Origin of the sequence: Citrobacter sp. RHB35-C21 (assembly GCF_013816515.1) — a bacterium.
GTDB lineage: Bacteria > Pseudomonadota > Gammaproteobacteria > Enterobacterales > Enterobacteriaceae > Citrobacter > Citrobacter braakii.
This window is the reverse complement of record NZ_CP057147.1, coordinates 1-57,520: the sequence shown is the minus strand read 5'-3', so window position 1 is coordinate 57,520 and position 57,520 is coordinate 1. Positions and strand designations below refer to the sequence as shown.

53 protein-coding genes, 2 pseudogenes and 1 other annotated feature (1 of these 56 cut by a window edge) are annotated in these 57,520 nt (G+C 52.3%); of the genes and pseudogenes, 18 read left to right on the top strand and 37 right to left on the bottom strand.

Going from position 1 to position 57,520, the window contains the following annotated elements; all coding sequences use genetic code 11:
* Together HVZ39_RS00275 and HVZ39_RS00270 are read left to right on the top strand one after the other, a co-directional pair.
* Positions 1–1,132, top strand: a pseudogene (locus HVZ39_RS00275) (tyrosine-type recombinase/integrase); it begins 45 nt to the left of the window's first position.
* 5 nt (positions 1,133–1,137) lie between these two features.
* Complete coding sequence (locus HVZ39_RS00270; RefSeq protein ID WP_181633093.1) at positions 1,138–2,514, top strand: HEPN domain-containing protein; 1,377 nt, start codon at positions 1,138–1,140, stop codon at positions 2,512–2,514.
* Positions 2,515–2,725: 211 nt separating this feature from the next.
* Here HVZ39_RS00270 and HVZ39_RS00265 read toward each other — a convergent pair whose 3' ends face one another.
* The gene (locus HVZ39_RS00265; RefSeq protein ID WP_181633092.1) at positions 2,726–3,292 is read right to left on the bottom strand and encodes a phage polarity suppression protein; all 567 of its coding nucleotides are present in this window, start codon (positions 3,290–3,292) and stop codon (positions 2,726–2,728) included.
* Between the two features lie 15 nt (positions 3,293–3,307).
* Positions 3,308–3,547, bottom strand: coding sequence for an ogr/Delta-like zinc finger family protein (locus HVZ39_RS00260; RefSeq protein ID WP_181633091.1), 240 nt, complete (start codon positions 3,545–3,547; stop codon positions 3,308–3,310).
* Between the two features lie 436 nt (positions 3,548–3,983).
* Here HVZ39_RS00260 and HVZ39_RS00255 point away from each other — a divergent pair, with 436 nt between their 5' ends.
* The gene (locus HVZ39_RS00255) at positions 3,984–5,480 is read left to right on the top strand and encodes a C69 family dipeptidase (protein WP_016155025.1); all 1,497 of its coding nucleotides are present in this window, start codon (positions 3,984–3,986) and stop codon (positions 5,478–5,480) included.
* 36 nt (positions 5,481–5,516) lie between these two features.
* Here the strand turns inward: HVZ39_RS00255 and HVZ39_RS00250 are convergent, their stop codons facing one another.
* The gene (locus HVZ39_RS00250) at positions 5,517–6,419 is read right to left on the bottom strand and encodes a LysR family transcriptional regulator (protein WP_181633090.1); all 903 of its coding nucleotides are present in this window, start codon (positions 6,417–6,419) and stop codon (positions 5,517–5,519) included.
* Positions 6,420–6,529: 110 nt separating this feature from the next.
* On the opposite strand from HVZ39_RS00250, the gene HVZ39_RS00245 reads away from it, so the two are divergent.
* The 3 genes from HVZ39_RS00245 to HVZ39_RS00235 all read left to right on the top strand — a co-directional run bounded on the left by HVZ39_RS00245 (position 6,530) and on the right by HVZ39_RS00235 (position 8,865).
* Positions 6,530–7,537, top strand: a complete 1,008-nt coding sequence (locus HVZ39_RS00245) for a zinc-binding alcohol dehydrogenase family protein (RefSeq protein ID WP_016155033.1) — start codon at positions 6,530–6,532, stop codon at positions 7,535–7,537.
* Between the two features lies 1 nt (position 7,538).
* The gene (locus HVZ39_RS00240) at positions 7,539–7,844 is read left to right on the top strand and encodes a putative quinol monooxygenase (RefSeq protein WP_016155034.1); all 306 of its coding nucleotides are present in this window, start codon (positions 7,539–7,541) and stop codon (positions 7,842–7,844) included.
* A gap of 118 nt (positions 7,845–7,962) precedes the next feature.
* Entirely contained in the window at positions 7,963–8,865 is a 903-nt protein-coding gene (locus tag HVZ39_RS00235; RefSeq protein ID WP_016155035.1) for a carboxylate/amino acid/amine transporter, read from the top strand.
* A gap of 28 nt (positions 8,866–8,893) precedes the next feature.
* On the opposite strand, the gene nlpA is transcribed toward HVZ39_RS00235, so the two are convergent.
* Positions 8,894–9,712, bottom strand: coding sequence for a lipoprotein NlpA (nlpA, locus tag HVZ39_RS00230; RefSeq protein WP_016157795.1), 819 nt, complete (start codon positions 9,710–9,712; stop codon positions 8,894–8,896).
* Positions 9,713–9,883: 171 nt separating this feature from the next.
* Positions 9,884–10,300, bottom strand: coding sequence for a GNAT family N-acetyltransferase (locus HVZ39_RS00225; RefSeq protein WP_181633089.1), 417 nt, complete (start codon positions 10,298–10,300; stop codon positions 9,884–9,886).
* Between the two features lie 130 nt (positions 10,301–10,430).
* On the opposite strand from HVZ39_RS00225, the gene HVZ39_RS00220 reads away from it, so the two are divergent.
* Positions 10,431–10,724 (top strand): YicS family protein, encoded by a 294-nt coding sequence (locus tag HVZ39_RS00220; RefSeq protein WP_019078023.1) that lies wholly within the window; start codon positions 10,431–10,433, stop codon positions 10,722–10,724.
* 92 nt (positions 10,725–10,816) lie between these two features.
* Positions 10,817–12,200 (top strand): annotated as a pseudogene (locus HVZ39_RS00215) (glycoside hydrolase family 1 protein).
* Between the two features lie 55 nt (positions 12,201–12,255).
* On the opposite strand, the gene nepI reads toward HVZ39_RS00215, so the two are convergent.
* From nepI to rbsK, 11 genes are all read right to left on the bottom strand, one after another.
* Positions 12,256–13,440, bottom strand: a complete 1,185-nt coding sequence (nepI, locus tag HVZ39_RS00210) for a purine ribonucleoside efflux pump NepI (protein WP_016155040.1) — start codon at positions 13,438–13,440, stop codon at positions 12,256–12,258.
* A gap of 119 nt (positions 13,441–13,559) precedes the next feature.
* Complete coding sequence (locus tag HVZ39_RS00205; RefSeq protein ID WP_016157799.1) at positions 13,560–13,859, bottom strand: helix-turn-helix transcriptional regulator; 300 nt, start codon at positions 13,857–13,859, stop codon at positions 13,560–13,562.
* Between the two features lie 8 nt (positions 13,860–13,867).
* Positions 13,868–14,209 (bottom strand): type II toxin-antitoxin system RelE/ParE family toxin, encoded by a 342-nt coding sequence (locus HVZ39_RS00200; protein WP_016157800.1) that lies wholly within the window; start codon positions 14,207–14,209, stop codon positions 13,868–13,870.
* 100 nt (positions 14,210–14,309) lie between these two features.
* Entirely contained in the window at positions 14,310–14,762 is a 453-nt protein-coding gene (locus HVZ39_RS00195; RefSeq protein WP_181629548.1) for a DUF1198 domain-containing protein, read from the bottom strand.
* Between the two features lie 148 nt (positions 14,763–14,910).
* Positions 14,911–16,302 (bottom strand): hexose-6-phosphate:phosphate antiporter, encoded by a 1,392-nt coding sequence (gene uhpT, locus HVZ39_RS00190; protein WP_003023929.1) that lies wholly within the window; start codon positions 16,300–16,302, stop codon positions 14,911–14,913.
* Between the two features lie 142 nt (positions 16,303–16,444).
* Positions 16,445–17,773: an MFS transporter gene (locus tag HVZ39_RS00185; protein WP_094168875.1), complete on the bottom strand. Its 1,329-nt coding sequence runs from the start codon at positions 17,771–17,773 to the stop codon at positions 16,445–16,447.
* 9 nt (positions 17,774–17,782) lie between these two features.
* Positions 17,783–19,285, bottom strand: a complete 1,503-nt coding sequence (gene uhpB / locus HVZ39_RS00180) for a signal transduction histidine-protein kinase/phosphatase UhpB (protein WP_181633088.1) — start codon at positions 19,283–19,285, stop codon at positions 17,783–17,785.
* The gene (uhpA, locus tag HVZ39_RS00175; protein ID WP_181633087.1) at positions 19,282–19,875 is read right to left on the bottom strand and encodes a transcriptional regulator UhpA; all 594 of its coding nucleotides are present in this window, start codon (positions 19,873–19,875) and stop codon (positions 19,282–19,284) included. Before uhpA ends, uhpB begins: the two co-directional genes overlap by 4 nt.
* Before the next feature lie 195 nt (positions 19,876–20,070).
* Entirely contained in the window at positions 20,071–21,084 is a 1,014-nt protein-coding gene (locus HVZ39_RS00170; RefSeq protein WP_181633086.1) for an aldose 1-epimerase family protein, read from the bottom strand.
* A gap of 11 nt (positions 21,085–21,095) precedes the next feature.
* Entirely contained in the window at positions 21,096–22,412 is a 1,317-nt protein-coding gene (gene fucP, locus HVZ39_RS00165; RefSeq protein WP_181633085.1) for an L-fucose:H+ symporter permease, read from the bottom strand.
* Between the two features lie 27 nt (positions 22,413–22,439).
* The gene (gene rbsK, locus HVZ39_RS00160; protein WP_181633084.1) at positions 22,440–23,357 is read right to left on the bottom strand and encodes a ribokinase; all 918 of its coding nucleotides are present in this window, start codon (positions 23,355–23,357) and stop codon (positions 22,440–22,442) included.
* Positions 23,358–23,682: 325 nt separating this feature from the next.
* Between rbsK and HVZ39_RS00155 the strand changes: the two genes are divergently transcribed.
* Positions 23,683–24,468 (top strand): DeoR family transcriptional regulator, encoded by a 786-nt coding sequence (locus HVZ39_RS00155; protein ID WP_047415709.1) that lies wholly within the window; start codon positions 23,683–23,685, stop codon positions 24,466–24,468.
* Position 24,469: 1 nt separating this feature from the next.
* Here the strand turns inward: HVZ39_RS00155 and ilvN are convergent, their stop codons facing one another.
* The 3 genes from ilvN to ivbL all read right to left on the bottom strand — a co-directional run bounded on the left by ilvN (position 24,470) and on the right by ivbL (position 26,658).
* Entirely contained in the window at positions 24,470–24,760 is a 291-nt protein-coding gene (gene ilvN / locus HVZ39_RS00150) for an acetolactate synthase small subunit (protein WP_003023914.1), read from the bottom strand.
* A 3-nt stretch (positions 24,761–24,763) separates the two neighbouring features.
* The gene (gene ilvB, locus HVZ39_RS00145; RefSeq protein WP_016155049.1) at positions 24,764–26,452 is read right to left on the bottom strand and encodes an acetolactate synthase large subunit; all 1,689 of its coding nucleotides are present in this window, start codon (positions 26,450–26,452) and stop codon (positions 24,764–24,766) included.
* A gap of 107 nt (positions 26,453–26,559) precedes the next feature.
* On the bottom strand, positions 26,560–26,658 hold the full coding sequence (gene ivbL, locus HVZ39_RS00140; RefSeq protein ID WP_003827118.1) for an ilvB operon leader peptide IvbL: 99 nt from the start codon (positions 26,656–26,658) through the stop codon (positions 26,560–26,562).
* A gap of 522 nt (positions 26,659–27,180) precedes the next feature.
* Between ivbL and tisB the strand changes: the two genes are divergently transcribed.
* From tisB to emrD, 3 genes are all read left to right on the top strand, one after another.
* Positions 27,181–27,270, top strand: coding sequence for a type I toxin-antitoxin system toxin TisB (tisB, locus tag HVZ39_RS00135; protein ID WP_003023909.1), 90 nt, complete (start codon positions 27,181–27,183; stop codon positions 27,268–27,270).
* Between the two features lie 123 nt (positions 27,271–27,393).
* Entirely contained in the window at positions 27,394–28,227 is an 834-nt protein-coding gene (locus HVZ39_RS00130) for a DMT family transporter (RefSeq protein WP_016157806.1), read from the top strand.
* A gap of 193 nt (positions 28,228–28,420) precedes the next feature.
* Positions 28,421–29,605 carry a multidrug efflux MFS transporter EmrD gene (gene emrD, locus HVZ39_RS00125; protein ID WP_047498775.1) on the top strand — a complete coding sequence of 395 codons (1,185 nt, stop codon included), beginning with the start codon at positions 28,421–28,423 and terminating at the stop codon, positions 29,603–29,605.
* Here emrD and HVZ39_RS00120 read toward each other — a convergent pair.
* On the bottom strand, positions 29,532–30,614 hold the full coding sequence (locus HVZ39_RS00120) for a cellulase family glycosylhydrolase (protein ID WP_181633083.1): 1,083 nt from the start codon (positions 30,612–30,614) through the stop codon (positions 29,532–29,534). The two genes, emrD and HVZ39_RS00120, sit on opposite strands and share 74 nt — an antisense overlap.
* Before the next feature lie 78 nt (positions 30,615–30,692).
* A complete protein-coding gene (gene dsdC / locus HVZ39_RS00115) occupies positions 30,693–31,619 on the bottom strand; it encodes a DNA-binding transcriptional regulator DsdC (RefSeq protein ID WP_016155054.1) in 927 nt (308 codons plus the stop codon).
* A 229-nt stretch (positions 31,620–31,848) separates the two neighbouring features.
* Here dsdC and dsdX point away from each other — a divergent pair, with 229 nt between their 5' ends.
* Positions 31,849–33,186: a D-serine transporter DsdX gene (dsdX, locus tag HVZ39_RS00110; protein WP_016157809.1), complete on the top strand. Its 1,338-nt coding sequence runs from the start codon at positions 31,849–31,851 to the stop codon at positions 33,184–33,186.
* A gap of 17 nt (positions 33,187–33,203) precedes the next feature.
* A complete protein-coding gene (gene dsdA / locus HVZ39_RS00105) occupies positions 33,204–34,526 on the top strand; it encodes a D-serine ammonia-lyase (RefSeq protein WP_049282843.1) in 1,323 nt (440 codons plus the stop codon).
* Between the two features lie 12 nt (positions 34,527–34,538).
* On the opposite strand, the gene HVZ39_RS00100 is transcribed toward dsdA, so the two are convergent.
* The 5 genes from HVZ39_RS00100 to HVZ39_RS00080 form a co-directional block, all read right to left on the bottom strand.
* Complete coding sequence (locus HVZ39_RS00100; protein ID WP_181629538.1) at positions 34,539–35,651, bottom strand: anaerobic sulfatase maturase; 1,113 nt, start codon at positions 35,649–35,651, stop codon at positions 34,539–34,541.
* Entirely contained in the window at positions 35,648–36,010 is a 363-nt protein-coding gene (locus tag HVZ39_RS00095) for a DUF202 domain-containing protein (protein WP_016155058.1), read from the bottom strand. The genes HVZ39_RS00100 and HVZ39_RS00095 overlap by 4 nt, the downstream gene beginning before the upstream one ends.
* On the bottom strand, positions 36,000–36,347 hold the full coding sequence (locus HVZ39_RS00090) for a DUF202 domain-containing protein (protein WP_016157812.1): 348 nt from the start codon (positions 36,345–36,347) through the stop codon (positions 36,000–36,002). The genes HVZ39_RS00095 and HVZ39_RS00090 overlap by 11 nt, the downstream gene beginning before the upstream one ends.
* A gap of 98 nt (positions 36,348–36,445) precedes the next feature.
* Complete coding sequence (locus HVZ39_RS00085) at positions 36,446–37,939, bottom strand: sulfatase-like hydrolase/transferase (RefSeq protein ID WP_181633082.1); 1,494 nt, start codon at positions 37,937–37,939, stop codon at positions 36,446–36,448.
* Complete coding sequence (locus HVZ39_RS00080) at positions 37,936–39,651, bottom strand: solute:sodium symporter family transporter (RefSeq protein WP_047499146.1); 1,716 nt, start codon at positions 39,649–39,651, stop codon at positions 37,936–37,938. Before HVZ39_RS00080 ends, HVZ39_RS00085 begins: the two co-directional genes overlap by 4 nt.
* A 167-nt stretch (positions 39,652–39,818) precedes the next feature.
* Here HVZ39_RS00080 and HVZ39_RS00075 point away from each other — a divergent pair, with 167 nt between their 5' ends.
* Complete coding sequence (locus tag HVZ39_RS00075) at positions 39,819–40,712, top strand: AraC family transcriptional regulator (protein WP_029139706.1); 894 nt, start codon at positions 39,819–39,821, stop codon at positions 40,710–40,712.
* Here HVZ39_RS00075 and HVZ39_RS00070 read toward each other — a convergent pair.
* On the bottom strand, positions 40,709–42,031 hold the full coding sequence (locus tag HVZ39_RS00070; RefSeq protein WP_019078008.1) for a 6-phospho-alpha-glucosidase: 1,323 nt from the start codon (positions 42,029–42,031) through the stop codon (positions 40,709–40,711). The two genes, HVZ39_RS00075 and HVZ39_RS00070, sit on opposite strands and share 4 nt — an antisense overlap.
* Positions 42,028–43,647 carry an alpha-glucoside-specific PTS transporter subunit IIBC gene (locus HVZ39_RS00065; RefSeq protein ID WP_131347235.1) on the bottom strand — a complete coding sequence of 540 codons (1,620 nt, stop codon included), beginning with the start codon at positions 43,645–43,647 and terminating at the stop codon, positions 42,028–42,030. The genes HVZ39_RS00070 and HVZ39_RS00065 overlap by 4 nt, the downstream gene beginning before the upstream one ends.
* 223 nt (positions 43,648–43,870) lie before the next feature.
* Here HVZ39_RS00065 and HVZ39_RS00060 point away from each other — a divergent pair, with 223 nt between their 5' ends.
* Positions 43,871–44,587, top strand: coding sequence for a GntR family transcriptional regulator (locus HVZ39_RS00060; protein ID WP_046276201.1), 717 nt, complete (start codon positions 43,871–43,873; stop codon positions 44,585–44,587).
* Here HVZ39_RS00060 and HVZ39_RS00055 read toward each other — a convergent pair whose 3' ends face one another.
* From HVZ39_RS00055 to ibpA, 3 genes are all read right to left on the bottom strand, one after another.
* On the bottom strand, positions 44,588–46,249 hold the full coding sequence (locus HVZ39_RS00055; RefSeq protein WP_046276202.1) for a putative transporter: 1,662 nt from the start codon (positions 46,247–46,249) through the stop codon (positions 44,588–44,590).
* Positions 46,250–46,530: 281 nt separating this feature from the next.
* The gene (gene ibpB, locus HVZ39_RS00050) at positions 46,531–46,959 is read right to left on the bottom strand and encodes a small heat shock chaperone IbpB (protein ID WP_003827096.1); all 429 of its coding nucleotides are present in this window, start codon (positions 46,957–46,959) and stop codon (positions 46,531–46,533) included.
* 92 nt (positions 46,960–47,051) lie between these two features.
* Entirely contained in the window at positions 47,052–47,465 is a 414-nt protein-coding gene (gene ibpA / locus HVZ39_RS00045) for a small heat shock chaperone IbpA (protein ID WP_003023882.1), read from the bottom strand.
* Positions 47,459–47,531, bottom strand: a sequence feature (ROSE (Repression Of Heat Shock gene Expression) occurs in the 5'-region of heat shock genes and acts as an RNA thermometer to modulate expression.). Its footprint overlaps the gene before it by 7 nt.
* Positions 47,532–47,769: 238 nt before the next feature.
* On the opposite strand from ibpA, the gene HVZ39_RS00040 reads away from it, so the two are divergent.
* A complete protein-coding gene (locus HVZ39_RS00040; RefSeq protein WP_172864455.1) occupies positions 47,770–48,102 on the top strand; it encodes a YceK/YidQ family lipoprotein in 333 nt (110 codons plus the stop codon).
* A gap of 1 nt (position 48,103) precedes the next feature.
* On the opposite strand, the gene HVZ39_RS00035 is transcribed toward HVZ39_RS00040, so the two are convergent.
* Entirely contained in the window at positions 48,104–49,330 is a 1,227-nt protein-coding gene (locus HVZ39_RS00035) for a DUF3748 domain-containing protein (RefSeq protein WP_049282848.1), read from the bottom strand.
* A gap of 99 nt (positions 49,331–49,429) precedes the next feature.
* Here HVZ39_RS00035 and cbrA point away from each other — a divergent pair, with 99 nt between their 5' ends.
* On the top strand, positions 49,430–50,548 hold the full coding sequence (gene cbrA / locus HVZ39_RS00030) for a colicin M resistance lipid reductase CbrA (protein ID WP_181633081.1): 1,119 nt from the start codon (positions 49,430–49,432) through the stop codon (positions 50,546–50,548).
* A gap of 4 nt (positions 50,549–50,552) precedes the next feature.
* On the opposite strand, the gene yidA is transcribed toward cbrA, so the two are convergent.
* The 5 genes from yidA to dnaA form a co-directional block, all read right to left on the bottom strand.
* The gene (gene yidA, locus HVZ39_RS00025) at positions 50,553–51,365 is read right to left on the bottom strand and encodes a sugar-phosphatase (protein ID WP_016155065.1); all 813 of its coding nucleotides are present in this window, start codon (positions 51,363–51,365) and stop codon (positions 50,553–50,555) included.
* 130 nt (positions 51,366–51,495) lie between these two features.
* Positions 51,496–53,910, bottom strand: coding sequence for a DNA topoisomerase (ATP-hydrolyzing) subunit B (gene gyrB / locus HVZ39_RS00020; RefSeq protein WP_016157816.1), 2,415 nt, complete (start codon positions 53,908–53,910; stop codon positions 51,496–51,498).
* A 28-nt stretch (positions 53,911–53,938) separates the two neighbouring features.
* Entirely contained in the window at positions 53,939–55,012 is a 1,074-nt protein-coding gene (gene recF / locus HVZ39_RS00015) for a DNA replication/repair protein RecF (RefSeq protein ID WP_016155067.1), read from the bottom strand.
* A complete protein-coding gene (gene dnaN, locus HVZ39_RS00010; RefSeq protein WP_016155068.1) occupies positions 55,012–56,112 on the bottom strand; it encodes a DNA polymerase III subunit beta in 1,101 nt (366 codons plus the stop codon). Before dnaN ends, recF begins: the two co-directional genes overlap by 1 nt.
* Positions 56,113–56,116: 4 nt before the next feature.
* On the bottom strand, positions 56,117–57,520 hold the full coding sequence (gene dnaA, locus HVZ39_RS00005) for a chromosomal replication initiator protein DnaA (RefSeq protein WP_016155069.1): 1,404 nt from the start codon (positions 57,518–57,520) through the stop codon (positions 56,117–56,119).

Below are 57,520 nucleotides of genomic sequence, written 5' to 3'. Positions count from 1 at the left end.
AAACCCTACACAATGAACGATGGACAAGGGCTGTCATTACTCATCAATCCAGACGGCTCAAAAGGCTGGCGCTTCCGCTTTCGCTTTGCCGGTAAAGCACGGCTAATGTCATTTGGCAGTTACGAACTTGTGAGCCTCGCAGCAGCACGTGAGAAACGCGATACAGCTCGCAAGCAGGTAGCAAACGGCATAGACCCAGTGGAAGAACGTAAAGCCCAAAAACTGGCACAGCAACTCTCAACAGAGAACTCATTCGAAGCCATATGTCGAGAATGGCACACTAACAAAGCTGACCGCTGGACTGTGGCCTATCGTGAAGAAATCATTAAGACATTTGAGCAGGATGTGTTCCCGTTCATTGGTAAACGCCCTATCAGTGAAATCAAGCCGTTAGAACTGCTTGAAGTATTGCGACGAATAGAGAAGCGTGGTGCACTGGAGAAAACACGTAAAGTGCGCCAAAGATGCGGTGAAGTTTATCGTTATGCAATCATAACTGGCCGCGCTGAATACAATCCAGCACCTGATTTAGCTATCGCTCTGGCCGTTCCCAAGCAAAAACACCACCCATTTTTATCTGCCGAAGAATTACCACATTTTATTCGCGATTTAGAATCTAATACAGGTAGCATTATTACTAAAAATGCAACAAAAATAATCATGCTAACAGGTGTGCGAACTCAGGAGATGCGTTTTGCTACTTGGGATGACGTTGATTTAGAAAAAGGGATATGGCAAATTCCAGCAGAACGCATGAAGATGCGTCGACCTCACCTGGTTCCTTTATCTACTCAAGTTATTGACCTCTTTAAGCAGCTTAAACCAATAACTGGTCGTTATCCTTATATATTTATTGGGAGAAATAACCGCAGAAAACCTATATCGAAAGATACTGTGTCACAAGTAATTTAATTATTGGGTTATAAATGACGTGCTACTGGCCATGGTTTCAGGCATACAATGTCCACTATATTGCACGAGCAAGGTTTTGAAAGTGCATGGATTGAAATGCAAATTAGCACATGCAGATAAAAATAAAATACGCGGCATATATAATCATGCTCAATATTTAGAAGAACGAAAGAAAATGCTGCAATGGTATAGTGATCTTCTTATTAACATAACGTGGTGAAAATCATGAGCGCAAGTTTACAAGATGTTACGGATTTTGATTTCATTATTTCTGAAGCAGATCGAATAAATAAAGAATTAGCTTCATCTAATTTTAAAGATTTTTATCGAAAAGAATATGATCGTCCCCTTGGTTCAATAGGAATGACTATAGACACTCCGTATGAGCTTATAGATAAAAACAATAACACCCCAAGAAGGCAAATCCATCTTTCATACCTTTCAAATGAAAGGTTATATTCCATAGCAGCAAGATATATCAAATCGAATAGATTAGAGATGTTGGTTGCTGTGGATGAATTAGTGGCAAAAATAAAGGACAGTCTATATATTCACATATTCATCGATGATGGTGAAGATGGAATTAAAGGATGCACAAGAATCCTTAACAATGCATTTAAAATGATAAAAAGGGAAATGGTAGAAGAAGAGTTCTATTTCCCTGTGTTAGCTCACGGCCTAATTAAAGATAAAGTTTCTATTGGTCGCGCTGAAATAATATCATCAAAGAAAATGTATTCAATAATTGGTGATGCATTGACTGAAGACCAGCTTGCATTGTCAACGAGATATTGCCTTTCTCATAAATACCCCTATGAGCATTTCTTAAAAATCCCAATAACTAAACGTTCTAAAAAGAGCAGGGAGCGAATCGCTAAAAACATAGCAGGCTTTGTAGTTGGGATACTACATTTATTTAGCGAGCACTATAAAATATCGCCACACTTTTTAAGCTTATCGACTAGCCCCTACCCTAACTACGAAGGTTTTTATTTCACAAAGAAATCTAATAATGATTTCAACTATAATCATTCATCTATTGGCAGGGTTGTATGGAGTGATAAGTTCTGGGATAAATTTGAGGAGGATTACTGTTCCAATTTAGGAGAGGTGTTATCTCAACTAATTGACTTAGCCATAGATCCCAATGAAAGATCTATTATTTCTGACCGATTAATTGATGCCATCTATTTATTTAGTAGTGCACAACAAGATAAAGATGAAAGTTCACGCATAGTGAAATTAGCAACAGCTCTCGAAAGACTTGTAAGCCTACCAAGTGAGAAAAAAGATTCTTCAACTACAAGGAACTTTACTAGACGCATTTCATCATTAGTTTCAATTTATTATCCAAATGAAAAGGACTGGGATAAGGTTGCTAAAGAAATGTATGATATTAGATCTGACATCGCTCATGGAGCCTGGTCTCTATACCGAGGAGTTGAACCTTTGTATGCATCCCAATATAGCGAATTAACTAGCAGGGCAATTTTTTCTGCATGCATTGGATTTTACAAGCGAGGCTTTACAGAAAATAACAATGATAAATTAGTGAAGGAATTTTTTGATTTTCTAGAAAACGCCATAGACAAAAATAAATGACAAGTGTACGTCTGCGCGCAATGCTCTCCCCGCCACGCCTGCCCGCTTAAGAGGCCGTTTTTAATGCAGGTGCATGAACCGGCTCAGGCCGCGCCGGTACTGGCGCGGTGGGGAAAACAAAATACGGGGATTTGCATGCAAAACCATGCACCTTATGGATGCATGGCTTTTTTCGGGAAAAATAGCGGAATTTTCGCGGATTTTTTGCGTGCTACCGTGCGGCCAGTTCTGCACGTCGGCGGGTGTAAATCAGGTTCTGTGCCGGGGTGAATTTCTGGCGATTATCATCCCGCGAAGTCGCATCAGGCCTGAATCCGATAGCCGTTAGAATGTCGCTGTCCTGCACGGAATAATTAATTTTTTCTCCGGCGGCCAGCCACACCGACAGGGCTTCACGCAGATAATCAACCGAGTGCTGCATGGCGCTCTGTTTTACTGCGGGAAGCTGTTCGTTATACCCCATCAGCTCAGGTGCCAGCGTGGCGGCCAGCTCCGTGCCATGCTGCTGCATAAAGTCATGGAGCCGGTTGCGGATGCTGATGTGCTGCACCTCCTCATGTGAGCGGATACAGCGACCGGCGGCCTGATTAATCTCCCATTTTTTCACGTCGATATTGTCGCGCAAATCCTGCATTCTGCGCGGGATTTGTTCGTCACCGGCAAGGAGTTGTTCACGGTATTCCCGTTCAAGGTCTGCCAGTTCGGCTTTACGTTTCAGCCAGGTATTTTTGTTCGTCTGACAGGCCTCAAAGGCCTGCTGTATGGTCATAGTGTTCACGTGTCTCTCTCCTGATTAATGCCGGAACGGCGAGCTGTAGCAGCCCTGTACTTTACGCAGCGGCGGTGGCGTCACCGGCGCGGGGTCGGGTTTCTCGGGTGCGGCACGTATCACACCGTCAACCGACCCAATGGTGCGGAAAGTGGCCGAACATTCAATATTGGTACACTGGTGATAACGCTGTTTGACGTTTTCCGACAGATACCGGCTGGTACGGACGTGCGCGGTCTTTTTGCAGAACGGACAGTGAAACATAATTCAGCCCTCTGCCTGGTCATGGAGGAGTATAAGGGCGCATGGATTTTTGCCAGCTCAAATGTCCCCTCGCTGTATTGCCGCAAAAGGTAACGTCATATCCGGATACAAAAAGCACGCCCCCTTCAATAGAATTCATATTTGCCATCATCGACTTACGCGACATGGGTCACTGAATCCACTCATATCCCATTGCTATTCTTCATCCCGAATCAGGAAACATCCTGAATACCACGATATCCATTGCGCAATAATTAAGCGAAATGGGCGTTTTATTTTGCCCAGAAGACTTCAACCTACGGATGGATATTTGGAGAAGACGTGGACAGGGGCGTTTATCTCTCTCGCGAGCAATGTCTGAGCGTTCAGGCGTTATCGCATTTCAGGAAACGGTGTGTTTCCGGTGTATTTTTGGCGTACATATGAGGGATACGTAATGTTTACTTTTAAAAAGTGCCTGATTGCACTTTCTATAAATTTGGCCGTTGTTTCATCAGGTTTTGCTTGTACGACCCTATTGGTCGGTAATGAAGCATCAGCGGACGGCTCCATGCTGGTAGCCCGTAGCGCTGACAGTGATGCCCTGAAAGCGCAGCATTTTGTCATTCATCCGGCCAAGCAGAATCAGACCGGGGTATACAGCACCAAAGCACATAATGGCGCGAATGACTTTACCTGGCCACTACCCAAAAACTCTCTGCGTTATACCACCGTTCCAAACTGGAAAACCCAACTGCACGGCGCGACCGGATTTAACGAATTGGGCGTTGGCGTGAGCGGTACAGAATCTATTTTTGCCTCAGCAAAAGCGCTGGCTGCCGACCCCTACGTTGAGGATAAAGGGATCACCGAAGATGATATCCCGGATATTCTGTTGTCCCAGAGCAAAACCGCGCGTGAAGCCGTGGCGCTACTGGGTCATATCGTTGAGACTGTCGGCGCTGGGGAAGGTTTTGGCGTGGCCGTCGTCGACGATAACGAAATCTGGTACCTGGAAACCGGCAGCGGTCACCAGTGGATGGCGCAGCGCCTGCCGAATAACCAGTATTTTGCCACCGGTAATCAGGGCCGCTTACAGGATTACGACCCTAAAAACCCGGACATGATGGCATCAAAAAACCTGATTCAATTTGCGACCGAAAAAGGTCTGTACGAACCGGCAAAAGATGGCAAATTCAACTTCTCCAAAGCCTATACCCGTGATGATGAGCGTGACCGCACGTATAACGATCCTCGCGTATGGACCATCCAGAAAGAGTTCAATCCTTCCGTAAATCAGGATATGGCCAAAGGGCGCGAATTCCCGGTGTTCATGACACCAGAGAAGAAGATGACGCTGGACGATGTGAAGGCCGTGCTGCGTAACCATTACGAAGGCACCAGCCATGATCCGTACACCAACGGTCTGAACGGCAAAGAGCCATGGCGTCCGGTTAGCGTCTTCCGCACCTATGAAGCGCACGTGATGCAGGTCCGTCCGTGGTTGCCAAAAGAGATTGGTGAAACGACCTACATTGGTCTGGGTATGGCCGACCTCACCGCGTTTGTTCCGTACTACAGCGGCCTGAAAGCGTATCCGGCAAACTATACGATGGGTACCGATAAAGCGGACGATCAGTCCATTTACTGGAAATACCGTAAGTTACAGACGCTGACGATGACCGATTATCCGAAGCTCGCGCCAATCGTCAAAAAAGCCTACAAAGCATGGGAAGATAAAGTGGCGAAGGAGCAAAAAGAGGTCGAAGCAAAATATCTGAAGATGGCAAAAACCGATAAACCTGCCGCAGATAAGATGCTGAATGACTTCAACTTGCGCATCATGGCCGATGCCGAGAAGCTGACGGAAGATCTGACTAATCAGCTCTTTACCATCCGCACTAAAGACATTCAGTCTGATATCTTCTTCGCAAACGCTGCGAAAAAAGACTGAGTAACGACACGATGACATGCTGGCGCAAAGTACTTATTAGCTTTGCGTCAACGTGTCACACCGCGCCTTCACGGCGTCATGCAGCAGACGGACAGCCGTTGAAAGCTGCTTACGATGTGGGCAAATCATATTTAGCGGGGCTTTCTCGCCCAGGTAATCAGGCATCAGTAGCTGCAATCGTCCATCACGCACATCCTCGCTGACATCCAGCCACGACTTGTATGCGATGCCTTCTCCGGCAATCGCCAGCCGTCGGATTACTTCAGCATCGTCGCTCATAATGGTGCCGTTAACCTGCACACTGCTAATCTCGCCGTTATGCGTAAACGTCCAGCGATCGTGCAGGCGTCCGCGTAAGACGAAGGTCATGGCGTTGAGCTGTGTTAAATCATCCGGAGTTTGCGGCGCGCCGTTTTGCACAACCCATTCCGGTGATGCCACCAGCACGCGTCGGTTACCCGGTGCGACAGGCAGCGCAATGTAAGATGCGTCTTCGGTGTTGCCATAGCGAAACGCCACATCGACGGGGTCTTTAAAGACATCCGTCACCTGGTCGGAGAAAAAAATCCGCAGGCGCAGCGCGGGATAGCGGCGTCGAAACGACTGAAAGACCGGCAGCAGTAGGTTCCGACCGAGATCGGAAGGTACGGCGATTTGCAGCGTGCCTGAAACTTCATCTTCCGGGGTCTGAATTTTTTGCAGTCCGGCATGCATCACGTCCAGCATCTGGCGGGCATAGGGTAGCCAGACCTCACCTTCCGGCGTCAGGCGCAGACTGCGCGTGGAGCGGGCGAACAAGCGGATAGCCAGCGTAGATTCCAGGCGCTTAATAGCAGAACTGACCTGAGCAGGCTGAACGCCGACTTCGCGTGCGGCATCGCTAAAACTATTCAGCGCCGCGGCGCGGACAAACAACGTGAGATCTTCAAGCCGGAACATTTTCACTCCCCGAGTATAAGTCCTGTCGCCGAAGGGCTATTTTTCCCGTTCTGCTACCGGTTTACCATCGAATTATTCAACAGATAGAAGGTTTATTAACCGGAGAGATTATGAAAGCCATCGCTATTACCCGCGCCGCAACCGACGGCAGTAACATTGAATTTTTACAAGAGATTGACCTGCCCATGCCCGTCGCCTCCGGGCACGATCTGCTGGTTGAAGTGAAGGCCATTTCCGTCAATCCCGTTGATACCAAGGTCCGCGAAGGTTTTAACGCTGATGTGCCCCGCGTGCTGGGTTGGGACGCCGTTGGCGTAGTGAAGTCCGTGGGTGAAGCAGTCACCCTGTTCGCTCCTGGCGATGAAGTCTGGTATGCCGGTGCGCTGGGTCGTGCTGGCAGTAACAGTGAATTTCAGCTGGTTGATGAACGTATTACCGCGCTGAAGCCGCAATCGCTGGACAACGCTTCTGCTGCGGCACTGCCGCTGACCGCCATCACCGCCTGGGAAATGCTGTTCGACCGCCTGGGCGTTGAGGAAAATGGCAATGAAAATGATGTGTTATTGATTGTTGGCGCTGCTGGCGGCGTCGGTTCTATCCTGACACAACTGGCCAGTAAGCTGACCAAAATGACAGTCATCGGTACCGCTTCACGTCCACAGAGCCAGAAATGGGTACGTGAAGCAGGCGCTCATCATGTGATTGACCACAGCAAGCCACTGATGGAAGAGCTGGCTCGGATAGGCATTAAAGAGGTGACGCACGTTGCCAGCCTGAACAATACCGAGCAGCACTACCCGCAAATTATTGCCGCCCTGGCGCCGCAGGGCAAACTGGCGCTGATTGACGATCCGCAAACCCTCGATGCACGTCCACTGAAGGCCAAAAGCATTTCGCTGCACTGGGAATTTATGTTTACCCGTTCGATGTTTACCACCCACGACATCATTGCGCAGCATCAGCTATTAACCCGCGTGGCACAGTTGATCGATGACAACACCATTCGCACCACGCTGGGCGAGCATTTTGGCGCAATCAACGCGGCGAATCTGCAAAAAGCGCACGCGCAAATTGAAACCGGTCGTTCAGTCGGCAAGATTGTGCTGGAGGGGTTTTAACATGTCTGATTCAGAGGTGATTTCAATTATTGCGGTACTGAAAGCCAGACCGGGGAAAATCGACGCACTGAAACAGGCGCTGCAGGCTCTGCTGCTGCCCACGCACCAGGAGCCGGGCAATATTGAGTATGCCCTGTTCCAGTTGCGCGACACACCGGATGTCTTCTACGTTCGTGAATCCTGGCGCGGTCAGGCCGGTCTGGACGAGCATATCGCCCTGCCCCATTTCCAGACGTTTATTCTGCAAATGAACGAGCTGCTGGCCGAACCGCTACGACTGGATTATCTGACGCCGATTGCGCCGTAAGATGACTGCCGAAGCCCCCTGCGGTGTGGGGGGCTGTGCCCGTCATGTCTCACTCGCTTCGCTATCTCTGCTATGATGCCTGCACACAAATAAAACAAAACAACATGCAGAGGGAAAGATGAGTTCCACCAGAAGAGGGATGATGAACGTCCTGATTGCCGCCGTATTATGGGGAAGTTCAGGCGTTTGCGCGCAGTACATCATGGAACAAAGCCAGATGTCGTCGCAGTTTCTGACCATGACGCGCCTGATTTTCGCGGGGCTCATTCTGCTGATGCTCTCTTTCGTTCATGGCGACAACGTGTTCTCCATTATCAAAAACCGCAAGGACGCCATCAGCCTGCTGATTTTTTCCGTGGTCGGGGCACTCACCGTACAGCTAACCTTCCTGCTGACCATCGAAAAATCCAACGCCGCCACCGCGACGGTGCTGCAATTTTTGTCACCGACCATTATCGTGGCGTGGTTCTCCGTGGTGCGCAAAGCGCGGCCGGGGGTTTTAGTGCTGACGGCGATCTTCACCTCGCTCATCGGTACTTTCTTACTGGTCACCCACGGTAATCCGACGTCGTTATCTATCTCAGCTGCCGCGCTGTTTTGGGGAATAGCCTCGGCGTTTGCCGCCGCGTTCTATACCACCTACCCCTCAACGCTCATCGCGCGCTACGGCACGTTGCCAGTCGTCGGCTGGAGTATGTTAATCGGTGGAATGATCCTACTGCCGTTCTATGCCGGGCAGGGAACTCATTTCGTGGTGAATGGCAGTTTAATTCTGGCGTTTTTCTATCTGGTGGTCATCGGCACGTCACTCACGTTTAGCCTGTACCTGAAAGGCGCGCAGATGATTGGCGGACCGAAAGCGAGCATTTTAAGCTGCGCGGAACCGTTGAGCAGTGCGTTGCTGTCCCTGCTGCTGTTAGGCATCACCTTTACCCTGCCAGACTGGCTGGGTACGCTTTTGATCCTCTCATCGGTCGTGCTTATCTCAATGGACTCACGTCGCCGCGCCAGAGCGGTTTAACCCCAACTGGCGCGGCAACGGGTGACGATTACCAGCCCGGAACTGCGCCGCCGTTAAAGATAGTTTCTGCCGCCTTCGCCACTTCCGGTGACTGATAAGATTGCAGGAATTCTTTCACATTCTCGGCATCTTTATTGTCTTCTCGCGCCACGAGAATGTTCACGTACGGTGAATTTTTGTCTTCGATAAATACGCTGTCATGTACCGGAGAAAGCCCGGTTTGCTGGATGTAGGTGGTACTGATAATCGCCACATCCACTTTTTGATCGTCCAGCACGCGCGGTAGCTGCGCCCCTTCCAGTTCCATAATTTTCAGATGTCGCGGATTATCCGTAATATCCAGCGCCGTTGGCAGCAGGCCGGTATCCGCTTTCAGAGTGATTAACTTCTCTTTTTGTAGCAGCAACAGCGCCCGCCCAAGGTTGGTCGGATCGTTAGGTATCGCAATCGTCGCACCGTCTTTTAGTTCAGCAACGGTTTTGATTTTCTTCGAATAACCCGCCATCGGGAACACAAAGGTATTGCCCACCGCTACCAGCTTATAGCCGTGCGCTTTATTATCTTGTTCAAGGAACGGACGATGCTGGAAGACATTGGCATCCAGCTCACCATGATTAGTAGCATCGTTGGGCAGCAGAGAACCGCTAAACCCCACCAATTCCACCTCCAGGCCATATTTTTCTTTAGCGACTTTCTTCGCGACTTCCGCCACATCCTGCTCCGCGCCGTTAATCACGCCCACTTTAATATGCTTTGCATCATTATTCTGCTGATCGCATCCTGCCAGCAATAATCCCGCCAGTAATAACGCCGCCCCAGCCCCGAAATAAGGTATCTTCAGTTTCACGTTTTTTCCTTTTGCAATAACCGCCTGATGAGTAATGAAATGACTATAGCGGGAAGGCCGCTGCGGTTTAAAAAACGAAAAAGCATCAGCAAGAAGAAAAAAGCATAATGCGAAAAGGAAAATGAGTCGGAATGTGCCGTTAGCTCATCCCTTTTGCAGTCCTTCCGGTCATCAAAACGTTTTCGACAAATAATGGCGCGCGGAACCGGTTTCTGGAAAGTTATCGAGGGTCATTTGCAACTGATAGCCGTTTTTCTGATAAAACGGCAGCGCCTGGAAACTCATCGTGTCCACCAGCGCATGCAGGCATCCTCTCTCACGCGCCGTCTGTTCAGCGGCCTGCATCAACTTTGTGCCGTAACCGCCTTTACGCAGCGATTCATGCATCCACAGGAAATCAATGCACAGCCATTCGCCTTTGATTTTACCGATCAGCCCGCCCAGTATTTCATTGTGCTCATCGCGCCAGTACACCGCCAGGTCGCCAAAATTGGTGGTCCTCAGGAACTGGCGATTGTAGGCGCGCAATCCAACAAGCAGAGCATTTTGATCGTCTTCAGTAATGGTATCTGTAATCTGTATTTGCATCCTATCCTCCTGAAAAACTAAAACTTCTGGCTGATTTTCTTTTTAGAAATTAACACAGGCTGATGAGTGAGGCGCATGCCGTCTACACTTACTCTTGAGATGATGCGCATCGACAACAAGGATTATTATCATGAAACAAGCCGTTTTACCGCTTATTGCCATTCTTTTCATGCTGCCGGGTTTGGCGCAGGCCGATTCGGCTTATGGCTCTCTACAGTCCGTTCATGAAAAAAACACCGTATTGAAGGATTTACGCAAGATTTGTACCCCGCAGGGGTCGCCATCGGATGAGGTGTGGGAAAAAACGATTATGGCTGATACGCGTAATCAGCAACACATCCGCGAAGCCATTCTGGCAATACAAAGAAACAATCAGAACAACTACTGGGAAGCGCTGGGCAAAGTTGAATGCCCGGATTTGTAACTATCGCATTGAAAAACGAGTGCTGTAACCGGTTTCTGTTTTGCAAAATCGCCTATTGTGTAGGGAAATGAAACACATCAAGGAGCAAGATAATGCGATACCGTTTTCCCGAAAACTTTTGGTGGGGCAGTGCCTGCTCGGCGCTGCAAACCGAAGGGGATAGTCTGAACGGCGGCAAAAGCCAGACGACATGGGACGTGTGGTTCGACCGCCAGCCAGGGCGTTTCCATCAGGGGGTTGGCCCGGCGAACACCTCGACCTTTTATCAGCACTGGAAACAGGACATCGCACTGCTCAAACAGCTGAAGCACAACAGCTTCCGCACTTCAATCAGTTGGTCACGACTGATCCCGGACGGTACTGGCGACGTCAACCCGCAGGCAGTTGATTTCTATAACAACGTCATCGATGAGCTGCTGGCGCAAGGCATTACGCCATTTATCACCCTGTTTCACTTTGATATGCCGATGGTGATGCAGGAGAAAGGTGGCTGGGAAAACCGTGATGTGGTTGAGGCGTTTGGTCGCTACGCACAAACCTGTTTTACCTTGTTCGGCAATCGGGTGAAGCACTGGTTCACCTTTAACGAACCGATTGTCCCGGTAGAAGGCGGCTATTTGTATGACTTCCATTACCCTAATGTGGTGGATTTCAAACGCGCGGCCACCGTGGCGTATCACACCGTACTGGCGCATTCCACGGCGGTACGCGCGTACCACGCCGGAAGTTATGACGGTGAAATCGGTGTGATCCTGAATTTAACGCCCTCTTATCCGCGCTCACAACACCCGGCAGATGTAAAAGCTGCGCACCATGCGGATCTGCTGTTTAACCGCAGCTTCCTTGACCCGGTGCTAAAAGGTGAATATCCGGCGGATCTGATAGCGCTGCTAAAAGAGTACGATCAACTCCCAGCATGTCAGCCAGGCTGACAGTCAGCTCATCGCCGATGGCAAAATCGACCTGCTCGGTATTAATTATTATCAGCCGCGCCGTGTGAAATGTCGTGATACTGCCGTCAATCCTGACGCGCCGTTTATGCCGGAGTGGCTGTTTGATTATTACGAAATGCCGGGGCGTAAAATGAACCCTTACCGTGGCTGGGAAATTTACGAGCCAGGTATTTACGATATTATTACTAATCTGCGTGATAACTACGGCAACCCGCGCTGTTTTATTTCTGAAAACGGCATGGGTGTCGAAAATGAGCAACGTTTTATTCAGCAGGACCTAATCAACGACAGCTACCGTATTGAATTTGTTTCCGCGCATCTTAAATGGCTACATAAAGGCATTAGCGAAGGGTGTAATTGTCTTGGCTACCATATGTGGACCTTTATTGATAACTGGTCCTGGCTCAACGGATATAAAAACCGCTACGGTTTTGTCCAGTTAGATTTAGATACGCAAAAACGTACGGTGAAGAAAAGCGGCGAATGGTTTGCCCATACCGCCGAAAACAATGGTTTTGATTGATTCAGTCGTCAGATAACGGTGTTGCCTGAAAGCTGCGCGCCATCAGGCAACAATCTCACTGTATTCTGACCTTCATCGTGACCAGAAGCGCCGTCAGCAGCATCAGGCTGCCGGAAAGCATCAGGGGTGAAAGCAGTCCGAGGTTATCGAGCGCATAGCCTCCCACCGCTGCCCCGCAGGTATTGGCAAGTTGGATCACGGCGACCTGGACGGATCCGGCTTTTTCTGCCTGATCGGCAAGCGATCGGGTGATCCACGTCGACCAGCCGACCGGAACCAACGCAAACGCCAGGCCCCAGATAATCGCAATACCTGCCGCCACAACTTTGTCGCTACCCCACAGGATCAGGACCAGCGCGCTAAGCGCCAGCACCAGCGGCGCACCGGCTAAGGCCAGTTTGACCGAGCGCTTCAGAACCACCGAGGAGAGCGACGTCCCGACAAAGCTGGCGATACCAAAACTCAGCAGCACCAACGTCAGGCCATCAACTTCAAAGCCTGCCAGATTCATATAGATCGGGCGAATATAGGTAAAGAAGGCGAACTGTCCGGCAAAGGACATAAAGATGGCAATCATCCCGGCCATCACCCCCGGGCGCTGCAGCAGGCTGAACATATTTTGTTTCTGATGCGAAGGTTCACCTGGCAACGACGGCAGCGCTCTCACCACCCAAATCGTGCACAGCACGCCCATTACCGCCGCCGCATTAAACACGTTGCGCCAGCCGATAATACCGCCCAAAAAACTCCCCAGCGGCGCGGCAATCACCAGCGCGACAGAGACCGCGCCAAAAATCACCGACAGCGCTTTCGGTACCGTACGGGCGGGCACCAGACGCATGGTCAGCGACGCCGACATCGCCCAGAATCCGCCAAGCGCCAGACCGAGACAGGCGCGGCCAATGAGCAGCAGTGAAAAAGAGTTGGCAAAGGAAACCAACAGGCAGGAGAGCGTCAGCAGCACCGAAAACACGATCACCACGTAGCGACGATCGGTCGCCTGGATAATTTGCGTCACAAACAGGCTGGCGAACATGGCAACAAATGCCGTCACAGTCACCGATTGTCCGGCAACACCTTCAGAAATCCCCAGATCCTGCGCCATCGGCGTTAACAGGCTAACGGGCAGAAACTCAACGGTTATCAGGCAGGCAACGCAGAACGCCACGGCGAATACCGCCGACCAGTTCGGTCGGGCATTTGCCTCAGCGCGGGATTTTTGTTCAACAGCTTCACTCATTTTGTTACCTGCGTGGGGTTATTGCAGAATAAGTTACGCAGTGTAACACTAAATTTGTGACGCATTTAACGTTTTGGCAACTACTTTCATCTAACACAAAATCCAGGCCACACGGATTTTTAAAGATGAAACGCGACTCTTTTACCTGTCGGTAACTTAACATCAATGCTCAGTTCGCCACCTAACGCCGTGACATAACGCTTAAGCGTCGACAGACGAGGATCGTTATCCGCCTGTTCCATTTTTGCGATTGTTGGCTGCTTAACGCCCATTGCCGAGGCAAGTTCCGCCTGAGAGAGATTCAGTTCTTCCCGTAACATATTTAACGCAATCACCTGACGTAGCACTTCTACTTTTTCAGCAATGCGCTCTTGGCTTTCCGGGCTTTGTTTCGCCATCAATTCTTTAAGCGTCGCCATAATTTTCCTTACTTATTAAGGTGATTTCGGTACTCAGCGTCAGCAAGCCTGATCATCTCTTTATAGAATTTCTTCTCGTTTAACCCTGTTTTGTCGCCAGCGCATAACACGATGCCATGGCGAGAAGGATCAAACACGAAGAACGCCCGAATCGGGTTGCCCTGATGCTGCACTCGCAACTCTTTCATATTTGAAAAAGCAGAAGCATTTACCGTATCAGCAAACGGCCTGCCTAACTGAGGACCATACTCGGATAAAATCATCATCGCTGCGAGCATATCTTCCTTGAGCGCCTCGGTCTGTACGTCAAACCATTTATCGAAAACATCCGTTGTTTCCACTTCCCACATCAACGATCCCTCATAGCTAATAAGCTATAGGTAAATTATAGCCCATTAGCTATTAAATCAATTTATATTTGCACAATTAATTCGCCAACAGGCATGACTGTCAGTGTAGCCAGTGCACGCCATCTTCGGGCTGGAAAAAGGCGTTATAGCGCATCTGAAACGCATTAAACTCCTGCATATCCGGCTCTATCTCGCGCAGAAAACCAAGCGCCAGACGCACCTGTGCGTCAGTAATCGGCGTGGCCAATCGGGCTTTTTGCAGCCAACGGTGCCATTGCAGCAGATTCGACTCACTGCCGTCGACAATAACGATTTGCCAGATCAACAACACCTGGGCAGCATTTTGCAGATGCGATTCATCTGGGCGGTGGAGGTACTGTAAAAAAGCCTCACCCTGTACTTTTCCCATCTGATCGATCATCGACTCTACCGGCACAACATCAATATTTAGTCGCTCGCTCAGACGGCGAATTGCCCGTCGAGATCCGGACGTCAACACCCGAAAACCCACTATAAAAACAACGACCAATGTGGCCAGCATTATCCAAATCATGCGCACATCCATTACCAGACAGGATGCCCATCATAACGGCAAATTCCTCTCTGTCGACGACTGAACGTATCAACACGATTCAGGATGGATCCGCGACATAAAAAAGCCCGCCATCCAGGCGGGCAAAAGTTACCAATGCACACTTAACTTAAGCGACTTTCAATTGTTGAATTTTTTTCTCGCGGCGAATTTTACGTTCTTCAAACACGGCCACGATGGCCATCAGGCAGATACAACCGATGGCGGCGGTATCCAGCGCGGCGAACGTGCCCGCCCAGCCGGTCAGACCAAAAATCGGCGTGCCGTCGGCAATCATCCCCAGACCCAGCTTGGCGAAGCTGTCACCAATCAGGTATGCGAAGGTGCCTTTAATCCCATCGGCTGCGCCGATCGCTTTTTTCGGTACGAATCCGACGGCTGCAACGCCGATTAACAGCTGAGGACCAAACACCAGGAAGCCCAGCGCAAACAGCGAAGCCAGATAGACATACTGGTTGCTGGCGTGCTGATAAACGCCCAGGGTCGCGATAATCAACGCCAGCGCCACGCAGGCTACCAGCGCACGACGACCGTTAGCCAGGTCAGAGAGCCAACCCCACAATAGCGTGCCGACCAACGCGCCCACTTCAAACAGGGTAAAGCCCTGAATCGCCACTTCTTTGGAGAGCTTCAGCTCCTGGAAAGCGTAGACAGTGGACCACTGGTCGATACCGATACGCACCACGTACAGGAAAATGTTGGAGAAGCACAGCAGCCAGATCACTTTGTTTTTCAGCACGTATTCAACAAAGATCTGCCATTTGGTCATCTCATTTTCTTCAGTCTCTTTGTCCTCTTCGCTTATCTCCTCGCCGAACAGCTCTTCAGCTTTACCGAGGCCATAAGACTCCGGGGAGTCGCTGCCGTAGCGCAGGCCGATAAAACCGACAATCAGGGCGATAATCGACGGGAAGATAAACATACCAATGACGTGACCGTCGAACAGATAGTTGGCGCCAAACAGCGCCACGCCAGCCGCACCCGCACCACCGAGGTTATGGGAGATATTCCACATGCCGAGGTAAGAACCCCGCTTGCGACGCGGCGTCCATTTGGTGATGGTGGAATAGCTACACGAGCCACCGGTACTCTGGAAAAAACCGCTCAGCGCGTAGAAGGCGATCATCAGGAACAGGCTGGTTGAACCCGCCCCCATGCTGGCGCTGAAGCCGAGCATACAGATGGCGGAGAGGATCAGCATAAACGGCAGGAACTGCTTGGTATTTTTGCCGTCGGCGTAGTAGGAAACCAGCGTTTTACCCACGCCGTAGGTGATGGAGAAGCCCAGGCCAATCATCCCCAGCTGCGTCATGCTCAGCCCGTAGGTGGAGATCATGTCGTTCTGCGCGATATTGAAGTTTTTGCGGATCAGATACATGGTCAGGTAGCCAATAAAGACTACCAGGTAGGACTGCATGAACGGTTTGAACCACATTTTGCGCCGCACATCGAGCGGCAGATCCAGGGTCGGCTTGCGTACCTGGTTTAGAAAGGCCAGCATTTGACACTCCCGAGCTAATTTTTATACCTGCGAATGGCAGGCATTGTAAAAATCAGCCGGGGGACGCGCCTGAGACAGCGTCCAGGTGAAACCGGGAAAATTTCTTAGTTTTACCCTACTCGGGGCAAAAAGGTGAGGTGCATCACGCTTCGTTGAGTTCGCGTGGAGCCTGGGCGTTCAAAAACGGCAGCAGCAGCAGCGCGGATATCCCCGCCGCAATGGCGATCACCACAAAGAATCCGGTCCAGTGCCAGACCTCCATCACCTTCGCCAGCGGCCAGCCGGAAAGCGATGCCCCCAGATAGGCAAACAGCCCGACAAATCCGGTTGCCGCGCCCGCTGCCTCTTTGTGCGAGCACTCCGCCGCCGCCATGCCGATCAGCATTTGCGGGCCGAAGACGAAGAATCCGGTGGTGAAGAAGCACGCCGCCTGCATCACGTAACTGGCGAACGGCATCAGCCACAACGAGCCCACGGAGAGCAAAATTCCGGCAGCAAAAATCAGGTTCATTGGACCGCGGTTGCCGTTAAACAGTTTGTCCGAGCCCCAGCCTGCGACCAGCGCGCCGATAAATCCGCCCAATTCGAACATGGTCACGGCGGTATTGGCGGTCACCAGATCCACGCCGAGCGTCTCCGACATATACAGATTGCCCCAGTCGTTGATGGCGGCGCGGACGACGTACACCAGCACGTAACACAGCGACAGCAACCAGATATAGGGATTCAGCAATACATAGCGGGTGAGGATCTCTTTACGGCTCAGCCCTGCGCCTTCCTGCTGCTGGGCGATTTCCAGCTCATCATGGCGCCAGTCGCCAATCGGCGGCAGACCAATCGCCTGCGGCCTGTCGCGCAGGCGCCAGCAGAGAAAAACCCCCACCACAATCGCCAGCAGCCCGGCGATCATCATCCCGGCACGCCAGCCGTAATGCAGCGCCGTCGCCGCCATCACGATAGGGATCAGCGCCCCGCCAACATTGTGCGCAGTATTCCACAGCGCCCACCAGCCGCCGCGTTCGGTACGCGAATACCACGCGGTCAATAAACGCGCGCAGACCGGCGATCCCCAGCCCTGGAAAAAGGCGTTCAGCGCCCAGAGCACCGCAAAAGCCCAGAGCGAGGTGGAGAAGCCAAACAGAATGTTCACCACGCCGGTGGCGATAAGCCCAAACCCCATAAAATAACGGGCGTTGGAACGGTCACTGACGATACCGGAAACAAACTTCGACAGGCCGTAGGTGATGTAAAACAGCGTCGCCAACAGACCAATGTCGCTGCGGGTCAGCACGCCGCTGGTGAGGATATCCGGTACGGCGGCGTTGAAGCTCTTGCGTGTGAAATAGAACAGCGCGTAGCCGAGCCAGATAGTGGTCAGAATATGCCGCCGCCAGTAGCGGTAGAGGGCATCCACTTCACGCTTATCGGTGATGAGCGGCGCGCTGACTGGGGATTTTAAAAACGAAAACATGACCGCTCCTTACACATAACGCTGGGGTAACGACACGCTGACCCGCGTGCCGTGCGTACAGGAAATCGAGAGCGATCCCCCGAGGGCGGTAATACGTTCACGCATCCCGGTGAGGCCAAATCCCTGCTGATTCGACCCCGGCGGCAGGCCGCTGCCATCGTCCTCAATCACCAGCATCAGCCGTTCATCCTGCTGCCAGCCCTGAAGCGTCACCGCGCTGGCGTTGGCGTGCTTAACGATGTTGTTCAGCCCTTCCTGACAGACGCGAAACAGCGTCACCCGCTGACTTTCGCTGAGTGCAGATTCGTCAATTCGCCAGTCAAGGTGGCTGACGATGCCGCGGCTTTCCAGCTCCATTTCACGCATCAATGAGCGGATCGCTTGTTCCAGCGTGAGATCATCCAACTGGCGCGGACGCAGACGACCCAACAGACGACGCACAGAATCGTATATGCCAAGAGAAAGTTGTTCGATATGCGCCCCGCTGCGCTTCACCCCTGCATTTTCCGGCGCCAGCCGCTGGACAATGCCCGCCTGGGTGCGAATGGCGGTGATGGTCTGACCTATATCATCGTGCAGTTCGCGCGCCACATCCCGGCGCACGCTCTCTTCGGTCTCCAGCAGGCGTTCAGCCAGACGGTGGTTGCGCGCTAATTCGTTTTGCAGCGACTGGTTAAGCTCGCGCAGACGCTGGATCCCCGCGCCGAGCAGCAGCCCGGTCAGGCTTTGCACCAGCAGGGAGAGCAACAGGTCGACGGGATGATCGTGCCAGGTCTGGCTGGCAATCAGCGCAATGGCGTTCATTAACGTGGCAATCAGCGCCCCCTGCCAGCCGTAGTGCCAGGCGAGCGCAATGATCGGCAGCGCGAGGCAAAACGGCGTGAAGCGCGACAGTTCATCGGGCAGACCAAGCTGCAACCACAGGCTGACGCTAAACAGCAGCAGATACCAGACCAGATGCCGCCCGCGCCAGTTCACCGGCTGAGACACCACCGCCGGGCCCAGCGGCAACCAGGTGGTGCTGGTAAGATAGTGCCAGAAAACCAGACAGATCGGAGCCAGCGTTAATCCACCAGTGAGCGTCAGCAGTAGGGCATTCCACGCCTCTTCGCCTTGCCCAAGCCAGGGCAGCGATTGCAGCAACGCCGCCGCCGTCAGCGCCGCGCCCTGTAACAGCAGCGTGCGCCAGTCGCGCTGATGGCGGTAGCGCGAAATCAGCATCACCGGGAGTAACGTGAGGAAGCTCCCGATCATCAAAAGTGGCAAGTGAGCCAGCGCTACTTCCTGCGCCAGCCAGAAAAGAAGCAGCCATTCCGCACCCAGCAGCACCGGCCAGTAGCCGCGTGGACATTGCAGCATCAGCCCCAGACGCAGGCCAAACGGAAACAGCAGTACCGCCAGCTCCGGGCGCTCAACCAGGTGCAGGCTGATACTCCACAAGCAGAACCACGCGGCAGAGAAGATAAAGAAGCAGGCAACAACGGTGATTAACCGGGAACAGAGCGTGTTCATTGCCAGCCGTCAAACATCCGGCGGGCCAGTTCGACATCGTTGCTAACGCCCAGTTTTTCCATCAGGTTAGCGCGATGCACGTGCACCGTTTTCGGCGACAGGCCCAGTTCGGCGGCAATCTCTTTTACCGCCATGCCTTGCGCCAGTTTCTCCGCCACCTGACGTTCGCGTTTGGTCAGTGGATCCTGACGACCTGCCGCCAGTTTGACGGCGATATCCGGCGTCAAATAGCAGCCGCCGGTCGCCACGGTATGCACCGCCGCGATCAGCTCATCAGGACTACAGCGTTTAGAAAGGAAACCACGCGCGCCCGCGTTGAGCGCCTGCTCCACCAGCGCGGGGCTGTCGTGGACGGAGAGCATGATAATCGCCATCCCTTTTGGCAACTGGCTTAACAGTTCAAGACCGGAGATATCAGGCATCGAGATATCACAGATACATACCTGCACGCCACGTCCCGGTAATCCCACCAGCGCCTCACTGCCTGAGCCGAACTCAGCCACAACCTGCAAATAAGGTTCCAGCCCCAGCAACTGGGCAAAGCCGGAGCGGACGATAGTGTGGTCGTCGATAAGGGCAACGGTGATCATGGGTTCTGTCCTGGGGGATAAAAAACGTGCTTACCTTAACGATATACACTTTATCCTTCAAGCAGCCTCTGCGTTGGCTTGGTCTGCTCACCCCAGTCACTGACTTGAGTAAGCTTCTGAGGTGAGCAGACTTGCCGCCTTATGCAGCTTGAAGGATTTTGTGTTCCGACGCGCTGCTGTTTAAGCCTTGAGCGATCAGGCGATGCCACTTGTGACGGTAAATGTGCGGGTGTGCTGCGGTTCTAGCTGAATCAACGTGCCTTTTCGCTGTGCCGCCAGGAAGCCTTCAGGGCGACAGGTCGCAGGTAGGGCGAAGGCTGCCACCTGCTGATCGCCGTTATAGAGGATCCAACGGGTGACATAATTCAGCTCCGCGCTGGAGAAACGCGTCACGAACGTGGTGCCATCAGGTGCGATCATGCGAAATTCAGGCTTATCCGTGTATCGGTCCAGTTGGTCAGCGAAGAAAACGATTTCCGGATCGTAAAAATCGGGCTCGTTGAGGCGCCCCAGCGAGGTCTCGCCCTGAATGATCCGCTGATTAAACGCCAGCCACTGCTCGGTAGGTTTAACATGCGCGGGTACCGACTCACGCAGCTTCATGGCTTCATCCGGGATATTCTGGCTGAAGGTCGCTTCCGGTACGTAGGCATAGTTCATATGGCACATATACTGTAAAGGCATTGCCACTGAGGCGAGGTTGGTGACCGCCATCTGAATATCAAACAGCGCACTCGCTTTGCGCATAATCACCGCAGGATGCGCCTGATAATGATGACCGAATCCCATCACATACTCGTAGCGTCCGCTCACGCGCAAATTCTCTCCCTCCAGCTCCAGCCAGGCCTCATCCATCGCGGCACAGGCCATTTCGCCATGCAACGGGTGAGAATCTTCCGGCGAAGGGCAGCCATTAGCCAATATACCCGAGTGGAAAGCAAAGCAGCCGTAAGTCGCTACCACTTCCGCAGCCGGTTTCGGCTGACTAAACATGTTGCGCATGGTCAGTTCATGCCCGTCAAACTGAGCATCCCAGATCATCTGCCCCATCCAGGGCAGAATAACCAGATGTCCACGACTGTTTTCTACCTTCAGCCCTTCCACACCGCTGGCGTAACGAAATGCGGTAACCGTGAAGTCGCTATTCTTCAGTAAGATTCGCGGATGCTCTGCAAAGAGTTCCCGCCACAGCATGATACGTGTTGTCATGATCGCTCTCCTCAGGAAACAGTCGCTTCAGCCAGGTTATTGCGCACTTTGCTTTCACGCCAGAAGTAGATACCGACGTACACGAAGCACAACATGGAGACCAGGAACGAGAGTTGTAGCGAGTGGAACATATCGGCCACATAGCCCTGAATTGCCGGAACCACCGCTGCACCAACAATCGCCATGACAATGACTGCTCCCGCCATTTCAGTATGTTCGTTATCCACGGTATCCAGCGTACCGGCATAGATTGTCGCCCAGCAGGGTCCAAACAGGACGCTCACCAGTACGGCAACGTACACGGCGCTGAAGCTTGGCGCCAGCGCAACATAGACCAGAAACAGTGCGCCAATGGTGGAGTAGAGGATCAGCACTTTTTCCGGATTGAAGCGTGTCATCAAGATGTTGGCGATAAACTTGCCGATAAAGAAGCAGGCAAAGCTATAGACCATGAAGGTTGAGGCGTCGCGCTCGTTGATATCACCCAATTCCAGCGCCAGACGGATGGTAAATGACCACACCGCGACCTGCATCCCCACGTACAGGAACTGCGCCACAATCCCACGGCGGAAACGGGCATTGCTGGCCAGATAACGCAGCGTATCCATCGCTGACGGACGTTTATGACTCGCCGTTTGCGCGACTTTACAGGTCGGGAAGCGGGTCAGCAGGAACAACACCATCACCACAATCAGCACCATAATCATGTACTTGTAAGGCTCAAGGGTATTTTCCAGCATCAACACTTTAAAGTTGTGGATCTGCTCCGCGTTCATCCCAGCCATCTGTTTTTCCAGACTCTCGCCTTCAGAGAAGACCAGATATTTACCTAGCAGAATACCGGCGGCTGCGCCAATGGGGTAAAAGGTCTGGCTGATGTTCAGGCGCAGGGTGGCATACGCTTTTGGGCCAATCATGGAGCTGTAGGTGTTGGCTGCAGTTTCCAGGAAGCTCAGGCCAATCGCAATCGCAAAAATTGCCGCGAGGAACATGGTGTAGGTGGCCATGTGCGATGCCGGGAAAAAGAGCGTACAGCCAACAATATAAAGGGTCAGTCCCATTAAGATGGCGATTTTATAACTGGTCTTTTTAATCACCAAAGATGCCGGAATCGCAATTAAAAAATAACCGCCATAAAAGGCACTCTGAACTAATGCCGAAGCAAAGTTGCTGAGTGAAAATACGCTTTTGAATTGCGTAATCAGAATATCATTTAATGCGGCTGCGCATCCCCATAAAGGGAATAAACAGGATAACAAAATAAACTGGAACAGAGGCGTCTTATTCAGATAGCCGTCGGGCATCTGAATGATGTTTTTATCGTTCATAGTGCTACCTTTTACAATGCAGGAGTATTATTCGTTTAAGGTAAGAAACTCATTAAATTGTTCGATGCTTGGATAAGATGATTGAGTGCCTTTCCCGGTAACGCTGAATGCAGCGAAGAGAGCGGCTTTTTTCATGGCGGCTTCGACATCGCTTTGAACGTAATAGTGGGCAAAACAACCGATGAAAGCGTCACCTGCGCCACTGGTATCGACAGCGTTCACTTTAAACGCCGGGACATGGACTTCCTGGTCACGCGTCATCCACAGAGCACCTTTCTCCCCCATGGTGACGATAATATTGTTCAGACCTTTATCGACCAAAGAACGTGCCGCGGCGCGAATATGGTCATAGGTATCCACCGGCATACCGGTTAATATTTCGAGCTCGGTTTCATTTGGCACGAAGAAATCGCATTTACAGGCATAAGACATATCTAATTCCCGTAATGCAGGGGCGGGATTTAATAACACTTCAATACCGTGTTTTTTACCGAATTCAATCGCGTGATAAACCGTTTCCAACTGTACTTCCAGCTGCAGGACAATAAGTTGACACTTTTTCAGATCTTCCGCCGCGCGATCGATATCTTCCGGGGAGAGAAACTTGTTGGCACCTTTAATAATCAGAATGCTGTTGCTGGAGTTTGCATTAACAAAGATCGGTGCAACGCCGCTGCTGGTGCAGGGTACCTTTTCGACATAGGTCGTATTAATCCCCCAGGATTCGAGATTACGAATGGTGTTATCCGCAAAAATATCATCACCGACTTTCGTCAGCATCAGCACTTTGGAGTTGAGCTTAGCAGCCGCAACGGCCTGATTTGCCCCTTTACCGCCACAACCAATTTTAAAGGCGGGTGCTTCCAGCGTTTCCCCTTCTTTGGGCATCTGGTTGATGTAGGTGATGAGATCCACCATGTTGGAGCCAATAACCGCGATATCCATTTTACTACCTCTCAGAAACAATCACACAACAATGATATTAAAATAACATTATCATGTTACTTCCGTATCATTTGTGACTAGGATCGCGATTGGAGGATCATTTTATTGTTTATTTATTATGCTAAATGTTGCGTCTCTATCACACTCAAAATGATTAACTTGCTTACAATTGACTGAAAACTCGCTGCTTATAATCAATAAAACGTGTAAAAACACGCTTTTATTTCCCAATGGTCAGACGTATAGTAATGCAGCAATGTCATGTTCCCAGAAACACACAAATGTTACTGAAGGAACATGAAAACATGATTCGTGGAGAGTGTGCATGGAAACCAAGCAAAAAGAACGTATTCGACGTCTGATGGAATTGTTGAAGAAGACCGACAGAATCCATCTGAAAGAGGCGGCGCGCATGCTGGAGGTTTCCGTGATGACCATCCGTCGGGATCTCAGCCAGGATGACGAACCATTGCCGCTTACGCTACTCGGTGGTTACATCGTGATGGTGAACAAGCCCGCCACCCTCGTTAACGCTCCGCTCCCCGTGCAAAAGCAGTATCATCGCGACGATTTACCGGTTGCCATTCTGGCCGCGGGACTGGTCAGTGAAAACGATCTGGTCTTTTTTGATAATGGTGCGGAAATGCCATTAGTCGTCAGCATGATCCCGGACGATATTACCTTTACCGGAATTTGCTACTCACACCGGGTATTCGTGGCGCTAAATGAAAAACCCAACGCCACGGCGATTCTTTGCGGGGGCACCTATCGGGCGAAAAGTGATGCCTTTTACGACACCAGCAATCCCTCTCCGCTGGATGCGCTCAACCCACGAAAAGTGTTTATCTCTGCCAGCGGAGTCCATGAGCATTTCGGCGTTAGCTGGTTCAATCCGGACGATCTGGCCACCAAACGCAAAGCGATGGAACGCGGATTGCGCAAAATTCTGCTGACCCGCCACGCCCTGTTTGATGAGGTTGCCCCCGCCAGCATTGGCCCGCTCTCCACTTTTGACGTACTGATAAGCGATCGCCCGTTGCCGGCAGATTACGCAACCCACTGCCGGAACGGTTCTGTCAAAGTCATCACCCCGGATTCAGACGGCGACTAACTCACTCAAAGAAAACCGTGATTTTGTTAAACATCGACGGGTCGGACTGGTTGCGGGCCACTTTCACCACATCTTCCAGCTTGTCGATCTGGCTTATCATCTGCTCAAGACGTTGATCGTCATTGACCAGTAGCCAGATGCGGCTCTTGTCGCTGTCCTGAATCGGTAGACAGAGAATGCCTTCCACGTTGAATGCGCGGCGGGCAAACAGCCCGCAGACGTGGGTCATTACGCCCGGATGGTTGCGTACGGTGAGTTCCAGGATTACGTTGTCATGAGTCTGCTGTTGCATGGCTTATTCCCCCACCATTTCTGTGTTTGCCGCACCCGGCGGCACCATCGGGTACACTTTTTCTTCGGCATCGATGCGCACGTGGATCAGCGCAGGTCCAGGGCGATTAATAATCTCCTGCAACGCTGCCTGTGGATCCGCTTCGTTATTCAAATCGCAGGTTTCGAGGCCAAACCCGGCGGCTATCTGCATAAAGTTAATCATCCCCGGATATGTCGCCGCAAAAACGCCCTGCTTATAGAACAAACTCTGCTGCTGATACACCAGACCCAACGCTTCGTTATTCATCAGGATGATTTTAATATCCAGCTGATTTTCGCTGGCCGTCGCCATTTCCTGAATATTCATCATCAGGCTACCGTCGCCGGAGAAGCACAGCACCTTTTTGTCCGGGTTGACCAGCGCTGCGCCAATTGCCGCCGGCAGGCCAAAGCCCATGGTTCCCAGACCGCCGGAGGTCAGCCACTGACGCGGACGGTTCAGCGGGTAAGCCTGTGCGGCCCACATCTGATGCTGGCCTACGTCGGTGGTGATAATGGCATTGTCATCCACGCAGGCCGCTACGGCGTTGATCAGCCCATAGTGGCTGAGCGGGTCGCTTTCCTGAGGAATGCTGCAGGGGAATTCGCGTTGTAAATCGGCCACCATTTGATGCCACGACTCTCGCGGCTGCGCGTCAATTAATGGGATCAGTTGCGCCAGAACCTCATCGACATCCGCCTGAATCGCCACGTGCGGCTGTTTGATTTTACCCAGCTCCGCGCGGTCGATGTCCACGTGGATGATTTTGGCGTTCGGACAGAACTGCTCAGTTTTACCAATCGCCCGGTCATCAAAACGTGCGCCCAAAACAATCAATAAGTCCGCTTCTTGCAGAATAAAGTTAGTGCTGCGCGCGCCGTGCATACCCAACATGCCTAACGACAGCGGATGCGCTTTCGGCAACATACCGAGCGCCATTAAGGTCATGGTAGTGGGCAGCATAGCTTTTTCTGCCAGTTCACGAACCCGCTCAGGCGCGTTAATCACGCCGCCGCCGAGATACAGCACCGGACGCTGTGCGGCGTTAATCATGGCCGCGGCATCGCGAATGCTGTCCTGGCTGAACGCCGGTGCCGCCATTTTCTGCGCGGGCTCCGGCATCTCTTCAATTTCAAAAACTGCAGTTTGAATATCCTTAGGAATGTCTATCCACACCGGGCCCGGACGGCCGGACTGCGCAATGCGGAACGCATCGCTCATGACCTGCGGTAATTCACTGATATGGCGGACCAGATAGTTGTGCTTGGTGATGGGGATAGAGATGCCGTAGGTATCGACTTCCTGGAAGGCGTCGGTCCCGATCATTGAGGCCGGAACCTGCCCGGTGATACACACCAGCGGGATGGAATCCAGCCGCGCGTCGGCAATGGCGGTCACCAGGTTGGTCGCGCCCGGTCCGCTACAGGCCATACAGACGGCGGGTTTACCATCGGTTCTCGCCATCCCCTGCGCGATAAACCCCGCGCCCTGCTCGTGGCGCGCCAGGATATGACGGATTTGCGTGCTTTGGCTCAAGGCGTCATAGACGGGAAGAATCGATCCGCCAGGAATACCGGTGACCACCTGAATCCCCTGGCGTTCCATGAAATGAACGATGAATTCTGCGCCCGTAAAACGCGTACGCTTGGATGTTATGCCCGAACTTGCCATGCTCCAGTCCTTTTATTCTGGGCCTTTGCTTCGGGCAGGTCTCTTAAACGAAAAACCCCGCCCGGTTTGCGCCGGCGGGGTTTTGGAATCGTGTGTTGATCCGGACCCTACGGCGCATTGCCGACGACCACCACCACACGCACGACGACCGCTGCGCGAGATGGCGCAGTTTTTAGTAGGGTCGCAGTCAGCATGGAAGGGTTCATTAGGGACCTGTCTGTTTGTTGATTAACTGGATTTATACAAACACAGGTTTTTCAGCGTGACAATGGAAAATTTTTCATCTGCATAAAAATGCGTCAACGATCACATTTCGCTGTGCAGAGTCGGAAAACAAAAAACCCCGCCGGAGCGAGGTTTTTTTCAGCGCTGTGCGGTTGGTAGCCGCCGAACACACTGTGTTATGTCAACGGAAAAAGTATACGCGTTCTGCGAAGAACACGCAATTTCGGCACGAATTTTGATGGTTTTGAGTATGGAACATGAATGGCACAATGTCCATAAAATACTGTTAATTTATACAGTATTTATCTATAATGTCTCGGTACGCAATGTGTTATGCGGGGGCCGCATCGTAAACCGGCGCATCAAAGTCCTGGCTGAAACGGGTGGTGCCGTCAGCGCCTTAACCCCCGTGTGAGCACACTGTGTTATGTCAACAAAGGTGCTGGCAACAGGCAGCGGCGAGGTACGTCAGCACCGTGCTCCTTGTACCAAAAGGAGAGCGTATGAGCCTCGTGGATATCGCTATTCTTATCCTCAAACTCATTGTTGCAGCACTGCAACTACTTGATGCCGTTCTGAAATACGTTAAGTAATTCGGATTCAAGTCGCACCTAAGGGGAGCGGGTAACACTCCGCTCCCCTTTCACCTTCTCCCTGGTGCTTGTCTCGCGCCAATATGTTACGTTTTTATGACATTCTCAGGGAAGAACGCCACCATGACGCTTTCTGTTTTCTGCATTTTGCTGTTCGCCGCACTGCTGCACGCCAGTTGGAATGCCATTGTTAAAGCTGGAAACGATAAACTGTACTCGGCGATTGGCGTCAGCGGCTCCGCGGCGATTATGGCATTGATCTGCTTACCCTTCGCGCCTCAGCCTTCCGCCGCCAGCCTACCGTTTTTGGCCGTCTCAACCGCGTTGCAAGTGGTGTATACGGTCCTGGTCGCCAAAACCTATCAGGTTTCGGATATGAGCCAGACCTATCCTCTGATGCGTGGGACAGCACCGCTGCTGGTTGCGATTATCAGCGTCTTGTTCCTTGGCGATAGCCTGTCTGTGTTTGCCTGGGTGGGGATTGCTACGATCTGTCTGGCCATTCTCGGCATGGCATTTAACGGACGCAGCAGCTCACAACGCGGGATCGTACTGGCGCTCATTAACGCCTGCTTTATCGCCGGTTACACGCTGGTTGATGGCACCGGCGTACGCTTATCAGAAACCGCGCTCGGTTATACGCTGTGGACCTTCTTTCTGAACGGTTCCTGTCTGCTGGGCTGGGCGATGATCGCCCGGCGCCGGGAAGCATCGCGCTATCTGGTACAACAGTGGAAGAAAGGTATTCTGGGCGGGATTGGTACGATGGGTTCTTACGGTCTGGCGCTGTGGGCCATGACCCAGGCTCCGTTGGCGGTGGTCGCAGCGCTGCGTGAAACCTCCATTCTGTTTGGCGCTCTGCTCGCCTGGCTACTGCTGAAAGAAAAGGTTGCCGGAATACGCCTTGTCGCGGCCGCCGGTATTGCCGTAGGCGCTGTCTTACTTCGCTTGTCATGATCGCGCCGTAAAGCCGATGCAATCCGGCAACATTTGTTGCCGCTTTTTGTTTACATTTCCTGCCGTTCATCGCGTAAACATTCCAGCCCACTATCTGGCCTTCTTTTTCTGTTGTGGTAGATTCCACGCGAATTTACGGGAAAGTACAGCACCTTATTCTTCTTTTTTCTCTTTTTTAAAAGTAATCAGCGAAATGAAAAGGCATAGAAGCGTCAATTTGTTGTTGATGTTGGTATTACTGGTGGCGGTAGGTCAGATGGCGCAAACCATTTATATCCCCGCGATTGCTGATATGGCGCGTGAACTGAACGTTCGCGAAGGAGCGGTGCAAAGCGTAATGGCCGCCTACCTGCTGACCTACGGCCTGTCACAACTGTTTTACGGCCCACTTTCCGATCGCGTTGGCCGCCGTCCGGTGATCCTCACCGGAATGTCTATTTTTATGCTGGCCACGCTGGTCGCGATTACCACCCACAGCCTGACGGTACTGATTATCGCCAGTGCAATCCAGGGCATGGGAACAGGCGTCGGCGGTGTAATGGCGCGAACCTTACCGCGCGATCTGTACGAAGGTACGCAGTTGCGCCACGCGAATAGTTTGTTAAATATGGGGATTCTGGTGAGTCCGCTGCTGGCCCCGCTGATTGGCGGCATGCTGGATACCCTGTGGAACTGGCGCGCCTGTTACATCTTCCTGCTGGTTCTGTGCGCGGGCGTCACGTTTAGCATGGCGCGCTGGATGCCGGAAACGCGTCCTGCGGGCGCACCGCGTCCACGCCTTATCGCCAGCTATAAAACGCTGTTTGGTAACAGTTCTTTCACCTGTTACGTGCTGATGCTGATCGGCGGCCTGGCGGGCGTTGCGGTCTTCGAGGCCTGCTCCGGGGTATTGTTGGGCGCAAGGCTCGGTTTAAGCAGCATGGTGGTCAGTATCCTGTTTATTCTGCCCATCCCGGCGGCATTTTTCGGCGCCTGGTTCGCCGGTCGCCCGAATAAGCGTTTCTCGACGCTGATGTGGCAGTCGGTTATCTGCTGTCTGGTAGCCGGTTTAATGATGTGGATCCCGGGCCTGTTTGACGTGATGAACGTCTGGACGCTGCTGGTTCCCGCCGCACTATTTTTCTTCGGTGCCGGGATGCTGTTTCCGCTGGCAACCAGTGGCGCAATGGAGCCTTTCCCATTCCTGGCAGGCACTGCCGGTGCGCTGGTTGGGGGATTACAGAATATTGGTTCCGGCGTGCTGGCGTGGTTCTCTGCAATGCTGCCGCAGACCGGGCAAGCCAGTCTGGGCCTGCTGATGACCCTTATGGGACTGTTGATTTTTGTTTGCTGGCTTCCGCTGGCGTCACGCGTATCGCATCAGGGGCAGGCGGTTTAAGCGTATGATGGCCCGGCTTATCGCCGGGCTTTTCGCATTCAGGCGCGATCATCGTCGTCAGTAACGGCTCCAGCGCCGGACGCCAGGCGCCTTCCTCGCCATCATAAAACTGCGTATCCGCATTGATAGCATAGGGAATTTTCGCTTTTTTCAGTTCGCACGCCATAAATCGGGCAAACGCCATTTGCGAGGCAGATGGCGCATTCCTGATGGTTTCTCCTGGCGACCAGCCTCCCACCCAACTGACATGACCTGTTTTCTGCTGCCAGTGAATGGCGGTATTAATACGGGCGCGAATAGCGGCCTTTTCTGCCGCTGTGCCTGAGGTCCACGGATATTTACCGTTATTTTTCAGCGGCCCCCACGGAAAAATATGCCATTGAGCCAGCACGGTATTCTGACTTTGCGGCGGCAGTTTCAGGTCAGGCAAATCTTCCGGCGCGGCGCGTAGTCGCGGCGCGATAAAAATCATCCGCTGCGGGTCGATGGCATGGACAGTACGAATGGTTTTGTCATACACCCGATTGAGCGATACCTGATTATGATTGAGCTTATCAGAGGGTTCGTATATCAGGTCGAAACCCAGCAACGGCGAGCTTTGACCAAAGTAATGCGCCACCGCCACCCACCAGTTAACCACCTCTTTTTCGTTACCGGTACTGGGATCTTTTTTATATTCGTCAGCCTGATAGGCAATTATCGGGATCACGCCATACTGCTCGCAGGCTTCCACCAGCTTGCGCAGATGTATAAGCCGCGCCTCCGTAGGCTCTCCCGCCACGCGAATGCGCACGTGGGTTAACCCTTTCGCCTTGTAATCCCGCACCACCAGCGGATCGAATTCACGGATACCCCGATCGGTGCGCGCCCAGTCTACGTCCATCCCAACGCCAAGCTGCTGCGCATACTGCGCCGCAGTCAGCACAGGTTGCGCGGCACACACGGTGGCGCTGGCTAACAGTAAAAGGGAAACAATCGGCTTTAACACGGTCGTCCTTACGCAAATCATCAGGAGTGATATCACGTATTTAGCATGCTTTTTCACTTTGCGTGTAGCGAGAAAGCGTAAAAAATATTCGCGGCCCGCTTATTTAACCTGTTCCTGAAGCCAGCGAATAAACGCCTCGATTTTCGGCCATTGTCTGCCAGGCAGGGTAGTGATGTAGTAGTGCTGATGGCATTTCAGCGCCATATCGCCAAAAGGCGCAACCAGCTCTCCGCTGTCGAGGCGTTTTTGCACCAGCCGCTTTCGGCCCATCGCCACGCCGATATGATTCATCGCCGCAATCACCGCCAAATCAGAACGATCAAAGCCAATTCCCGACGATGTCGGCAGATTCACCGAAAAATGCTGCGCCCAACTGTGCCATTCATCGGTCCCGGAGTCGTTACTCCACGCCTGTCTGTCATGCAGCAACGTACAGTGCGGTAAATTCACCAGCGAACCGGTAAGGTCATGGCGGCGAGCGTAGTCCGGGCTGCATACCGGCAGGATCTCTTCATCCATCAGGAAGTGGTGCGTGAGCTGCGCGGAGGGCGCGTCGTCAAAATAGATGGCCAGATCGACCCCGGCACGCTGCAGATTGACGTTGTCGTTCCCGGTCAGCATGGTCAGCGAAATCGACGGATAGCGACGGGTAAAGTCGCCGAGCGCCGGAACCAGCCAGCACTGAGCGATAGAAGGCCGTGAGTACACGGTGAGCGTCCCGGACAACTCCTGATTTTTAATATCAAGGATTTCCTGATTCAGCGTATCCAGCGATGATTTCAGCGCCCAGAACACCCGCTTGCCCTCGTGGGTGAGTTCCACTTTACGATGCGAACGAACAAACAGCTGAATACCCAGCTCATCTTCCAGCTGATTAATGCGATGGCTGACAGCGCTGGGGCTTAATGACAGCTCATCTGCCGCCAGCGCAAACGACTGATGCCGGGCCGCCACTTCAAAGGTATACAGCTTTGACAACTGCCAGCCGTTGAGCAGCCGATTTCTGACCTCGCGTAAGGGATCCATGTTCACCTCCTGTCCTCCTGATTCATTCGCCGGAGTGTAAAAAAGTTCGCTGCAAAAATCAGCACAAAGATGAATCAAGGTGAACCATATCGCATAAACAAAGCGTAATTAGACGTAAATCACCTACTTGATGCAATCTGGCTCATGTGAAAGGGGATTTATATCGTTTGTCAGACCATGCCTTATTTTTGTCCAATAACCCTATATTAATCACAGGGCAAGGTGAGTTATGCACTCTCAAATCTGGGTTGTGAGCACGCTGCTGATAAGCATCGTGTTAATCGTTTTGACCATCGTGAAGTTCAAATTCCACCCGTTTCTGGCGCTGCTGTTAGCCAGCTTCTTCGTGGGTACGATGATGGGTATGGGGCCGCTGGATATGGTCAATGCCATTGAGAGTGGCATCGGCGGTACGCTGGGATTCCTCGCCGCGGTTATCGGTCTTGGGACCATTCTTGGCAAAATGATGGAAGTGTCCGGCGCGGCCGAACGTATCGGCCTGACGCTACAGCGCTGTCGCTGGCTTTCCGCTGACGTCATTATGGTACTGGTCGGGCTGATTTGCGGGATCACGCTGTTTGTTGAAGTCGGCGTAGTGCTGTTGATTCCTCTGGCCTTTTCAATTGCCAAAAAAACCAATACCTCGCTACTGAAGCTGGCGATTCCGTTATGTACAGCGCTGATGGCGGTACACTGCGTCGTGCCGCCGCATCCAGCCGCCCTGTTCGTGGCGAACAAGCTGGGCGCGGACATTGGCACCGTGATTGTCTACGGCTTACTGGTGGGCTTAATGGCCTCGCTGATCGGCGGTCCGCTGTATCTGAAATTCCTCGGTAACCGTCTGCCGTTTAAACCGGTTCCGGCTGAGTTTTCCGACCTCAAGGTGCGCGACGAAAGTACGCTGCCATCGCTGGGCGCTACGCTGTTTACCGTACTGCTGCCGATTGGCCTGATGCTGGTAAAAACCGTCGCTGAGCTGAACATGGCGAAAGGCAGCACGGTTTATACGCTGTTGGAGTTTATTGGTAACCCGATCACCGCGATGTTTATTGCCGTTTTCGTGGCCTATTACATTCTCGGCCTGCGTCAGCACATTGGCATGGGTGCGCTGCTGACCCACACCGAAAACGGTTTTGGCTCCATTGCTAACATTTTGCTGATTATCGGCGCAGGCGGCGCATTCAACGCTATCCTCAAGAGCAGCGGACTGGCGGATACCCTCGCGCTGATCCTCTCGAACATGCATATGCACCCGATTCTGCTGGCATGGCTGGTGGCGTTAATCCTGCATGCTGCGGTGGGCTCTGCCACGGTGGCGATGATGGGTGCGACGGCAATCGTGGCCCCGATGCTGCCGCTCTACCCCAACGTTAGCCCGGAGATCATCGCCATTGCCATCGGTTCCGGCGCGATTGGCTGCACGATCGTCACCGATTCCCTCTTCTGGCTGGTGAAGCAGTACTGCGGCGCCACTCTAAATGAGACGTTCAAATATTATACGACCGCGACATTTATCGCGTCCGTTATTGCACTGGTTTGCACATTCCTGCTTTCCTTTATTATCTAAGCGCAAAGAGACTGACTATGGAAAACATTCAAACACTTATCGCCCAGCATCCTTTAGTGGAAGATCTGGTCGCTCTCAAGGAGACGACCTGGTTTAACCCTGGCACTACCTCTCTTGCGGAAGGTTTACCGTATGTTGGCCTGACAGAGCACGATGTTCAGGATGCCCACGCTCGTCTGACGCGCTTCGCGCCGTATCTGGCGCAAGCATTCCCGGAAACCGCAGCCACCGGCGGCATTATCGAATCTGAACTGGCCGCGATCCCGGCGATGCAAAAGCGGCTGGAAAAAGAGTATGGGCAGCGCATCAACGGCGAAATTCTGCTGAAGAAAGACAGCCATCTACCGATTTCCGGCTCAATTAAAGCGCGTGGCGGTATTTATGAAGTGCTAACCCACGCGGAAAAACTGGCGCTGGAGGCCGGTCTGCTGACCACACAAGACGATTACAGCATTCTGCTTTCGCCTGAGTTTAAACAGTTCTTCAGTCAGTACAGCATCGCCGTAGGCTCCACTGGCAACCTTGGGATGTCGATCGGCATTATGAGCGCCCGTATCGGCTTTAAGGTGACGGTTCATATGTCTGCCGACGCTCGCGCATGGAAAAAAGCCAAACTGCGCAGCCACGGCGTGACGGTCGTGGAGTATGAAGAAGATTATGGCGTGGCGGTTGAGCAGGGCCGTAAGGCGGCACAATCCGATCCGAACTGTTTCTTTATCGATGATGAAAATTCCCGCACGTTGTTTTTAGGTTATGCGGTCGCCGGCCAGCGTCTGAAGGCGCAGTTCGCGCAGCAGGGGCGCGTGGTGGATGCCGACCATCCGCTGTTTGTTTACCTGCCGTGCGGCGTCGGCGGTGGGCCTGGCGGGGTGGCGTTTGGCCTGAAGCTGGCATTCGGCGATAACGTGCACTGCTTCTTCGCAGAACCGACCCATTCACCGTGCATGCTGCTGGGGATTTATACCGGGCTGCACGATACAATTTCTGTGCAGGACATTGGCATCGATAACCTGACAGCGGCAGATGGGCTGGCGGTGGGCCGCGCGTCCGGCTTTGTTGGCCGGGCAATGGAACGTCTGCTCGACGGTCTGTACACCCTGGACGATCAGACTATGTACGACATGCTGGGCTGGCTGGCGCAGGAAGAAGGCATTCGCCTTGAGCCGTCGGCGCTGGCCGGGATGGCCGGTCCGCAGCACGTTTGCGCTTCTGCTGACTATCAGCAAATGCATGGCTTCAGCGCGGAGCAGCTCAATAACGCCACCCACCTGGTGTGGGCGACCGGCGGCGGCATGGTGCCGGAAGCCGAAATGGCGCAGTATCTGGCCAAAGGACGTTAAACGCCGCTGAACTTAACGCAGCATCGCCATCAGTTCCATCGGTGAGCGATGTTGCTTCAGAAGGTCACGCATCACGCGCATATGCGGCGCGGTATGATTGAAGAAAGCGCTGTATCCGCCGCAAATCGCACTCTTTCCACTGCTGTCGCGATGCTTTGGACAATCGCCATGGCAAAAGCGTAATAGCGAACACGCCTGGCATTCCGCGCTCAGCGTGGTTCTCTTGGACTGACCAAACGCCGCTGCCCACGGGCTGGCGTTGAGCTCACTCAACGACGTGCGATGAATATTACCCAAGCGAAAATCTGGGTGGACATAGTGATCGCACTGATACAAATCGCCATTCGCTTCCAGAGCAAAAGCATGTCCGCAGGTGGAGCTTAGCGAACACATCTGCGCCGGGTGTCCGCACCATACGCCCAGAGTTGAATCAAATAACTGGACGAATACGCGGCCAATATCCTCTCTGACCCAGATATCAAAGACGGAATTCAGGAAGGTTCCCCACGCCTGAGGCGGGACGGATTCGGCGGTAAGCTCGCTGTCTTCATCATATTCAACCAGCGGAATGAACTGCAAAAAAGGCGTGCCAAGCTGGCGAAGGTAGCGATACATCTGTCCTGGTCGCTGGCTGTTCAGAGAATTAACCACTACCAGCAGATTGAACTCCACCTGATGCTTACGGAGCCTGGCAATGGCGTCCACCACCTTATGGTGAGTCGGTTTTCCGCTGCGGTTAACACGATAAGCATCGTGCAACTCGGCGGGGCCATCCAACGAAATCCCCACCAGCCAGCCGTTATCGTGCAAAAACTGACACCATTCGTCGTTGAGCAAAATCCCGTTGGTCTGGAACGCGTTATGGATTTTCTTCCCTTCCCCGTACTGTTTTTGCAACGTCACTATGCGGCGAAAAAAGTCGATGCCACAGAGGGTTGGCTCTCCGCCCTGCCAGGCGAACATCACGTCAGCCCCCGGCTGTGCGGCGATATGCTGACGGATAAACGTCTCTAAGGTGGCGTCGTCCATTTCGGGTTGAGTGGGTTTATCAATGTAAAAACAGTAACGACAATCCAGGTTACAACGAGAGCTGGCTGGTTTGGCCATGACCTGACATCCTGTCATGCTAAATTCCCGATAAACGCAATAAGTTGGCGGACATGCGTTACAGCAAACAGTATTGCGAGGGATAACACCGCGAGGGAGATCATAAATTTGTCACGCACCGCGCGAGATTCAGAAAAATCGCTATGCGTAACATCCATCAGATTACGGCTGCGGGTATAGCGCCACAGAACGATTGCCACCAGCGCCAGCACCACAATTGAAACCCAAAACAGGAAACCCGCCTGATGCCAGTTGTGCTTCAGCGCCAACGCCATTAGCGCGCCATAACCCAGAAGCGTACGAAACCAGGCCAGCGATGTTCGCTCCGGTTGTAACCCCGGATCGGCGATACGTCGCGACTTACGGCTATCCGGCATACAGCACCAGTCCCATGACAATCACCGCGACAATAAACAAAATCAGACTGATGATTAACAGGCTATGGGTATAGGGCAAATCCTCTTTCAGGCGCATCGCCCTCTCATTACGCAGCCAGCGCAGGTAGCCATAAATCGCCAGACCACCGGCAAACAGGCACAGCAACAGCGCCAAAAGCTCACGAATTACCGGCGTGGCAAAATCCGGAGCCAGTTGGTCGAGACCAACCCCCGCCGCCAGAAACCCCAGCGCGGTACGGATCCACGCCAGAAAGGTACGCTCATTTGCCAGTGAGAAGCGGTAATCCGGGGCTTCTCCAAGGCGGGAAATTTTCATTCAAACTCCTCTGGCTGTCATTGCCGGATGGCGGCTAATGCCTTATCCGGCCGACAGGTAAGTGCAAATATGAGTATCTGCGCCAATTGGCATTGTAGTCAGAACTTCTGCTTTTTCTCCTCCACTTTTACGCCCTGGGTTGGTAAACCGGTGTCGTAATCGCGTACCACCGGAGAATAGCCGTCTTGCGGGCGCGGGCGAAAAGCGCCCATCCAGCGCGGTACGGCGTCAGGACGCCAGGGACGTAAACTCCACTGATAGGTGCGGAATGGATCGCGGATTTTATCCATATAGTCCAGCAGCGCATCGTGCATCTGGCAGCGAACATCGGCTAATTGCGGAGAATCTATCTGGTTATGTAGCTCATCGGGATCGTTTCGTCTGTCGTAAAACTCATCACTGGTAAACAGGTTCAGCACCAGCTTCCAGTCATCCGTCACCCAGCAACGTACCGGTATAAATCCGCCAAAACTGTCATGTTCAATCTCATAACGATTGAACTCCACCATCACACCGCGTGGTTTTTCAACGGTAAGGATGTTTTCACCCGGCAGGATTTGTGGCTTCTCAATACCCGCCAGCGCCATCATCGTCGGCAGCAGATCGATATGGCTGACCGGCGTGTCTACCTGCATGGATTCTCCCTGAGGCGAGCGCATAATCAGCGGAATTCGCGTGATGTCGTCATACATCGCTGCCCCCTTACTGATAAGCTTATGCGCCCCCATCATCTCGCCATGATCGGAGGTGTAAATGACCCAGGTGTTGTCCCGCTGCATGGGCGTTAAGCTATTAATAACCCGGCCAATCTGGTCATCGACAAAGTCGTTGCAGGCAAAATAGAGCGGATGGTGATAGCGCCCATCATCACCTACCGGCGAAGGCATCGCTTCAGACCAAAGACGATGATGTTCAGGTTTGTTACTCAAAGAGTCGTGCGCCTTCATCCCCAGGTCATAATAAAAATCCTGATATTTCTGCAGATACTCCACGGGACAGGTAAACGGGTGATGCGGCTCGTCGTAGGAAACTACCATCAGGAAGGGTTCTTCATCACGTGCAGGGTGGCGGAGGAAATCAACCGCCCGGTTACTGATGCGGTGCGCCCAGGTAAAGGTTTCATTGATATTGTTAGCCAGCAAATCCTCCACGCTGTTCAGACCGTTACGCCACAAACCGATCTCTTTGTCCGTCAGTTCCGCGAGGTAATTTGCCCCGTCATACCAGTAGTCAGCATCCCATTCGGGCGGGCACTCACCGGTACCAAAGTAATCGTGCCCGTCGAGATGCCACTTGCCGATGTAGCAGGTGTGATAGCCCGCATCCTTAAAATAGCGTCCCATGGTGGAGATATTTTTCCCCGGCGCGACGTTATTGGTCCACGGGCCGGACTGGTTGGCATAAATACCGGTAAACAGCCCAGCGCGGGCCGGGGTGCACACCGGTGAGCAGGTATAAGCAGAATTGAAGCGAATACCTTCCGCCGCCAGGCTATCAATGTTATTGGTATTCAGCGACTTACCACTATAACAGCCGACCATATTGGTCGCCTGGGTATCAGTCATAATGAACAGAAAATTAGGGCGGGTCATGCTTTATCCTTAGCGTCAGAGACAGAAAGCGCAGTGGCCAAACGACGCGTCTGCCAGCTGCTGTAAATTAAATACATCATCACTGCCGCCGTAATTGAGTAGCAGAGAATCGTCAGCCATTGGGTGTTGTACCCTCCAAACTGCGCCAGTCCGGCATAGACGCCGAGCATCGCGGTCAGGATACCGACAGAGGCAAGTTTGGCGTTTTTCCACGGCTTCATGTCTACCGCAAAAGCATCATGGAATTTAAACGGCGTCGCACGCGGCTTGATAATGCCGATAACCAGCATCACCACCACGTTGATGCAGAAGGTACAGGCCAGTACGTAAAGGAAGTGAAAGTCGAACTTCACCAGATAATTAATGGTGATGTAGCTGACGATACCGAATCCCATAGCGACTTTCGCTGCCAGCGCAGGGATGCGCGGGAAAAAGAATCCCATGATGATGATGGTCACCAACGGCACGTTATAAATACCGTTGAGCTGTTTCATCCAGCTGTAGAGTCCTTCCGGTGCATTAGCGATCCACGGTGCTACCAGCACGGAAATTACCGCGATAAAGAATCCGAACTTACGCCCAACCCGAACCAGCTGTTCCGATTGGGCGTGTTGATTAATAATCCGCCGATATATTCCCATGCTAAATAAGGTACTGGCGCTGTTTAAAAATCCATTGAATGTACTGATTACCGCGCCGAATAAAACGGCACCGAAAAACCCCACCAAAGGGACAGGCAGCACGTTATTTACCAGTGTCGGATATGCCATATCCGCCTTTGGCAGATCCTGGTATAGATGAAAAGCAATTAAACCTGGTAATACCAGCACCAGTGGATCGAGCATTTTCAATACCGCTGTGAGCAATGCTCCTTTCTGCCCTTCGGCGAGGCTTTTGGAAGCCAGCGTACGTTGTACGATGCCCTGATTAGTACACCAGTAGAAGGTATTCACCAGAATCAAACCGGTAAAGGCTGCACCTATCGGCAGCGGATCGTTCGCTCCACCAATTGAGTTTAATTTCTCCGCATGTACGGTGGTCAGTTGCTCAACACCTTGTAAAAAACTGCCTTTTCCCATCGCAATCAGGCCGAACACGGGGACCATCAATCCACCAATCACCAGCCCTATACCATTGATAGAATCGGCCACCGCCATCGCACGTAAACCGCCGATCACCGCATAAATAATCCCGGCAAGGCCCAGCAAAATAACCAGTAACCAGATTGCTGCGCCCTGAGAAATATTCAGCGATTCACCGATGTGAAAAAGGCTATTCAGCGCCAGCGCCCCTGAATAAAGCACAATCGGCAGGAAGCAGACGCCAGTGGCAATAAGAAAGCAAAAATCGATAATGATTCGCGTGGTTTTATCGTAACGCTCTTCCAGAAAATCTGGGATCGTAGCGATACCACGTTGCAGATAGCGAGGTAGAAAAATCAGCGCCAGAAAGATAAGCGTCACCGCAGAGGTGACTTCCCAACCCATAACCGACATTCCGCTTTTGTAAGCCTGACCAGACAGACCAACCAACTGTTCGGTTGAAAGGTTAGTTAACATCAATGACGCGGCAATCACCGGCGCTTTCAATGAACGCCCGGCAAGAAAATACCCTTGTTGCGATCCGGTATCCGTTTTACGTACCTTCCACCAGGTGATTAGCGCCACCAGCAGCGTAAAGCCCACAAAGCTCAGAATTTGTAGCGTATTCATCTCATAGCCCTTATTTTTCATTATGTCCCGGCAGCTGTAGGGGGAATGCAAGGTAATGTGCGCCGGGTCAGGCAGTCAGATTTCTTAAAATAAAAACGTCATATCCCTGAACAGATTTTTTCTGTTAAGTTCAGGTTGTGGGCATAATTCTCCGGTGGGAAATTAAAATGAATGGAAAGATGCAAAGTTCGCATGTAAAAAACGAAACTACGTACAATATTCCCCTGTTGATTCATGAAAGTGTGATCTCCAGCGGGATTTCATTGATCTCGCTGTGGCACACCTATGCCGACGAACATTATCGGGTTATTTGGCCACGTGATAAGAAAAAACCGCTGATTGCTAATTCATGGGTTGCGGTCTACACCGTCCAGGGCTGTGGAAAAATCCTTCTTAAAGGCGGTGAACAAATCACGCTTACCGGAAACTGTATAATCTTTTTAAAACCAACCGATATACAGTCTTATCACTGTGAAGGGTTGGTATGGGAACAATACTGGATGGAATTCACACCAACCAGCGTAATGGATATTCCGCTACGACAACAAAGCATTATTTATAATGGTGATATTTATAATCATGAGCTGACCGAAGTTTCGCGATTAATTACATCCCCAGATTCAATAAAAAATAATCTGGCAGTCGCCTTTCTCACAAAAATAATTTATCAATGGATTTGTCTTATTTACGCCGAAGGTAAAAAAGACCCACAGCGAATACAGATTGAAAAACTGATTGCCACTCTACATGCCAGTCTACAAAAACGGTGGAGCGTGGCGGATATGGCAGCCACTATCCCCTGTAGCGAAGCCTGGCTACGTCGTCTTTTTTTACGCTATACCGGAAAAACACCGAAAGAATACTATCTGGATGCGCGGCTGGAACTGGCGTTATCGCTGCTAAAGCAGGAGGGAAATACGGTCGGGCAGGTCGCTGATATACTTAACTTCTTTGACTCGTTTCATTTCAGCAAGGCGTTTAAACACAAATTTGGCTATGCGCCGTCGGCGGTATTGAAACATGCGGACCGGCACCCAGAGGATGCCGGTCAACTGGGTTAGCGCAGTTCCGGCCAGTACTCTTTGTTAGCGTCGATCAAATCATCCAGAATCGCTTTAGCTACAGACGCACTCGGCACGGTTTTCGACAGGGTGATAGCCTGCCACAAACGCTGGTAAGAGCGGTGCTCCCAGGCATCGACCACCAGCTTCTCAACCGCCACCTGCTGGCTCATCAACCCTTTCTGGAACTGCGGGATATCCCCCACCGTCAGCGGCTCCGGGCCGTTATGCCCCACCAGGCATGGGATCTCGACCATCGCTTCATCATCAAAGTTATGAATCGCACCATTATTTGGCACAATCAGCAGCATCCGCTCCTGAGTGTTAAAGGCGATGGCCGCCGCCAGATCGACAATGTAGGAAGCATGTTCGTCAATCTCCAGTTCACCGGCCGCAGAATGGCCCGCCTCAATAATGGCCCGGCAGGAACCGAACACCTGTTTTTCGCGGTGATCCATAACCTCGTTGGCACGGGTACGCTGCGGATTGGAGTGCTGGACCACGTAATCCGGGAACAGATAGTATTTCAGGTAGGTATTTGGCATGGTGTCCGGATCCAACGCCTGCACATCCTTCGCCTTAGCGAAGGTATCGTTCCAGCTCGCCTCCGTATGCGGGTCGTTCGATGGCGGCACATAACCATGCTTCGCCACGTATTCACGCAGCTTCGGCATCAAATCGTTACCCTGGAGATCTTCAATTGATGTCCACCAGCCAAAGTGGTTCAGCCCGTAGTAGCGCACGCGCATCTGTTTACGATCTTTAAGGCCGACGATCTGCGCCATCCGTCCTTCAATACCGATGGGCATATCGCAAATATTGAGGATTTTCGCATTTGGACGCAGTCTACGCGTGGCTTCAGCAACAATTGCCGCCGGGTTAGAGTAGTTAAGCATCCAGGCGTTTGGTGAATATTTTTCCATATAATCCACCAGTTCCAGCACACCGCCAATAGATCGCATGCCGTAGGCAATCCCGCCCGGCCCACAGGTTTCCTGGCCTAACACCCCGTGACGTAATGGGATTTTCTCGTCTTGTTCACGCATTGGGTATTTACCCACGCGGATATGTGCCATCACGAAATCAACATCGGTAAACGCAGTTTTGGGATCGGTGGTGTAACTAAACTCTATCTCCGGCGCCTGCTCTTTGAGGATGATTTTACACGCCTCGGCAATCACCTCCTGACGCGCGCCATCGTTGTCATAAAATTTCAGCGCACGAAGCGGGAAACGGTCCTGATTTGCCAGCAACATCAGCACGATGCCCGGCGTAAAGGTACTACCACCACCTGCGATAACCACTGAGAATTTTTTCATGATACTGCCTCCGTCATGGGGATCTGTTCGTTTGATAAAGTAGATTTCATTAGCGTTTCGAGCTGGTCGCGTACCTGAGGGACGTGTAAACCAACAATGACCTGAATACCATTGCCGCGACGCACAACACCGTGTGCGCCCAGCGCTTTGAAGACGTCATCGCTTTGCGTTTTCGCCATGTCGTGAAGCGCAATCCGCAGGCGAGTGGCGCAGTTATTAATACTTTCGATATTGCCTGCGCCGCCTAACGCTTGCAGAAAACCGGCCGCCTGTCCCAGTTTGGTGTCTGGCGCAGCGGCGGTGGTTTGCCCACGCGCGGCTTTATAGTCAGCTTTGGTGTAGAGTTTGATTTCGCTATCTTCCCGGCCCGGCGTTTTCAGGTTGAAGCGCAGGATCAGCGCGCGGAAGATGGTGAAATAGATCGCGGTAAAGGCCAGGCCAATCGCTATCTGGGTGAACATCATTCCGGCATGGTTGTGGAACATTGGGATCCAGTTTTGCGGTAAGAACTGGTCAAGCAGGCCGCCACCCATATTGCCTACCACGCCGCAGAGATACATTACCGTCGCCATGGAGGCCGCCAGCACGGCGTGTACCGCAAACAGCAAGGGTGAGATAAACAGGAAGGTGAACTCCAGCGGTTCGGTAATCCCAACCAACACAGCCGTTAGCGTAGCGGGGATCAATAATCCCGCCACCTTCACCCGGTTTTCCGGAGAGGCAGTGAAGTAAAGCGCCAGAGCAATACCTAATGAACCAAAGATTTTCGAATTGCCGTGCAGAGCAAAACCCCCTTCCGGGAACAGCGTTTTCAGCGACTCTGTGCTTTGGCTGAATTCCTGCAAGTGCTGCGCCCAGTAGACCTGGATGCCGCCTTCCACCGCCGCAGGGCCGAAGATAAATGGACCATAGACGAAGTGATGCAGCCCGGTCGGAATCAAAATACGCTCAAGGAAGGTATAAACCCATACCCCCAGCGCACCCGCAGAACGCAGAAAAGCTTGCAGAGATTCAATCCCCATCTGCACCTTTGGCCAACCCAGCAGCGTCAGCCAGGCACAGGGAATCATCACCAGGAAGGCAATGATCACCACAAACGATGTTCCCTGAAAAATACCGAGAAATACTGGCAAGGGTTTGTCGAAATAACGGTTATGCAAGGCAGTAACAATACCGGAAATGACAATGGCGCCGATGATGCTGGTATCAAGTGTTTTAATCCCGGCCATCATCGTTAAGCCGCTACCTGCTGTCGGGTCTGCGCTAAAATCCACGCCGAAGAAATCTCCCCAGGTCATGCCCATGGCATTGATGAAGTAATTCCACGTAAGAAAGCTGACCAGTACCGCCAGACAAGCGCGCCCCTGAGCCTGTTTCGCCAGACCGATCGGCAGACCAACGGCGAAAATCAGCGGCATATTGCGAAATACCGTCCAGCCACCTTCTTCGATGATATGAACGATTTGTGCGAACAAACTGTTGGGATCGGTAAGCGCTTCACCCACAAACAGCGGGTTGCGCAGCATAATAGCGATACCGACGACGATACCGGCAAAGGGAAACAGCAGCACCGGGGTGAACATCGCGCCGCCAAAGCGTTGTATTTGACTGAGCATTTTCACATCCTCATATAACAACCAGTAGGGGAGAGGCCTTTTTTGTAGTGATTGCTGGCCTGATACGAGAATAGAAAGTTGCGATCCTTCAGACATGGCATGCCGCTGCGATTCGTGATCGCTTTCATGGTTTTAATTTCGGCAATGAGGTCTACTTTTTACGTAAAAGTTAGACATCAAAAGGTTTATGGTGCAGTAATTAAAAGAAAAAAGAGGTCTGGTAGTGATCTACAAATCAATTGCGGAACGACTACGAATTCGCCTGAATTCTTCTGATTACAACATCGGTAGCCCGTTGCCTGGTGAAAAAAAGCTTGCCCAAGAGTTCGCGGTTTCACGAATGACGATCCGTAAAGCAATTGATATGTTGATTGGCTGGGGATTGGTCGTACGCCGTCATGGGAGTGGAACTTATGTGGCGCGCAAAGATGTCCATCATGAAACCACAAACCTGACCGGACTGGCGGAAGTACTGAAGCGACAAGGGAAAGAGGTCACCAGTGAAGTACTGGTATTTGAAGTGATGCCCGCACCACCAGCAATTGCCAGCCAGCTGCGTATCCAGATTAATGAACGCATCTACTTCTCACGTCGCGTTCGCTATGTGGACGGCAAGCCGCTGATGCTTGAAGACAGCTACATGCCGGTAAAATTATTCCGTAATTTATCGCTGGCGCATCTGGAAGGGTCAAAATTCGATTACATCGAGAAAGAGTGCGGAATAACTATCAGCGGCAACTATGAAAGTCTGACTCCCGTTCTTGCCGATAAGCAGCTTTCCGCGCAGATGAACGTACCTGAACAGACGCCATTGCTGCGGATTACCTCACTGTCCTACAGCGATAGCGGGGAGTTTTTGAATTATTCGGTGATGTTCAGAAACGCCAGCGAGTACCAGGTGGACTACCACTTACGGCGCGTCCACCCAGACTCAGCCTGACTAACCCATCCCCCAGAAAATCACCGCCAGCAGTTGCGGCGTGATAATTCGCAGGAACATCACCAGCGGATAAACGGTCGCATACGAAAGCGCCGCCGCCCCGCTGGTGGCATGCAGGTTGTTAGCAAATGCCAGTGCAGGCGGATCGGTCATTGAGCCAGCCAGCATGCCGCACAGCGTGAGGTAGTTCATTTTGACGAAAATCCTCGCCAGCAGCCCCACGGTAATCAGCGGAATCGCGGTGATGAAAATACCGTAGCCCACCCAGCTCAGGCCATCTCCCTGCGTCAGGGTATGAACAAAATCACCGCCTGACTTCAGACCAACCACTGCGAGAAACAGCACGATACCCAACTCTCGCAGCGCCAGGTTAGCGCTGGGGGGCATAAACCAATACAGCTTACCAATGCTGCCAATACGCCCCAGGATCAACGCCATAATCAGCGGCCCACCGGCCAGCCCCAGTTTTAGCGCCACCGGGAACCCCGGAATGAATAGCGGGATTGAACCCAGCAGAACACCCAGCCCGATCCCGATAAATACCGGCAGCATCTGCACCTGCTGCAGTTTTTGCTGGGCGTTACCCACCACATTGGCAACAGTATCAATCGAGGAAGGTCGGCCGACCAGATTGAGGATGTCGCCAAACTGCAGGCTGGCGTCGCTGCTGGCTACCAGCTCAACCCCCGCACGGTTCAGACGGGAGATAACCACGTCGTAACGTTCTTTGAAATGCAGGTCGCGGATTCGTTTCCCCAGCACCTGTTCGTTGGTCACCACCACGCGCTCAACGCGTAAATCGGTGCCTCGCGTCGACAGCGATGTGTCCACCTCCTGCCCAATCACCACCTGCGCATTGTGCAGATCAGCAGGCTGACCAACCAGGTGTAGCAGGTCGCCCATCTGAATAATCGTCCCCGGCGACGGCACCATCAATGTTTCTTCACGTTTCAAACGTGAGCAGATGATTTTGTCGCTGTTCAGGATTGGGACATCCTGAATCGCCATATTGTTGAGGTTCGGGTTTTCCACACGGATATTCATCGTCTGAATCAGCGCGTGTCCGTTGGTCAGCGTGGATTCATGCTGATGGGCTTCGGCATCGACGTTAACGCGAAAAATAAGGCGCATCAGCCACATAGTGAGCAAAATACCGCAGATACCAAAAGGATAAGCCATGGCATAGCTCATCCCCATCTGATCCACCACATCAACAGGAGTACCCAGATCGCGCAGAATCTGCTGCCCCGCGCCTAACGCCGGAGTATTGGTGACCGCACCGGAAAAAATGCCCAGCACCACGGGAAGGGGAATGGCAAAAATCTTATGCAGGATCGCGGTGACCAGGCCACCCATGATAACAATCAGCACGGCAAACAGATTCAGCCGTAGGCCCGAAACGCGCAGTGACGCAAAAAAGCCCGGCCCCACCTGAATACCGATGGTGTAGACGAAAAGAATCAGGCCAAATTCCTGAATAAAATGCAGCATGTCGCCGCTCAGGGTCATCCCTGCCTGATCGACAAAATGCCCGACAATAATACCGCCGAACAGCACGCCTCCGATGCCAAAACCAACACCACGTATTTTTATGTTGCCGATCCATAATCCGACAACTGCCACCATTGCCAGAACGCTGACCGTCAATGCTATATCACTCATTTTCCTGTTCCCTGTGAATAACATTTTATTTAACGAGGATTATGACTGAACCGTTCAGGCATGAATGCAGAGTGGCGCACATTATCATGCTACAGAGCGCCCAGGAGCGCTTAAGAAGAGCGTTCTTTACTGTTTTTCTTCACGTCGATTTGAAATAGCTGAATGCTTTTTTCTGGCAAGGGCAGCGCTTCCGGCATCCTGCCCTCCCAGATCATAGTTTCATGTGGGCTGAGGCACAAAAAAGCCCCGTCATTTCTGGCGGGGCAAAGGCATGGAGCTATTTAACTGTCTAATGCGGGACGTTCGCTGATGGCGATACGTTGTGGAGCGATGGTTTCAGGTTCATTCCGGGTCAAATCGATATGCAGCAAGCCGTTAGTGAAGCTTGCGCCGGAGACTTCCATATTTTCAGCCAGCGTAAAGCTCAGGCTGAACGGCTGAGTGACCAGCCCCTGATGCAACCATTTAGTCTCTTTTTCCGGCTGCTGCGGCGTACCTTTCACGGTCAGGCGCGTGCCTTCCAGTTGAATATCCAGATCTTCCTGGCGGAAACCGGCTAACGCAAGGGTAATGCGGTAGTGGTTATCATCGCTCTTTTCGATGTTATAAGGCGGGAAGCTCTGGCTTTCGCCCGTGTTTTGCAAGGCATTGGCCAGTTTGTCAAAACCGATCCATTGACGCAGCAGTGGGGATAAATCGTAGTTACGCATAATAATCTCCTTCTAAGAAGCGAGTAAGTACCTTTTGGCTCCCTGACGGCAAGCCGATTGCTTAGCAGGGCCGCCTGAAGCGGCCCACAGAATTAGTTGATTTCGATGCGGCGCGGCTTATTCGCCTCGGGAATCACGCGTTCGAGATCGATATACAGCAGACCATTCACCAGGTTCGCGCCGCGAACATGAATGTTCTCCGCTAACTGGAACTTACGTTCGAAGTTGCGCTCGGCAATCCCCTGATACAGGTAAGTACGTTCTTTTTGATCGTCCGCATGGGCGCCTTTCACCACCAGCAGATTGTCCTGGGCAGTAATTTCCAGTTCGCTTTCAGCAAAACCAGCAACGGCAATCGCAATTCGGTAATGGTTTTCGTCTACCAGCTCAACGTTATACGGAGGGTAGCCGCCATTGCTCTGGCCCTGATTGTTTTCCAGCAGGTTAAACAGGCGATCAAAACCAATAGCAGAACGGTACAGCGGGGATAAATCAAAGTTACGCATAATCAATAGCTCCTGAAATCAGCGAGAATAATAGACCTTCCATCATGGACAGGTCAGGTAGCCAGGACACCCATCAGGCATGCCCTTCATTTGTCTACACTCTAAAAATGGGTCTTAATACAAACTTTTCAAGCGTATTCATCTGACTTTTTTTGCAGTTTGTTGTCTATTGCATACACTGGTGGGAGCAGTTGTTATCGTTAAATCGCGATAGCCGCCACAGTGTGACGAAATGGTGATGTTATTTTCGCAACGGATCGCTTTAACTCACCATGCAAACACAATAAATACAGATGAAAAAATGATGATAAAAAAAATGTTGGTAACACTGACAATGTGCAGCGGGATGGCGTTTGTGAGCGGCTGTTCCAGCATTATGTCGCATACCGGAGGCAAAGAAGGGACGTATCCTGGCACGCGCGCCAGCGCCACAATGATTAGCGAAAGTGATACAAACTGGGGAACCAAGTCACTGGCGATTCTGGATATGCCGTTTACCGCAGTACTGGATACAGTATTACTTCCGTGGGATCTCTTTCGCAAAGATAACTCGGTGAGATCCCGTGTAGAAAAAAGCGAGGAGAGAACGCAGGCCGCGAACGCCGTTATCCCTCCGGCTGAAATGCCTGCTCCTTAAGTTAACGCCCAGTCTCTGTTACCCACAGCTGGCGGAAACCCTCGACGTCTTCCATCCACGCAACCTGTCGACCATCAGGAGAGAAGATGATCGCATCGCCCGATGGTGGGTTGCCGTGACGGTCCGTTAAAAAATCAACCTCTCCTGTCTGAGCATCACAACAAGCAATTTTGTTATCCAGTACAAACCCCAGCCATTTCCCTGACGGATGCCAGTTGAATGCTGACTGAATATCCGTGGCGCAGCGGGTAAGCTGACGTGGTTCTCCTCCTTGTGGGGAAATCAGCCACAGTTGCACAATGCCGACGTCATCACGCATTAAAAACGCAATCTCAGATGCCTTTGGATTACTGCGCACCCAATGGCGCGGCTGATTTACCAGACCGGGAAAGGCGCGCGCATGAGTAAACGTCAGGCGGCGTTGATAAATACCGAATGGCGGCGCAGGCATTGTCGCCTCAGTGCCCTCCAGCGGAGCGTCGCCCGGCTGTTTCCAGCCGCTTTCATCCTGTGGTAAATCAACAATAAATAACTCCGGCACTTTCTCGCCCGTGACTGATAACGTATCACCGATAAACGCCAGTCTGTTTTCCCCTACCCAGCCCTCTTCATAGGCGCGGTTAATCTCATCGCTACCCGGTTTAGGCGTGGGTGTCGTCTGGGTTACCAGCACGCACCAATGGCTCCCGCTGTACTCACGGGGATGCTGCGCGGAGACCGTCACCGGACCATAGGGCGCAGCCACACCGACATTGCGTAGATCCAGCGCCGGTGAGCGCTCATGCAACACATGGTCGTTATAGGTGAAACTGACAAACTCGCCACTCGGGCTAAATACATGCACATGACTACCGCCACGCAGCGCGCCCGGCGTATATGGGGCGGTAATATCCATTGCATCCAGATTCTCCACTTTTGCCTGCGTAGCTATCACCCCACGCCGATGATGGAAGTCGTAATGCCATGTTTCATCAGGATTTTCAGGCCCATGAATAAACACATATTTTTCCGACTTTGGATGAACGGTCACCACGCCAACGTGCGATCCCTGCATGGCCCGATAAATCACCTCCAGCTCGCCAGTATGAATATTGACGCGCTCAATTGTGTCGCCGGTAAAAGAGGCACCGGAAGGGCGCACATCAAAGACCAGCCACTGGCTGTCCGGTGTCCAGGTATTGATATTGGTAAGCTGATGATTACGCGGCGTAAAGGTGATTTGCTTCATGGAATGCCCTGATACAAGACGATTTAAGCAATCATACTTCACAAGCACTTCACTTTCAGGCTTTAGCGTATCGCCATCTTCATTTTTGCGGACAGAAAGATGGAACATTTTGACGTAGCCATTATCGGGTTAGGCCCGGCAGGCGCAGCGCTGGCACGGCAGTTGAGTGGAAAAATGCGCGTGATCGCGTTGGATAAAAAACACCAGTGCGGCAACGAAGGTTTCACCAAACCCTGCGGCGGTCTGTTGGCCTCGGATGCCCAGCGTTCGTTTATCCGCGACGGGATAACCTTACCCGTTGATGTCATCGCTAACCCACAGATATTTAGCGTTAAAACGGTTGATGTTGCAGCCTCTTTGACGCGTAACTATCAGCGCAGCTACATTAATATCAACCGCCATGCTTTTGATTTATGGCTTAAATCTCTCATTCCTGATGATGTACAGGTGTACCACGACAGCCTGTGTCGGAAAATCTGGCGCGAGGGCGATAAATGGCATGTTATCTTCCGCGCCGACGGTTGGGAGCAGCAGATCACCGCGCGTTATCTGGTGGGAGCCGACGGCGCGAACTCATTGGTACGCCGTCATCTCTATCCCCGGCACCAGATCCGTAAATATGTTGCTATTCAACAATGGTTTGCGGAAAAACATCCCGTCCCGTTCTATTCCTGCATTTTTGATAACGACGCAACCGACTGTTATTCCTGGAGTATCAGCAAAGATGGCTATTTTATCTTTGGCGGTGCCTACCCGATGAAGGACGGTCAGGCGCGCTTTGACGCGCTGAAAGCGAAGATGGAAGCGTTCCAATTTCAGTTCGGCAAACCGGTGAAAAGTGAAAAATGTACGGTGCTGTTTCCTTCACGCTGGAAAGACTTCGTCTGTGGCAAGGACAACGCATTTTTGATTGGCGAAGCGGCCGGTTTTATCAGCGCCAGCTCACTGGAGGGGATTAGCTATGCGCTGGACAGCGCGGAGGCGCTCAAATCTGTATTGTTGCGGGATGCACCAGATATGAATCACGCTTACCGCAAAGCCACCCGCAAGTTACGTTTCAAACTGTTTGGCAAGATCCTGAAAAGTCGGGCCCTGACGTCGGCGTTTTCCCGTAAATGGATAATGCGCAGCGGCGTCGCGCATATTTCTCAAGGTGACCACTCAGTATCACAAATAATTGCTGAAACAGGGCAAACGCGCCAAGGCATTTGCCCATAACATCTTATTTCAGCGCAAACTTCTCAATGGCATACGCGACGCCATCTTCAAGGTTAGATTTCGTCACAAAGTTGGCGATTTCTTTGACTGACCCAATAGCGTTGTCCATGGCAACGCCCACGCCTGCGTATTCAATCATCGCGATGTCGTTTTCCTGATCGCCAATCGCCATCACCTCTTCAGCTTTTATACCCAACGCATCGGCCAGCGATTTCACGCCAGTCCCTTTATTGACGCGTTTATCGAGGATTTCGAGGAAATACGGTGCACTTTTCAGCACGGTGTACTTCTCTTTTACTTCCGCAGGTATGCGCGAGATAGCTTTATCGAGGATCTCCGGCTCGTCAATCATCATCACTTTCAGGAACTGGGTTGCGGGATCCATTTTCTCGGCTTCACAGAACACCAGCGGAATCGTCGCAACAAACGATTCATGCACCGTGTAGTAGCTGATATCACGGTTCGCGGTATACAGGGTGTTGCGATCGAGAGCGTGGAAATGCGAACCAACGTCCCGGGAGAGCTGCTCCAGATAACGATAATCATCATAGCTCAACGCGGTTTGCGCGACAGTACTGCCATCCCCTGCTTTCTGCACTAGCGCGCCATTGTAGGTAATGCAGTAGTCACCGGGTTCTTCCATATGCAATTCTTTCAGATAGCTGTGGACGCCGGCATACGGGCGCCCCGTGGTCAGCACCACATTTACGCCACGCGCGCGCGCTGCGGCAATCGCCGTTTTGACCGCGGGTGAAATGGTGTGATCGGGCAGCAGAAGTGTGCCATCCATGTCGATAGCAATAAGTTTGATAGCCATGAGTTCCCCGGATTAAATGAGTCCGTCCTCATGCTAACGCGATTCCGCTCAAAAAACAGCTACGAAAAGGGGGATAGAAAGGGGAATCGAGATTCCCCTTTTGCAGGACGGTTGTAGATCTGGGTGCAAGTTAGATATCGATGTTCGCCGCTTTCAGGGCGTTTTCTTCGATAAACGCGCGACGCGGTTCAACGGCATCGCCCATCAGCGTAGTGAACAGCTGGTCGGCGGCAATCGCATCCTTCACGGTAACGCGCAGCATACGACGGCTTTCCGGATCCATGGTGGTTTCCCACAGCTGATCCGGGTTCATCTCGCCCAGACCTTTATAACGCTGGATAGCGAGGCCGCGACGTGACTCTTTCTGCAGCCATTCCAGCGCCTGCTCAAAGCTGGCAACCGGCTGGCGGCGCTCGCCACGTTCGATAAACGCATCGTCTTCGATCAGCCCGCGCAGCTTCTCACCGAGCGTACAAATACGACGGTATTCGCCACCGGTCACAAACTCGTGGTCCAGAATATAGTCGGTATCCACACCGTGAGTACGGACGCGCACAATCGGCTCAAACAGGTTCTGCTCTGCGTTGTGGTGGATATCAAACTTCCACAGGCTGCCGTGCTGTTCTTTTTCGTTCAGCTCGGTAATCAACGAATTAACCCAACGGGTAACGGTCTGCTCGTTCGCCAAATCAGCTTCCGGCAGCGTCGGTTGATAAACCAGTTCTTTCAGAAGCGCTTTCGGGAAACGACGTTCCATACGGCCAATCATTTTCTGCGTCGCGTTGTATTCAGAAACCAGTTTTTCTAACGACTCACCTGAAAGAGCAGGTGCGCTGGCATTAGTGTGTAGCGTTGCGCCATCCAGAGCGATAGAAATTTGGTACTGATCCATCGCTTCGTCATCTTTAATGTACTGTTCCTGCTTACCTTTTTTCACTTTGTACAGCGGTGGCTGTGCAATGTAAACGTGGCCGCGTTCCACGATTTCCGGCATCTGACGATAGAAGAAGGTCAACAGCAGCGTACGAATATGCGAGCCGTCGACGTCCGCATCGGTCATGATGATGATGCTGTGATAACGCAGTTTGTCCGGGTTGTACTCGTCACGACCGATGCCACAGCCGAGCGCGGTGATCAGCGTCGCCACTTCCTGAGAAGAGAGCATTTTATCAAAGCGCGCTTTCTCGACGTTGAGGATTTTACCCTTTAGCGGCAGAATCGCCTGGTTTTTACGGTTACGGCCCTGCTTCGCAGAACCGCCCGCGGAGTCCCCTTCCACAAGGTACAGTTCGGACAGCGCCGGGTCGCGTTCCTGACAGTCCGCCAGCTTGCCCGGCAGGCCCGCTAAGTCCAGCGCGCCTTTACGACGGGTCATTTCACGCGCGCGACGTGCCGCTTCACGGGCACGTGCAGCATCGATAATTTTGCCCACGACGATTTTCGCGTCAGACGGGTTTTCCAGCAGGTATTCGCTCAGCAGTTCGTTCATCTGCTGTTCTACCGCCGATTTCACCTCAGAGGAGACCAGCTTGTCTTTGGTCTGTGAGGAGAATTTCGGATCTGGTACTTTCACGGAAACAACGGCAATCAAGCCTTCACGGGCATCGTCACCGGTGGCGCTGACTTTGGCTTTTTTACTGTAGCCTTCTTTGTCCATGTAGGCGTTCAGGGTACGGGTCATCGCCGCACGGAAGCCTGCAAGGTGAGTACCGCCGTCACGCTGCGGAATGTTGTTGGTGAAGCAGTAGATGTTTTCCTGGAAACCATCGTTCCACTGCAGCGCAACTTCAACGCCGATACCGTCTTTTTCGGTGGAGAAGTAGAAGATATTCGGGTGGATCGGCGTTTTGTTTTTGTTGAGGTATTCAACAAACGCCTTGATGCCGCCTTCGTAGTGGAAATGGTCTTCTTTACCATCGCGCTTGTCGCGCAGACGAATAGAGACGCCGGAGTTCAGGAACGACAGCTCGCGCAGACGCTTAGCCAGAATCTCGTATTCAAACTCAACGACGTTGGTAAAGGTTTCGTGGCTTGGCCAGAAACGTACCTGAGTACCCGTCGCTTCTGTTTCGCCGGTTACCGCCAGCGGCGCCTGCGGCACACCGTGCACGTAAGTTTGCTGATGCACTTTGCCTTCACGACGAATCACCAGCTCCAGTTTCTGTGACAGGGCGTTTACTACGGACACACCTACGCCGTGCAGACCACCGGAAACTTTATAGGAGTTATCATCGAATTTACCGCCTGCGTGCAGAACGGTCATGATAACTTCCGCCGCCGAAACGCCCTCTTCCGGGTGAATACCGGTTGGGATACCACGGCCATCATCGGTAACGGACACGGAGTTGTCAGCGTGAATCGTTACAACGATATCTTTACAGTGACCCGCGAGCGCTTCGTCGATAGCGTTATCTACCACCTCGAATACCATGTGGTGCAGACCGGTGCCGTCATCCGTGTCGCCGATATACATACCCGGGCGCTTACGCACCGCATCCAGTCCTTTCAGGACTTTGATACTGGAGGAGTCATAAGAATTCGACATCAACGTTTCTCGCTCATTTAAACTTGGGTTAATCCGTTATTTTACCCTTTTCCACGGTGAACATCTTCGAATTTTTGTCCGACATGTCCAGAACGTGTTCAGCGCTGATTGCGCTGACAAAGACCTGAGATTGCGTCGCTTTTAAGCGGCTGGCTAACAGCCCACGACGGGCATCATCAAGTTCAGAGGCAAAATCATCTATCAGGTAGAGACACCGCCGCCCACTTTCGCGGGTGAGGAACTCCCCTTGCGCCAGACGTAAGGCGCACATCAGCAGCTTTAGCTGCCCACGCGACAACGTGTCTTCCACCGGCGCACCGTCAGCGCGAATGCGAAAATCCGCTTTGTGCGGACCGTGCGCGGTGTAGGTCAACATGCGATCGCGTTCAAAACTGCGTTCCAGCACTTCGGCATAATCGGTCTCTTTCTCCCAGCCGCGCTGGAATGAGAAGGAGAGAGAAAACTCGGGTAGAAACTGCTGACAGGTATCCGCCATATCCTGCGCGATACCGGCGCTGTACTCCGCGCGCCAGGTGCTGATTTGTTCCGCCAGCGGGATCAGTTCTTTATCCCACGGACGCAGTTGCTCATAACGACTCACCTGACGCAGGGCTGCGTTGCGCTGCTTTAGCAGTCGCTTCAGATTGCTCCAGGCGGTGAAAAATCCGGCTTCATTGTGAAAGCATCCCCAGTCAAGGAATGCTCTTCTGTATTTGGGGCCGCCATTGAGTAAAGTAAACCCCTCTGGCGTGATCAGCTGCATTGGCATCAGGTGCGCCAGTTCCGCAACCTTGTGCCCGTCAGTGCCGTCAATGCGCACTTTGCTGTCGCCCAGTTTGTCTTTCGTCAGACCAATCGATGTCTCACGCTCTTCCCCCTGCAAACGCCCGTGTAAAACAAACGACTCCTGCTCGTGGCGAATTACGCGGCCAATCTGCAAACTGCGAAACGCCCGGCCGTGGCCGAGTGTATAGATGGCTTCCAGCACGCTGGTTTTGCCGCTGCCGTTCGCGCCAACCAGGAAGTTAAAGCCAGGGGATAAAGCGAGATCCGCGCTTTCGATATTGCGAAAGTCGCGGATCAACAGACGGGTGAGCGACATTACAGTCTCATTGGCATAACAACATAAGCCGCGCTCTGGCTGGCAGCATCTTCAATCTGTACGCTCGATACGGAATCGGTCAGCAGAATACGAACGTTCTCGCACTTCAGCGCGTTTAGTACGTCCAGTACGTAGCTAACGTTAAAACCGATTTCCAGTTCAGTGCCAGGATAGGAGACATCCAGAATTTCTTCCGCTTCTTCCTGCTCCGGGTTGTTGGCGGTGATTTTCAGCTGGTTTTCACTGACATACAGACGCACGCCGCGGAATTTCTCGTTAGAGAGGATCGCCGCACGAGCAAATGCCTGTTTGAGGATATCGCAACCGGCTTCCAGATGTTTGTCCGGATTCTTCGGCAATACGCGGCGATAATCCGGGAAACGGCCATCAACCAGCTTGGAGGTAAAGATGAAGTCACCCACGTGCGCACGAATGTTGTTGCTGCCAATCTGCACGCGCAGCGGGTTGTCGCCGCCGTCGAGCATACGCATCAGTTCAATTACGCCTTTACGCGGAACGATCACCGAATGGCTGGGTAACTGCTGACCGACAGGCATTGAACAGACCGCCAGGCGGTGACCGTCGGTCGCCACGGTACGCAGCTCTTCCCCTTCGGTTTCAAACAGCATGCCGTTTAAGTAGTAACGCACGTCCTGATGCGCCATCGAAAACTGCGTGGCTTCAATCAGGCGCTTCATCGTGGCCTGCGGCAGCGTGAATTCGACTTCGCTCTGCCAGTCGTCCAGATTCGGGAAGTCGGCGGCAGGCAGCGTAGACAGCGAGAAACGGCTGCGGCCAGACCGCACCAGCATGCGATCGCCTTCCAGTTGAACGGCAATTTCCGCGCCTTCCGGCAACCCACGGCAAATATCGAAGAATTTACGCGCCGGAACGGTGGTCGCACCAGGTTCATGAGGCTGGATCAGCGCCACGCGCGCCACCATCTCCATTTCGAGATCGGTACCGGTCAGAGAAAGCGCACCGTCAGCAACCTGCAGCAGCAGATTTCCGAGAATAGGCAGTGTAGGACGTCCACCCAGCGGGCCGCTGACCTGCTGAAGCGGTTTTAATAAATGTTCACGTTCAACGGTAAATTTCATAGCGTCACGAAGATAATGTTCTGATTAAATTGGAGAAATCTTCTTTAATATCATGGCTTTCTTCACGCAACTGCTCAATCTTTCGACAGGCATGAAGCACGGTAGTATGGTCACGCCCACCAAACGCGTCGCCAATTTCCGGCAGACTGTGGTTAGTGAGCTCTTTTGCCAGCGCCATCGCCATCTGGCGCGGACGAGCTACCGAGCGAGATCGACGCTTAGAAAGCAGATCCGCAATTTTGATTTTGTAATACTCCGCCACCGTCTTCTGAATATTGTCGATGGTGACCAGCTTTTCCTGCAAAGCCAGCAGATCGCGCAACGCTTCGCGCACGAAATCGATGGTAATCGCCCGGCCGGTAAAATTAGCGTTGGCGATCACGCGGTTCAGCGCGCCTTCCAACTCACGTACGTTAGAGCGTAGACGCTTGGCAATAAAGAACGCCACTTCACCCGGCAGACGAATGTCGTTTTCGTCGGCTTTTTTCATCAGGATCGCAACGCGCGTTTCCAGCTCAGGCGGCTCGATCGCAACAGTCAGTCCCCAGCCGAAGCGGGATTTCAGACGATCTTCAACGCCGTTGATCTCTTTTGGATAGCGATCCGAAGTCAGGATGATCTGCTGATTGCCTTCCAGCAGGGCGTTAAAGGTGTGGAAAAACTCTTCCTGCGATCGTTCTTTATTCGCGAAGAATTGGATATCGTCAATTAGCAGCGCATCCACGGAACGGTAGTAGCGTTTAAACTCTTCGATCGCGTTGTTTTGCAGGGCCTTAACCATGTCCTGCACAAAACGTTCGGAGTGCATATACACCACTTTCGCGTTTGGCTTACGCGCCATAATACCGTTACCGACAGCGTGCAGAAGGTGGGTTTTACCCAGACCCGTACCGCCATAAAGGAATAACGGATTGTAGGCGCCGCCAGGATTGTCCGCCACCTGACGTGCCGCCGCGCGCGCCAGTTGGTTAGATTTACCTTCAACGAAGTTATCAAACGTGTGTTTGACGTTGACGTTAGAACGATAGGTAGGTTCTGCCGGTGCCGGGACGTTATCCCAGCCTGAGCGCGCCGCCGGAGCGGCACGTTGCGGTTGCACTTGCTGAGCCACGTAAGCGGGCGCAACAACGTTGTTTACCGGCGTTTTCAGCGTTTGCGTGACGGGTTTAGTACCGACTTCAAAGCGCAGCTGCGGGGCATCCGCTCCACAGAAGTTATTGAGTAATCCATTAATATTATTAAGGTATTTATCCCTTACCCAATCAAGCACGAAACGGTTTGGCGCATACAAAGCCAGCGTGTTATCGCTCAGTTCCGCCTGCAACGGGCGTATCCACATACTGAACTCTGTGGCTGGTAACTCATCCTGCAATCGGGCAAGACACTGCTGCCAAAGCGAAAGTGACAC

Excerpts from the sequence above, each read along its gene's own strand:
- HVZ39_RS00270 (WP_181633093.1), top strand. The coding sequence starts at position 1,138 with ATGAGCGCAAGTTTACAAGATGTTACGGATTTTGATTTCATTATTTCT.
- HVZ39_RS00260 (WP_181633091.1), bottom strand. The coding sequence starts at position 3,547 with ATGTTTCACTGTCCGTTCTGCAAAAAGACCGCGCACGTCCGTACCAGC.
- HVZ39_RS00255 (WP_016155025.1), top strand. The coding sequence starts at position 3,984 with ATGTTTACTTTTAAAAAGTGCCTGATTGCACTTTCTATAAATTTGGCC.
- HVZ39_RS00250 (WP_181633090.1), bottom strand. The coding sequence starts at position 6,419 with ATGTTCCGGCTTGAAGATCTCACGTTGTTTGTCCGCGCCGCGGCGCTG.
- HVZ39_RS00245 (WP_016155033.1), top strand. The coding sequence starts at position 6,530 with ATGAAAGCCATCGCTATTACCCGCGCCGCAACCGACGGCAGTAACATT.
- HVZ39_RS00240 (WP_016155034.1), top strand. The coding sequence starts at position 7,539 with ATGTCTGATTCAGAGGTGATTTCAATTATTGCGGTACTGAAAGCCAGA.
- HVZ39_RS00235 (WP_016155035.1), top strand. The coding sequence starts at position 7,963 with ATGAGTTCCACCAGAAGAGGGATGATGAACGTCCTGATTGCCGCCGTA.
- HVZ39_RS00225 (WP_181633089.1), bottom strand. The coding sequence starts at position 10,300 with ATGCAAATACAGATTACAGATACCATTACTGAAGACGATCAAAATGCT.
- HVZ39_RS00220 (WP_019078023.1), top strand. The coding sequence starts at position 10,431 with ATGAAACAAGCCGTTTTACCGCTTATTGCCATTCTTTTCATGCTGCCG.
- nepI (WP_016155040.1), bottom strand. The coding sequence starts at position 13,440 with ATGAGTGAAGCTGTTGAACAAAAATCCCGCGCTGAGGCAAATGCCCGA.
- HVZ39_RS00205 (WP_016157799.1), bottom strand. The coding sequence starts at position 13,859 with ATGGCGACGCTTAAAGAATTGATGGCGAAACAAAGCCCGGAAAGCCAA.
- HVZ39_RS00200 (WP_016157800.1), bottom strand. The coding sequence starts at position 14,209 with ATGTGGGAAGTGGAAACAACGGATGTTTTCGATAAATGGTTTGACGTA.
- HVZ39_RS00195 (WP_181629548.1), bottom strand. The coding sequence starts at position 14,762 with ATGATTTGGATAATGCTGGCCACATTGGTCGTTGTTTTTATAGTGGGT.
- uhpT (WP_003023929.1), bottom strand. The coding sequence starts at position 16,302 with ATGCTGGCCTTTCTAAACCAGGTACGCAAGCCGACCCTGGATCTGCCG.
- HVZ39_RS00185 (WP_094168875.1), bottom strand. The coding sequence starts at position 17,773 with ATGTTTTCGTTTTTAAAATCCCCAGTCAGCGCGCCGCTCATCACCGAT.
- uhpB (WP_181633088.1), bottom strand. The coding sequence starts at position 19,285 with ATGAACACGCTCTGTTCCCGGTTAATCACCGTTGTTGCCTGCTTCTTT.
- uhpA (WP_181633087.1), bottom strand. The coding sequence starts at position 19,875 with ATGATCACCGTTGCCCTTATCGACGACCACACTATCGTCCGCTCCGGC.
- HVZ39_RS00170 (WP_181633086.1), bottom strand. The coding sequence starts at position 21,084 with ATGACAACACGTATCATGCTGTGGCGGGAACTCTTTGCAGAGCATCCG.
- fucP (WP_181633085.1), bottom strand. The coding sequence starts at position 22,412 with ATGAACGATAAAAACATCATTCAGATGCCCGACGGCTATCTGAATAAG.
- rbsK (WP_181633084.1), bottom strand. The coding sequence starts at position 23,357 with ATGGATATCGCGGTTATTGGCTCCAACATGGTGGATCTCATCACCTAC.
- HVZ39_RS00155 (WP_047415709.1), top strand. The coding sequence starts at position 23,683 with ATGGAAACCAAGCAAAAAGAACGTATTCGACGTCTGATGGAATTGTTG.
- ilvN (WP_003023914.1), bottom strand. The coding sequence starts at position 24,760 with ATGCAACAGCAGACTCATGACAACGTAATCCTGGAACTCACCGTACGC.
- ilvB (WP_016155049.1), bottom strand. The coding sequence starts at position 26,452 with ATGGCAAGTTCGGGCATAACATCCAAGCGTACGCGTTTTACGGGCGCA.
- ivbL (WP_003827118.1), bottom strand. The coding sequence starts at position 26,658 with ATGAACCCTTCCATGCTGACTGCGACCCTACTAAAAACTGCGCCATCT.
- tisB (WP_003023909.1), top strand. The coding sequence starts at position 27,181 with ATGAGCCTCGTGGATATCGCTATTCTTATCCTCAAACTCATTGTTGCA.
- HVZ39_RS00130 (WP_016157806.1), top strand. The coding sequence starts at position 27,394 with ATGACGCTTTCTGTTTTCTGCATTTTGCTGTTCGCCGCACTGCTGCAC.
- emrD (WP_047498775.1), top strand. The coding sequence starts at position 28,421 with ATGAAAAGGCATAGAAGCGTCAATTTGTTGTTGATGTTGGTATTACTG.
- HVZ39_RS00120 (WP_181633083.1), bottom strand. The coding sequence starts at position 30,614 with ATGATTTGCGTAAGGACGACCGTGTTAAAGCCGATTGTTTCCCTTTTA.
- dsdC (WP_016155054.1), bottom strand. The coding sequence starts at position 31,619 with ATGGATCCCTTACGCGAGGTCAGAAATCGGCTGCTCAACGGCTGGCAG.
- dsdX (WP_016157809.1), top strand. The coding sequence starts at position 31,849 with ATGCACTCTCAAATCTGGGTTGTGAGCACGCTGCTGATAAGCATCGTG.
- dsdA (WP_049282843.1), top strand. The coding sequence starts at position 33,204 with ATGGAAAACATTCAAACACTTATCGCCCAGCATCCTTTAGTGGAAGAT.
- HVZ39_RS00100 (WP_181629538.1), bottom strand. The coding sequence starts at position 35,651 with ATGACAGGATGTCAGGTCATGGCCAAACCAGCCAGCTCTCGTTGTAAC.
- HVZ39_RS00095 (WP_016155058.1), bottom strand. The coding sequence starts at position 36,010 with ATGCCGGATAGCCGTAAGTCGCGACGTATCGCCGATCCGGGGTTACAA.
- HVZ39_RS00090 (WP_016157812.1), bottom strand. The coding sequence starts at position 36,347 with ATGAAAATTTCCCGCCTTGGAGAAGCCCCGGATTACCGCTTCTCACTG.
- HVZ39_RS00085 (WP_181633082.1), bottom strand. The coding sequence starts at position 37,939 with ATGACCCGCCCTAATTTTCTGTTCATTATGACTGATACCCAGGCGACC.
- HVZ39_RS00080 (WP_047499146.1), bottom strand. The coding sequence starts at position 39,651 with ATGAATACGCTACAAATTCTGAGCTTTGTGGGCTTTACGCTGCTGGTG.
- HVZ39_RS00075 (WP_029139706.1), top strand. The coding sequence starts at position 39,819 with ATGAATGGAAAGATGCAAAGTTCGCATGTAAAAAACGAAACTACGTAC.
- HVZ39_RS00070 (WP_019078008.1), bottom strand. The coding sequence starts at position 42,031 with ATGAAAAAATTCTCAGTGGTTATCGCAGGTGGTGGTAGTACCTTTACG.
- HVZ39_RS00065 (WP_131347235.1), bottom strand. The coding sequence starts at position 43,647 with ATGCTCAGTCAAATACAACGCTTTGGCGGCGCGATGTTCACCCCGGTG.
- HVZ39_RS00055 (WP_046276202.1), bottom strand. The coding sequence starts at position 46,249 with ATGAGTGATATAGCATTGACGGTCAGCGTTCTGGCAATGGTGGCAGTT.
- ibpB (WP_003827096.1), bottom strand. The coding sequence starts at position 46,959 with ATGCGTAACTACGATTTATCCCCACTGCTGCGTCAATGGATCGGTTTT.
- ibpA (WP_003023882.1), bottom strand. The coding sequence starts at position 47,465 with ATGCGTAACTTTGATTTATCCCCGCTGTACCGTTCTGCTATTGGTTTT.
- HVZ39_RS00040 (WP_172864455.1), top strand. The coding sequence starts at position 47,770 with ATGATAAAAAAAATGTTGGTAACACTGACAATGTGCAGCGGGATGGCG.
- HVZ39_RS00035 (WP_049282848.1), bottom strand. The coding sequence starts at position 49,330 with ATGAAGCAAATCACCTTTACGCCGCGTAATCATCAGCTTACCAATATC.
- cbrA (WP_181633081.1), top strand. The coding sequence starts at position 49,430 with ATGGAACATTTTGACGTAGCCATTATCGGGTTAGGCCCGGCAGGCGCA.
- yidA (WP_016155065.1), bottom strand. The coding sequence starts at position 51,365 with ATGGCTATCAAACTTATTGCTATCGACATGGATGGCACACTTCTGCTG.
- gyrB (WP_016157816.1), bottom strand. The coding sequence starts at position 53,910 with ATGTCGAATTCTTATGACTCCTCCAGTATCAAAGTCCTGAAAGGACTG.
- recF (WP_016155067.1), bottom strand. The coding sequence starts at position 55,012 with ATGTCGCTCACCCGTCTGTTGATCCGCGACTTTCGCAATATCGAAAGC.
- dnaN (WP_016155068.1), bottom strand. The coding sequence starts at position 56,112 with ATGAAATTTACCGTTGAACGTGAACATTTATTAAAACCGCTTCAGCAG.